Origin of the sequence: Paenarthrobacter sp. NPDC091669 (assembly GCF_044756725.1) — a bacterium.
GTDB lineage: Bacteria > Actinomycetota > Actinomycetes > Actinomycetales > Micrococcaceae > Arthrobacter > Arthrobacter bambusae_C.
In genome coordinates this window covers 193,494-249,951 of the sequence record NZ_JBIVTK010000008.1, presented here as the reverse complement: position 1 = coordinate 249,951, position 56,458 = coordinate 193,494, and the positions used below count along the sequence as shown (strand labels likewise).

The window sequence follows — 56,458 nt, the reverse complement described above, 5'->3', positions numbered from 1 at the left end:
GCACTGACCGCGTTCAACGGACATGCTCCGGGCTCCTTGTCCGTGCTGTTCACTGACCAGACGTCCGGGAAGACCACCTATGCGGCCAACCGCTCGCTGTCTGTGGTTCCCGCCGCGGATGGCTCGGTGGAGCTCGACTTCAACCGGGCCGTCAACCTTCCGTGCGCCTACACCGACCTCGCCACGTGCCCGCTGCCGCCCGCCGAAAACCGCCTGCCCGTGGCCATCGAAGCCGGCGAAAAGATTCCCTACGAACGTCAGGACCAGAAGTGAGTTCCTCCAACCACAACAAGGCCGGATTCCTGGCCATTGAACTCGACGGTGCCGGCTATGAGAACCTTGCCACGGCCGTCCTCACCGCCGAGTCCGCGGGTTTCCACGTGGCAACTTTCACGGACGGGCGGGTTCCCGGGCGTGCCAACGCCCTGCAGCGTGCCGCGTTTGCCGGCCCCGTCACCCGTACCATCGCGGTGGTCCCGGAAGTGGACACCGTCTACACGGAGCCGTTCCACATCTCCACGCAGCTCGCGAGCCTGGACTACGTCTCCGGTGGCCGCGCCGGGTGGATCGTGACCGCCGCCGAATCGCCCGAGGCCGCTGCCGCCGTCGGACGCTCTTCCGTTATTGGCGACGCCCTGGTGCAGGAAGCCGCCGCGTCCATCGAGGTTGGCCGGCGGCTGTGGGACTCGTGGGAGGACGACGCCGTGATCCGCGACGTCGCCACGGGCCGGTACATCGATGTGGACAAGCTGCACTATGTGGACTTCGAAACGCCCTCCGATTTCCCGGGTCCGGGCTATTCCGTGAAGGGTCCGTCCATCATTCCGAGGCCGCTGCAGGGCCAGTTGCCGGTGCTTGCTGCTGCGTCGCTGGTGGGCGATGGCCTGGTTCCGGTTGACGCTGTTGACGCTGTCCTGGTGTCCGCGCCGACGCCGGAGCTGCTCGCCGCCGAGGTCCGCGACGTGCGCGCCCGGCTGGGTGTCTCGGTAGTGGTTGTGGCAGAGCTCGACGTCGTCCTTGACTCGCGTGGGGAAGCTGCGGTTTCGCGTTCTTTGTCCGCTCAAGAGAATGGCCGCGCGCGGTTTGTTGGCTCGCCGGCAGATCTCACCGAGCTGCTCGACTCGCTGTTGGGGGAGGCCGACGGCGTTCGTCTTCATCCGGCTGCCCTGCACGTGGAGCTGGACGAACTTTCCCGGGTAGTCCTTCCGGAACTTCGTCGCCGCGGTTCCTTGCGGGCGCCTCTCCAAGACGGTACGTTCCGCGATCTGCTGGGCCTCGGCCCCGCGGAAAACCGCTATGCAACCACCGCTTCCGGCTCAGGAAAGTAAAGGAACACCATGACACGCGACATTTTCCAGCCGAGCGGCCAGATCCAGTTCGGAATCTTCTTCCAAGGCGTCAACTCCGGCACCATTTGGAAGGCCGCAGAATCCGGTTCGCAGACGGACTTCGAGTCGTTCCGCCGGCTCGTCCAGACCGCAGAGCGCGGCAAGTTCGCTGCCTTCTTCCTGGGCGAAGGATTGCGTCTTCGCGAGCACCTCGGCCGCCCGCACGCCCTGGACGTGGTGGGCCGTCCGGACGCGCAGACCATGCTTGCCGCGCTGGCTGCAGTGACCACGAACATCGGTTTGGTGGCCACCCAGAACACCACATACAACGATCCCGCTGACCTCGCGCACCGTTTGTCCTCCCTGGACCTGATCTCCGGTGGCCGCGCTGCGTGGAACATCGTCACCACGGACAACGCCTGGACCGGAGCGAACTTCCGCCGTGGGGGATACCTGGACCACGCGGACAGATACCGCCACGCGGAAGCCTTTGTTGAGACCGCCAAGAGGATCTGGGATTCGTGGGAAACGCCCACCGGTCCAGCGCGGAGGGTCCTTCATGAAGGTCAGCACTACACCGTGGACGTCACCCCGTTGTTGCCCCGAAGCGCCCAGTACCGTCCCGTGCTCTTCCAAGCGGGAGACTCACCTGAAGGCCGCGACTTCGCAGCCCGCCAGGCCGACGTGATCTTCTCCGCGCATCCGAAGTTCGACAACGCCGTGGAATTCCGCCGCGACATTGTTGCCCGTTCGGTCGCAGCCGGCCGCGGCGCCAATGCCGTCCAGATCATGCCGGCCAGCGAATTCATCCTCGCCGCCACCGATCAGGAAGCCCGGGAAAAGAAGGACTGGGTCCGTAGCCTCCAGATCGGCCCGCAGCAAGCCATCGCCTACCTGGAGCAGTTCTGGGGCCGCGAACTCTCCTCCTACGATCCCGATGGACCCCTTCCGGAGATCGATCCCGTGGTGGAAGAAACGTCGGAAACCCGCGGCAGCGGATTCCACGGCGCGAAGGCCCGGCAGCTCGCCGATCAGTGGAGGGCCGAGGCCAAGGACAAGGGCCTTTCCATCCGCCAGTTCGTCACGTCCAAGACGGCACGCGTCGACGCCACTTTTACCGGCTCCTACACAGCCGTTGCCGATCATTTGGCCGAATACGCCCGGGTTGGCGCCGTGGACGGGTTCAACATCTCGCCGTGGCTGGTCCCCACCGGCCTGGATGACATCGTGAACCACTTGGTGCCCGAGCTCCAGGAACGCGGCGTCTACCCCACGGAATACCGCGGCACCACACTCCGTGAAAATCTGGGACTGGAGACGCCGGTGCGCTCAACAGAGTCGGTGCGGGTCCCATGAGCACGGGCCGCCTGCTGCAGCTCTGCCGGCGCTGGTTTGGTTTCACGCCGGGCCAGCACGGCGGAGCGCCCGACGGCGGCGGGCCGGGTGCCGCCGTCGTCGACGGTTCGCGCGGGACCGTCAGCCTGCAGCTGACGGTGTGGGGGCAGCCGCTTTAGAGCAGTTCCTTGAAGACGTTCCAACCCTGGCCGATGGGCCCGTAAGGGCCATACAGCCCTGAGTTTGAAGCGCCCGTAATGTAACTGAGAAGGTTGCCGTTGGCGTCAACGGCAGAGAGCTCGTTGTATTTCGAGTGGCTGGAACTGCCGATTCCGGCGACCGCGGAAAACGTCTCCCACCCCGGGCCGAGGGACGCAGGTTCCTCCCAGCCGCCCTCGCCGTCAGTGGGGTACTGGTGCAGGTAGCCGTCCTGGTCGCGTCCGAAGATGTCCACGGCACCATCGGCATTCATGTCGCCGCCGGTGATGATCTTGTTCATGACCTGCCAGCCCCAGCCCACCTGGTCGCGGGGGAGCCAGCCACCTTCGCCGTCGCCGGGGTAAAGGAAAAGACCACCTGCTGCGTCGCGTGCCAGCACATCGTTGGTGCCGTCGCCATTGAAGTCGCCAGGACCCACGATGGTATTGAAGACGTTCCAGCCCTGGCCAACCTGCTCGCGATCGAGCCAGCCACCCTCACCGTCGCCGGGGTAGAGGAAGAGTTTGCCTGCGGCGTCCCGGCCGAGGAGATCGTTGAAGCCGTCGCCGTCGAAGTCGCCGGGGGAGACGACGATGTCAAAGACATTCCATCCTTGTCCCACCTGCTCGGGTTCGTCCCATGAACCCCAATATGCAGGGCAGGGACCCTCGCACATGCCTTTGTAGTACGTGTAGGTCCGGGGGTAGAGGATGAGCCTGCCGTCGTGCGTCCGGGCGAGGGGCTCAAAGTTGCCCCGGCCGGTCCACCCCATGGCCCGGCTGGAGGCTTTCACGGGCAGGGTTTCCGAACTCAGCTGCGTGCCGGTGGGGCAGCCCTGGTTTCCCGGGGTGAGCGGATGGACCCGCATGGATATCCGGCTGCCCTGGTCCTCGGGGAGGATCCGCAAGGTTTCGCCTTGCCGTTCCTCCGGGAGCGCCTCGCCGTCGCGCAACCATTCCAACGTAATGGCGTCGCCCTCGCCTTCCGGATTCCTGCAGCCCCAATAGCTGTAGTCGTACTGGCGGCGCAGCTCGGCACCCACGTACGGGGCGCCGTCGATGATGGGCGTTGGTTGGTTGTCCGCGGTGGCAGGCGGTGCGCCGGTGGCAAGCAGCCCTGACGTCAGCAGCCCGGCAGCCAAGGCCATCGCTGAAAGCGTTAAAAACCGTGTGGTGCGTGCTCGAACGTTCCCCATGATGTTCCCCCGGAAGCCTGCGTTGACGTTTGTGCTGACGTTACCGCACGAGGCGGCCGGCGGTCAGGAGGCGTTGGGGTTCGGTGCCACCATGAAGACGTCGACTGGGTCCTCGGATTCCAGTAGGAAACCATGCCGCTCATACAAGTGGCGGGCGGCGCTGCCTTGAAGCACGTTCAAACGGAACGGGCGTTCGTCAACGGAGGCCGTCATGACATGCCTCAGCACGGCAGCGCCCAGGCCCCTGCCTTGATGGGTGGGAGCAACATAGAAGTGCTCGATCCACCGCGTGTCCGGTTCGGGACGAACGGCAATGACGCCGGCATCCACGCCGTCGGTATGGATGATGTAAGTGTGCTCCGGCTGGAAACCGTTCAGGAAGCGCTCGCGTACACGGACGGGATCGAAACGCTCCAAGCGTTCAAGGTCCGGGCGCATCACCACGGCCCGGAGTTCCGCTATCCAGGCAGCGTCCGAGGCAACGGCAGGGCGGAGGGCAAAATCGGCAGACATGGATCAAGCCTATGCCGCCCGCGCTCAGCCCACCCGTGCAAACCATAGGATGAAACGGACGGAAAGGTGCAGCCACGATGGTCACACGCGAAGAAGTAGAAGCAGCGTACTCACGTACAGCGGGCTGGGTCCGCCACACGCCCCTTGCCGAGAGCGGCGACCAGGAGCCGTACCACCTGTGGTTCAAATGCGAATACATGCAGCACACGGGCTCCTTCAAAGCCCGTGGCGCGTTCAATCGCCTGCTCACAGCGAAGGAGAACGGCGAACTGGACCCGGCCGTCGGCGTCGTGGTGGCGTCCGGCGGCAACGCAGGCCTGGCCAACGCGTACGCGGCAGCCAAACTCGGAGTCCCGGCAACGGTGTTCGTCCCGGAGTCCGCACCGGCGAACAAAGTCCACAAGCTCTATGCCATTGGCGCCACCGTGGTCCAGGGTGGGGCCGAGTACGCCGAAGCCTATGCGGCTGCCGTGCGCTTCGCCGAGGAGAAGGGCGCGGTCTACTGCCACGCCTACGACCAGCCGGAGATCGTGGCCGGCGCCGGTGGGGTAGGGCTGGAACTGCTGGATGAACTGCCCGACGTCGACACCATCCTCGTTGCGGTTGGCGGCGGCGGATTGATGGGCGGCATTGCGGCCGCGGCAGAAGGCAGGGCTCACGTTGTGGGCGTCGAACCTGAAACAGTTCCAACTTTGCACACGGCGTTGGCCAAGGGTGAGCCCGTGGACGTGGCTGTCTCCGGGATCGCCGCTGATTCCCTGGGGGCCCGGCGGATTGGTGAGATCGGCTTCGGAGTTGCCCGCCGCACGGGTGTCCAGAGTGTCCTGGTCACGGACGAGGACATCATCCAAGCGCGTCGTGCCCTCTGGGAGAAGCACAGGATAGTGGTGGAACACGGCGCCGCCGCAGCCTATGCTGCATTGCTGTCCGGCGCTTACACCCCACGGGCGGGCGAAACGGTGGCAGTGATCCTCTGCGGGGCCAACACGGACCCCGCCCACTTCTAACCGCACCCAGTTGGGCCAGCGGGCGCAAAGAATCCCCGCCGGTGATGTCCGGCGGGGATTCGGCGTCGGCAGGTCTGCCCTGCCACAGCGGTTCCTACTTTTTGGGCAGGCCTGCCGGGTTCAGTTCGGACGCGGGAATCGCCTCGGAAGAGAGGCCCCAGCGGTCCAGGATCTTGCCGTAATTGCCGTCCTTGATGAGGGTGTTGAGTGCGGCCTGGGCAGCCACGGCCAAGCCGTTGCCCTTCTGGGTGGTGAAGGCGATTTCGGCCTTCAGCGGCCAACCGCCTTCGAGGGTGCCCACTTCCTTGGTCTTGCCGTCCTTGGCTGCCTTGTAAGCTGCCGAAGCGTTGGGCCCGAACGTGAGGTCCGCGCGTCCTGACTGGAGCGCGAGCTGGGAGGCGGAGTCGTCGTCGTAATACTGGAACTCAACCGGCTTCAGGCCGTTCTTCTTGTTCTCCTCGTCCCAGCGGACCAGGATGGCTTCCTGGTTGGTGCCCGAGCCGACGATGATGCGCTTGCCGGCCACGTCCTTGGCTTCCTTGATGGGAGAGATGTCAGCGTCGGACTTGGCATAGAAGCCCAGGAGGTCGTTGCGGTAGGTGGCGAAGTCGAACTTCTCCTTGCGCGCCTCGGTGACGGTCACGTTGGAGAGCACAGCCTCGTATTTGCCGGACTCGACGCCCAGTGGCCAGTCAGCCCATGCCACGGGAAGAACCTCAACCTGCAGGCCCAGGCTCTCGCCCACGGCATAAGCGATGTCCACTTCACTGCCGATCAGGGTCTTGTTGTCCGTGGCGAAAGTGCTCAACGGGGGAGTGCCGCCGGTGGTCACCACGGTCAGCTTGCCATCGGCTTTGATGGCGTCCGGAACCAGGGCAGCCGCGGCGGAGTCCACCGTCACCTTGATGCGGTCCTGCTGCGGGGTGAGGTTGAACTCTTTGGTGGAAGAGCTCGACGCCGGAGCGGACGCCCCTGTCGCCGCCGTCGCACCCGGGTCCGAGCAGGCCGCGAGCCCGAGCAAAGCGGTGGCGGCCAGCGCCGCGGTGACGCCGGTCTTGGCTGCAAAACGTGCCATTGGTTCTCCTTGGGTTCGTCCTGGTCATCGCGACAGGGCGGTCTGATGCGTACTTGTGGCTGCAACTATCCGGCAGCCCACTAATACAGGTCAAAGTGCTCTGAAACGCTGGGATACAGGGGTTCATGGCGGTTAATCGGGCGTCGAACGGGGTCACAAAAGCCACCCGAAGGAGGGCCGAAACCACCGGGCGACGCAACTCACAGAAATAAGCCGGGTGCCGCCGTCGTTGTCGCTTAAGTGTCCGGCAACAAAAATGCGGGCACCGCGCAACGTACCGAAAGGCATCCCCGTGACTGTTCCTCTTTCCATCCTCGACCTGGCGACCATCGGGAAGGGCCAGACGGCGGCGGAAAGCCTCGCGGGCAGCGTGGCCATGGCGCAGAAGGCCGAAGAGCTGGGCTACCGGCGCGTCTGGTACGCCGAGCACCACAACATGTCCGCGATCGCTTCCTCGGCCACGAGCGTGCTGATCGCCCACGTCGCCGCCCACACCAACACCATTCGCCTGGGAGCCGGCGGCGTCATGCTGCCCAACCATTCACCGCTGACCATCGCGGAGCAGTTCGGCACGCTCGAGACGCTGCACCCGGGACGGATCGACCTCGGACTGGGACGCGCACCGGGCAGCGACCAAAACACCATGCGGGCACTGCGCCGCGACCACACGTCCTCGGACAGGTTCCCGCAGGACGTACTGGAACTTCAGGGCTACCTCACCGGACCCACCCGCATCCAGGGTGTCGAAGCGACGCCGGGCAAGGGCACCAACGTACCGCTCTACATCCTGGGATCCTCGCTGTTCGGCGCCCAGTTGGCCGCTCAGTTGGGCCTTCCCTACGCGTTTGCTTCACACTTTGCGCCGGCTGCCCTGCAGGACGCAGTTGCCGTCTACCGACGCGAGTTCAAGCCTTCCGAGCAGTTGTCGGAGCCCCATGTCATCGCGGGCGTCAACGCTACTGCCGCGGATTCCAACGCCGAGGCCCAGGCCATCCACCTTGCTGTGAAGCGTGCCCGCGTTTCGTTGTTCTTTGGTGGTGGCCGCGAGTTCACGGACGACGAAGCGGACATGGTGCTCGACTCCCCGCAGGGCCAGCACATCGCCCAGATGATGAAGTTCTCAGCTGTGGGAACCAAGGACGTGGTGCGCGATTACCTGGACGAGTTTGCGGCGTTCGCTGACGCCGACGAGCTGATCGTGGCGCACCAGAGCATCGGCACCGAAGAACGTTTGCGGTCCGTGGAACTGGTGGCCGAGGTAGCGGGCCTGGTTCCCGCATAAATCCAAGGAAAGACTTTACTCGTTGGTAATCAACGAGGTATGCAAGCGAAACCGTCCGGGCGGAGACTGTAGCTATCCGCTTCGGAAGGGGCTGCCATGCCTACGCATTTGAATCAATCGGTTGCCGATTCCGCGCTGCTGATGAAATCGCTCCCGCTTGGCCTGCTCCGGACCGTGCTCCAATCCGATGCGGAGAACGGCATCAGCCCGCAGTTGTTCGCGGAGCTCAGGGTCCTGGCCCGGGTTCCTGGGTTGCTGGTGGCCTGTAACTACGGCGGCACCCTCTGCTCGGCGGAGGGCGTTTCCACAGAGACCTTGCCCCTGGACAGCGCAGCCGTGGCGCTCCGTGCGCTGGCTGCGCTGCCGAACACGCACACGGCCATCATTTCCGGCCGGTCCCTCAGGGATCTGGCCGCGGTGTCCAGGCTGCCGGCGGAGGTCCACCTGGTGGGGTCCCACGGGGTGGAGTTCGACATGGGCTATGCCTACACGCTCTCGCTCGCCACAGAACAGTTGCTCCAACAGGTGGCCACCGCCCTGACGGAAGCCATCGGTTTCGAAAAGGGCATCAGCGTTGTCCGCAAGCCTGTGGGCGTCGCTGTGCACACCCGGCCGGCAACACCCGAAGTGGTGGACAGGGTGATCTTCGCTTCGCAGAAAATCGCCATCGAGTTTGGCCTGTACTTCATCATCGACGGAACGGTGCTGGACCTGACTGTCGAAGAACCAGCCAAGGGCCAAGCCTTGGAACAGCTCCGTGCGAGGCTTGGCGTCAGCGCCGCGCTGTACGCGGGCGACGCCGAGAGCGATGAAAAGGCGCTCGCCACCCTGCGTGGACCGGACCTTGGCCTGCACGTCGGACTGGGGGATACGACGGCGGGACACACCATTCCGGATCCGGAAGCCTTTGCCCACGTGCTGGCTTTGTTGTTCGAACTGCGGCGGGCGTGGCTGTTCGGTGAGGACGCGGTGGGCCTGGAGCGGCATTCGATGATCGGCAACGGCAGCTCGACGGCGTTGATCACCCCGGACGCGAAGGTCTGCTGGATGAGCCACCCCCTGCCGGATTCCGGATCCTTGTTTGCCCATATCCTGGGCGGAGATCCCGCCGGCCATTTCAGCATTGAGCCTGTGAAGCCATCCCCGGTTCTGGCGCAGCGTTACGTGGACAACACCATGATCGTGGAAACCCGCTGGGCCGATGTCACAGTGACCGACTATCTGGAGCCCGCACCGGAGGGCATCACCAGCCTGGTCCGGGTCCTGTCCGGGACGGGTAAGGCACGCGTGGTGTTCGCGCCAAGGCCCGACTACGCGAATGCGCCGTTCAACATGGAGATCCGCGGCGACGAGGTCCACATCATCGGGACGTCGGACCCGATCATCCTCTCGGCGCCGGGCGTCGCTTTCACCATCACCAACGACGCCAAGTACGCCACGGCCACGGCAGAGGTCGCATTGGGTGATGGTCCTGTAGTGCTGAATATGCGCTGCGGTGACACTGAGCCGCCACCCGCGGACCCGGCAGGCGAACCTCACCGGCGTGCCGCCGTCGGGCTGGCAGCGCGTGAGTGGGTCAAGGCACTGCAGCTGCCCACCATCAAGACCTCACTGGTGCCGCGGTCCGCGCTGGTACTGAAGTCGCTGGTCCACGAGCCCACCGGCGCGGTACTGGCGGCACCCACCACGTCCCTGCCGGAGGGCATTGGAGGCACGCGTAACTGGGATTACCGGTATTGCTGGCTGCGGGACGGGTCCATGACGGTGAACTCGTTGGTGTCGTTGGGATCCACGGAAGAGGCCGACGGTTTTCTGGGCTGGCTTGGCCGGATCCTGGAAAACGCGCCGGGGCCGGAGTGGCTCCACCCGCTCTATTCGGTGACGGGCGCGCCGCTGTCCACGGAAGCCATTGTGGAAAGCCTTCCCGGTTATGCGGGATCGCGGCCGGTGCGGATCGGCAACGCCGCGGACCATCAGGTGCAACTGGACGTGTTCGGGCCCATCGCCGAACTGATCCACGATCTCGCCGAGCGGCGCGGGTTCCTTCCGGACCAGCACTGGTTCCTCATGGAGCAGATGGCGCACGCCGTGCTGGCCCGCTGGCACGAGCCGGACCATGGGATTTGGGAAGCCCGCCGGCCGCCGCGGCACCACGTGTACACCAAGGTCATGTGCTGGGTGACGCTGGATCGGGCGCTCCGGGCTGCCGCTTTGCATGGCCGGGTTCCGCATGCGGACTGGTCACCCACCGCGAATACCATTCGGGAGGAAGTGCTGCGTGAGGGCTGGGATTCCTCCGCCGCTTCCTACACGGTGGCCTATGACAGTCCGGACCTGGACGCCGCCGTCCTGCACATCGGCTTGTCCGGTCTGCTGGACGCCCAGGACCAGCGCTTCCTGAACACCGTGACTGCCGTTGAACGCGAACTGCGCGTGGGGCCCACCGTTTTCCGGTACAGGTACGACGACGGCCTGCCGGGTTTGGAAGGTGGCTTCCACATCTGTACTACCTGGTTGATCGAGGCGTATCTGGCAGTGGGTCGCTTGGACGATGCGCTGGAGTTGTTCAACCAGCTGGTGGCGCTGTTCGGTCCCACGGGCCTGCTGCCCGAAGAGTACGATCCCGGTACCGAAACGCACTTGGGCAACCATCCCCAGGCGTACTCACACCTGGGCTTCATCCGCTGTGCGCAGCTCCTGGACCACTATTTGGCCAGTGCGGACGTGGAGTAACCCAAGTAAGTCGCAGCAGAGCGCGTTTTGAGCGCTGAATACGCGCACAATTGCGACTCAGCTGGGTGCTGGTGCGGCTAGGCGAGCAGCAGCGCCACCGCGATCATGGCGGGAACGGCCACGATGGTGGTGATCAGCACGGTGTCCTTGGCTACAGTGATTCCTGCTTGGTACCGGTTGGCCGCGACGAATACGTTCTGGGCAGTGGGCAGCGCAGAAGTCACCACCACGGCGAAGAGCGCGTGGCCCTCCATACCCAACGCAAAGCGGGCAAAAACGTACGCGATCAGCGGATGGACTATGAGTTTGAAGCCGCTGGCCAGCAGGGTGTCCAGCCTCCGCCCGGCTTCCTTCTGCAGGGGTTTGGAACCGTTGAGGCTCATGCCAAAGGCCATCAGCATGGCGGGGATTGCCGCTCCGCCAATCAAGTGGATGGGTTCCAGGATGAGCGTCGGCACCCGAAAACCGGTCCCCGCTACCAGCAGGCCGAGCGCAGAGCCCACGATCATGGGGTTCTTGACGATCATCAGCAGGAAGCGCAGGGGAGTGGTGCGGTGCGTGCTGGTGCTGGCATCCAGGGCCATCAGGTACATCGGCGTGAAGAACGCGAGCTGGAAGATCAGCAGGGGCGCCACATAACTCGCGTCGCCCAGGACAAATACGGCGATGGGGATGCCGAGGTTGGCCGAGTTGGCCAAGGATGCGCTCATGGAGGACATGAGGGCTTCGGGCATGTCCCGTTTCAGCCAGAATTTCACGATCAGGAAGAACAACAAGCCGGTGAGTACTGCGCCCACGGCGGTGACCAGGAGCGGGGCGGCGAAGACGTCATGCAGCTTGGCCTTACTCAGTGTCTCGAAGAGAAGCGCCGGGCTTGCAACGAAGAATGTCAGCGAGCTCAACACCGAACGCGCGTTCGCGCCCAGGATTTCCCGACGTCCCACGAACATGCCCACCAGGATGATGGCCCAGACAACAAAGAACCCGGACAGGACACCGATCATGGCGTTGTGCGGGCGGAGGGCTGTTGGGTCACGATCACCAGCCTAGCCACAAACAGTATGTGAGTAAGCGTTTTCTCGCGAGAGTTCCGTCATGCGGACGGAGGAGTTTTTGTGCAGCTACTGACCTTATAGGGCCGTCTTAGCGGCATTAACTGTACAAAAACGCGCTCGACGTCGGCGCCGGTGGTGAGTGCCGGCGTCGGGCCTTATTTCGTGGCTGGCTTTTGCGTCGTTCCGTTCGCCGCCTCCAGCGCGGTTATCAGTCGCCCTACCTGAACGACGGCGGACCTGATCCGGGCGGGGTCGCTGATAGTGAGGAATTGAAGCATGAGGCCGTCGAGGGCGGCGAAGATGGCAAGCGAGGCTTCGTTGCGTGTGTCCACTCCGCGGCGGTTTAGTGCCTCCTCCACTGTGCTGACGTAGTTCGTGTAAAGGCGTTCAACCATCGCGCGGATCTGCGGGTTGCGCCTGGATTCGAGGATCATTTCGAACTGAAACAGCTGGAGTTCCGGTTCGGCGGAAACGGTGGCGATGAGAGTATCGGCGAAGTTCCCGTCGAAGTCCGCGATCCCGGACAGTCCGGTTTCTTCAATGGACCGCTGGACGGACCATTCCATGGTGGCGGCCAAAAGACCTTCCATGGAACCGAAGTGATGCGTGACCAGTGCGTGATTGACTCCGGCGCGGGCGGCGACTGATCTGTAGGTCGCCCCACGCAGTCCCTTCTCTGCTACGACATCCAGCACGGCGGCCAGAAGGGCATCCCGACCGTCTCCGTAGGGCAACTTGCGTGCTTCCTGGCTCATACAGCGAGTTTAGCGGCGTTGAAATCCCGGGCCGGAACCCATTGACACTCCAAACTATACAAACGTATAGTTTGGAGTGTGGCCCGCATCACCCGCCACCAAGAGCAGCTTCAGTCCAGCCCCGTGTCCCGCGGCCGCAGGGCTCCCTATCCTCCGCAGTGGCGATGGCGCCAGTGCATTCCGGAAAGAACAGCCTCATGAACGAATTCAGTCAAACCTCGGCCCCAGCCGGTCCCCAAGATGCCGGTTCCCCGGCGGGTACCGTGCGGCTCAGGGCGAACAAGCTTGGCGTCGTTGCCATAGCCTTCTTCGCTATTGCTGCCGCCGCCCCTATGGCCGCCGTTGTTGGAGCCAGTCCCGTCATCTTCTCCGCGAGCGGGCCCGGCACCCCGGTGATCTATGTCATCGCGGCCTTGCTGGTAGCCCTGTTTTCGGTGGGATACCTCAGGATGAGCCAACACATCACCAACGCAGGCGGGTTTGTTGCGTACATAGCCAGAGGCTTGGGCAACAAGTGGGCCACGGGAGGCGCCGGAATAGCCATCCTGACCTATCTCAGCCTCCAAATAGGCCTGTGGTCCCAGTTTGGTGTCTTCGCCCAGCATCTCGTGGAGAGTCTTACGGGCATCGGGTTGCCGGTCCATTTTTGGATCGTCGCAGTGCTGGCGCTGACCACGTTCCTGACCATGAAGGGCGTGGACGCCAGCTTGAAAGTGTTGGGAGTGCTCATTCTCGGCGAAACGCTGGTGGTTGCAGCACTGGTTGTCTCCCTCATCGTCCAGAAGGGGCTGGGATCTTCACGTTCGCAGGGTTCACGGGTGAGAACATTCTTGGGCCTGGCCTGGGAATCTCGTTGTTGTTCGCCTTTGCCTGCTTCACCAGCTTCGAAGCCACTGTTGTCTTCGCGGAAGAAGCCAGGAATCCACGGCGCACCATCCCACGAGCCGCCTACTTGGTCATCGCTTTCATCGGCCTCTTCTACATGGTGTCCACATGGGCCATCAGCGGCGCTGTGGGGATCGATGGGATTCAGGCCGTGGCCACGGAGAATCCCTCAGGGATGATCTTCGAGCTTGCCGAAGCCAGCGCAGGAGCCTGGTTGAGCGTCGCCATGCAGGTTTTGGTGGTCACGAGTTTCATCGCGATGCTCCTGGGCCTGTCCAACATGTTTTCCCGGTACCTGTTCGCTTTGGGACGGGCCGGCGCGCTCCCAGCCAAGTTGTCATCCGTGTCCGCCACGGGAGCGCCGTCGTTTGCAGGACTGGTCAATTCGCTGGTGGTCCTGGCCATCATCAGTGCCTTTCTCATGGCCGGTGCTGACCCGATCGCTACGGTCTTTGCCTGGTTCGTGGCGTTGGGAACGGCAGGCTTCATTTCCATCCTGCTGCTGACGTCCGCCGCAATCCTGGTGTACTTCGCCCGATCCGGAATGAAGGACAACCCCTGGGTCACGGTTATTGCTCCGGCACTTTCCTTCCTGGCATTCGCCGTGGTGGGCTACCTGACCTTGGACAACTACGACGTCCTGCTCGGAGGCGCAGGAGGGGTGGCCCGCTGGCTCCTCCTCGGCATCCCGCTGATCTTTGTGGCCGGCCTGATGCGAGGAGCGCACAAGCCCGCCATCAACTACGCCGCCGAAATCGTCTGAATCCGAACTCCCTCAACAAAAGGACCAACTCATGACCTCCACTGAACTCCAGGACTACGTTCCCGAGGAAGAATGGCCGCCGGTCTCCACCATGCTGGACGGCTTCGGGGAACAGACCCTCCCCGCGTCTCCTGCGCTTGCCGCCACAACTCTTTTCCTTCAGGCGGCTGATGGCACCCCTATCGAGTACAACTTCCTCACCTCGTCAACGCTGACGTGGAACGAGGGCACTGCCAGCGGGACCGCTGCCTACAAAGCGATTGAGGCCCGCCCCGGAATCTTCATCATTGATTTCGTCCGTGGACACGACGGCGGCAAAGTCGCCGACGCCGAAAACGTCACCATCATCTTCGACCAAGCCACAGGTGCCGTCACTACTGCTGTCTCCCGGTTTGTAGCCTCGGACGGCAAGGTCCGGGGAACTACAGACTTCACGCATGCGAACGCCAACGGCCAGCCGACGGTTCACCAACGGTCCTCGGACCTCGTGGGCAAGCGCATCTTCTACCGCTACAGCGACGTGGAATCCTACGAGCACATCTACTTGAATCAAGGGACCTTCACGTGGCACTGCGTCCGGGGAGGGGAAGCAGGGCTCGCCGATACCGACCGTTGCATGACCTGGGCCGTCGCGGAGGACATGTACATCTTCTTTTGGACCGAGCAGGTGATGACCGTAGAAGCAGTGCTCCTGATCGACCTGCGCGAGCAGCGCTCCATCGGGCGGATGTTCGGCTGGGACAATCCCGCAGCGGAACCGGTCACCTTGCCGTTCAACTCCAGGCTCAGCATCCTGAACACCACCAGCTACCCACAAGACACCCACAAGCACTGAGGTACGCCTCCGCGAATCCACCACCATAGAGGAGCTACACCATGTCCCAGGTCTTTCATGCCCACCTTGACCATGCAGCGTTTGAACCCTTTGCCCTGGGCACGGTCCAATGGCTTCGACGCCCCGGTGACAACGGAAACGAGGTGTTGAGTGGGGGCATCTGGAAAGTCACACCGGAAGAAGCGCCGGAACCGTTCGACCTGCCGATTGACCAGGACGAAACCATTTACATCGTTTCCGGCCACCTCCGCATCGAGGTCAAGGGCGGCGAAACCCTTGAGTTGAAAGAAGGCTCCATGGCTTCCCTGTCCAAGGGGGCAATGACCCGCTGGAGTGTCCTGGAGCCGACCGTCGAATTCTTCGTTTACAGCTGAGGAACGGGCAAGTGGAAACTTCCGACGTCATCGTTATCGGGGCAGGTTTCGCCGGTCTCACAGCAGCAAGGGAACTGTCCCGCAGCGGCCACTCCACCATGCTGCTGGAGGCGAAGGACCGGATCGCCGGACGAACCCATCTGGCAGAACGCCTTGGCCGGAACCTGGAACTCGGCGGCACCTGGGTGCACTGGACCCAGCCGTACGTCTGGGCGGAAATGGGGCGCTACGGGATCAAAGCCCTACCCGGACCGGAGTTCACCAAGGCTCTCTGGGCCGTGGATGGACAGCGGCATGAAGGCACTCCTGAGAGCTTGATGGAACTGCTGGATGGGCCCAACCGCCTGCTGCTGGCTGACTCAAGGCGCTACTTCCCGATGCCGTGGTCACCCTTGGATAACCCCGACGTGGCGGACATCGACGGGCTCACGCTTTCGGAAGCCATCGAACGCCTGGAGCTTCCCGATGATCAGCGCCGGCTCCTGAGATCCTTCTGGACGCTGAACTTCAACGGCCGGCTGGATCAAGCGGCCTACACCCAGGCGCTGCGTTGGTGCGCGGTGGCCAGTGGTGACTGGCAGCTGATGTTCGAGGCGTGCGCGAGCTTCAAGATCGACGGCGGGACCCACCGGCTGGCCGAGGCGATCCTTGCGGACTCAACGGCAGAGCTGCGGCTGAACCAGAGGGTCTCGTCCATCGACCAGGATGATCAACAGGTCCTTGTGACCACTGAAGCGGGCAAGCAATACGCGGCCCGCCAGCTCATCCTCGCGCTGCCGCTCAGCGTGCTCAATGACATCGACATTCAGCCAGCGCTGTCGCCCGGAAAGAAGGAAGCGGCGGCAAGGGGGCAGGTAGGCCGCGGCGCGAAATTGTGGGTCAAGGTGGAAGGCCGGCAGGAAAGGTTCGTCGCGTTTGGGCCCGAGTCAGCAGCACTCAACTTCGTCCAAGCCGAGTACATCGATCATGACACCACCACCCTGGTCTGCTTCGGCCCGGACGCCGGGGCCGTGGATGTCCAGGACGTCGCCGGGGCACAGCGGCACCTGGACGCACTAGTCCCGGGGCTGACAGTACTCGATGTTGCCGGACACGACTGGGTTGCCGATGAGCATGCACGGTCCACCTGGCCCATGCATTACACCGGCTACCTCACCCGGTACCTGGCGGAACTCCAGAGGTCGGAGGGAAGAATCCGCCTCGCGGGATCCGACTTCGCCAACGGCTGGGGAGGGTTCATCGACGGTGCCCTCGAGAGCGGCCTCGACGCCGCCCGGCACGCAGCATCCGCACTGGGCAATGGTGCAACGTCACCCCTCCAGGCTCCTGCTGCCGTTGGCTAAGCAGCTCAAACGCGCTCGACGTCGGCACTCACCTGAGTGCCGACGTCGAGCGTTTTGGGATACTGGCCGGAGACCTAGCTGAGGTGCGCCGCGTTGCTCAGGGCGTGCGGCGGGCGCATGAGCCCGGGGGTGTGGCCCTCTGCGGGGTCGTTGCCGAGCTGCAGGATCGTGTTGTCCTTGCCCACGTGGACTACCCGGGGCTCGTAGGCCCTGGCTTCCTCCGTGGTCATTTCCGCGTAGGTGATGAGGATGACGGTGTCGCCAACGTGGACCATGTGTGCCGCAGCACCGTTGATGCCGATGACGCCGGAACCGCGCTCGCCGGCGATGGTGTACGTTTCCAGCCGGGCGCCGTTGGTGACGTCAACAATGGAGACGAGTTCACCGGGGAGGATGTCGGCCGCGTCCAGGAGGTCCAGGTCGACAGTGACCGAACCGACGTAGTGGAGATCGGCGTGGGTCACCGTTGCGCGGTGGATCTTGGACTTGAACATTGTGCGGATCATAATGCGATCAGTTTAGCGCGGGACCCTCATCCGGCGCTGTGACGTACCAGACTCGGAGGCCTGCGGAACTTGTGGCTTCCTGACCCTGTTTGACGGAATGATGGCTGCAAAACAACCGGTGCAGGTTGTTTCGCGGCCACCCTCGCATCAAAGCGGGTCAGGACGAGACGCCACTGACAACGCGTGCACCGCTAAACTCGTAGCGTTCCAAGCTGGTGCCCACCGCGACCAGTCCACGCAGCTCGGCCAGCCCACCGGCCACCACCCCTGCTGCGCGGGCCTGGACCAGGACATTGCCCTGCGCCGTTCCCTCAACGGGCCCCGCGATCACGGGCTTGCCGGTGGCGTCAGCCGTGAGCTGGCACAGGAGCCGGTTCTGCGAACCGCCGCCCACAATATGCACCACGCTGGTGCTGCGGCCGGTGAGCCGTTCGGCATCAGCCAGGGTCCGGGCGTACCCGGCCGCGAGGCTGTCCATGATGCAACGCACGACGGCGGCAGGCCGGTCCGGGAGTACGGCACCGGTGTTGCGCACAGCCGCGCGGATACGGTCCGGCATGTTGTCCGGTGCAGTGAAAGCGGGATCGTCCGCGTTGATTTGCGGACCTCCGGCAGGAAGTGCTGCCGCCGAGTCCAGCAGCGCCGGGAGTGCCTGGGTGTAGCCTTCCGCAGCCCACGCCCGTTGGCATTCGCTGAGGAGCCACAGGCCACCCACGTTGCGGAGGTAACGGATGGTGCCATCAACGCCGCGTTCGTTGGTGAAGTTGGCCTTGCGACTCGCTTCCGTGAGGACGGGCCGGTCCAGCTCCACACCCACCAAGGACCAGGTTCCGGAGGAGATGTATGCGAAGTCTTCAAGCCCAGCGGGGACAGCTGCCACTGCAGACGCCGTGTCATGCGACCCCACGGCAACCACTGTGGTGTCGGCGGACAAACCCGTTTGTTCCAGGACCGAGGGCAGCAGTGTGCCCACGGTTTCGCCGGGCTGGATAAGCGGCGGGAAGATGTCCCGGGGCAGCCCGAGTGCGTCCATGAATTCCGTGGCCCACTCACCGGCGACAGCGTCAAACAAACCCGTAGTGGACGCGTTGGTGGCTTCAGTCCGCCGCTCGCCCGTCAGCAGGAAAGCGATAAGGTCCGGGATCAGGAGGGCTTGCACCCCGTCTAGCTTGGGTTCCGCTGCGAGTTGATACAGGGTGTTGAACTGCAAGTACTGCAGACCTGTGACGGCGTACAGCTTCTCCGGGGAAATGAGCGCATGGACCCGTTGCACGGTGGCCCGGCTGCGCTCGTCCCGGTAGCTGAACGGCACCGAGGTGAGGTCGCCGGCGTCGTTCACCAAGCCATAGTCCACCGCCCACGTGTCGATGCCGATGCTCACGATGCGCTCGCCGTTCCCACGCGCCACCGCAGCGGCAGCCGCCAGTCCCTTGAGTACCTCCGCGAACAGGGCGTCGAAGTCCCAGCGGAGGCCGCCGTCGAGCTCCACAACCCCGTTGGGGAAGCGGTGAATCGTCTCGAGCGACACCCCGGACGCCGCCGAGACGCGGCCCAACATGACTCGGCCGGAGGATGCGCCGATGTCGATGGCGGCAAAGACTGTGTTCTGAGCGGACACCGCCCCGGCGTGTGCCGGGGCGGTGCTCGCGGTGGTTCCGTTGTTCACTGTCAGTCCTAGCGGAGGAATGCTGCCGCGACGCCGGCGTCCACGGGGATATGGAGGCCGGTGGTGTGCGACAGTTCGTTGCTGGTGAGCACGGACGCGGCGTTGGCCACGTGTTCCGGGAGGACCTCGCGCTTGAGGAGCGTCCGCTGGGCGTAGTACTTGCCCAGTTCCTGCTCATCCACGCCGTACACGGCTGCACGCTTGGCGCCCCAGCCGCCGGCGAAGATGCCGGAGCCGCGGACCACGCCGTCGGGGTTGATGCCGTTGACGCGGACGCCGTATTCGCCCAGTTCAGCGGCGAGGAGGCGGACCTGGTGGGCTTGGTCCGCTTTGGTGGCGGAGTACGCGATGTTGTTAGGGCCCGCGAAGACTGAGTTCTTGGAGGAGATGTAGATGATGTCTCCGCCAAGGCCCTGATCGATCATGACTTTGGCGGCGGCCTTGGAGACCAGGAATGAGCCCTTGGCCATGACGTTGTGCTGCAGGTCCCAGTCCTTTTCTGTGGTTTCCAGCAGCGGCTTGGAGATGGACAGGCCGGCGTTGTTGACCACCAGGTCCAGGCCGCCGAATGCGAGTACGGCTTCGGCGATGGCGGCGGCGATCTGGGCTTCGTCGGTGACGTCGGCCTGGACGCCGATGGCGACGTCGGATCCGCCCAGTTCTTCGGCAACCTTTTGCGCGTTCTCAAGGTTCAGGTCGGCAATGACCACGCACGCGCCGTCGGACGCCAAGCGGGTGGCGATCGCCTTGCCAATGCCCGACGCCGCACCGGTCACCAGTGCGATGCGGGTGGCGTGCGACTTGGGTTTGGGCAGGCGGGCGAGCTTGGCTTCTTCCAGCGCCCAGTACTCGATGCGGAACTTCTCGGATTCCTCGATGGGGGCGTAGGTGGAGATGGCCTCGGCGCCGCGCATCACGTTAATGGCGTTGAGGTAGAACTCGCCGGCCACGCGGGCGGTCTGCTTGTCCTTGCCGAAGGAGAACATGCCTACGCCGGGAACCAGCACGATCGCCGGATCCGCTCCGCGCAGTGCCGGGCTATCGGCGTCAGCGTGGCGGTCGTAGTACGCCTGGTAATCCTCCCGGTACGCAACGTGAAGTTCCTTCAGCCGGGTGACCGCTTGTTCCAGCGGGGCATCAGCCGGGAGGTCCAAGACCAGCGGCTTGACCTTGGTGCGCAGGAAGTGGTCCGGGCAGGAGGTCCCCAGGGCGCCGAGGCGCGGGTGCTCTTCCGAGGCAAGGAATTCCAGGACGACGGCGTCATCACTGAAGTGCCCCAGCTGCGGTTTGTCGGTGGAGGCCAGGCCGCGGATCACGGGAGCGAGAGCGGCTGCTTTCGCTTTTCGCTCAGCTTCGGGGAGGGCGCCGTAGCCGGGGAGCGCGGCGCCGAAGGGCTCGGACTTGCCGTTGTTCTTGATGTAGTTCTCGGCCTGGTCAATGATCCAGAGCGAGTTGGCCTCGGCCTCTTCACTGGTAGCACCCCAAGCGGTGATGCCGTGGCCGCCCAGGATGGTGCCGATGGCCTGCGGGTTGGCTTCCTTGATGGCAGCGATGTCCAGGCCCAGCTGGAAACCGGGGCGACGCCACGGAACCCAGACAACCTTGCTGCCGAACACCTTGGAGGTCAGCGCTTCGCCGTCAACGGCGGTGGCGATGGCGATGCCGGAATCCGGGTGCAGGTGGTCAACGTGAGCTGCATCAACGAGGCCATGCATGGCGGTATCGATTGACGGCGCAGCGCCGCCCTTGCCGTGCAGGCAGTAATCGAACGCGGCCACCATTTCGTCTTCACGCTCGACGCCGGGGTAAACATCCTTGAGTGCCTGCAGCCGGTCCAGCCGGAGTACGGCAAGGTTCCCAGCCTTCAGGGTGCCGAGGTCGCCACCGGAACCCTTCACCCAGAGGAGCTCAATGTCCTGGCCCGTCACAGGGTCCTTCTCGGTGCCCTTGGCGGAGGTGTTGCCGCCGGCGAAGTTGGTGTTCCGCTTGTCCGCGCCGAGGCGGTTGGAACGGGAGATCAGTTCTTCAACAGTTGTGTTGGTCTCTTGCATGGTCATGCTTATGCGCCCCATCCGGCTTGCTGGCCGCCTGCGCGGTCCTCGTTGATCTTCTTCTGGTAACCGCTGGCCTTGTAGGCGGCCATTGGATCGGCGGGCAGGCCGCGGGATTCACGCCACTCGGCCAGGACCGGGCGGACATCGGTGTAGAAGGCATCGTTGAAGATGCCGTTGGCGGCCAGGACATCGCCGGCACGCTGGGCTTCGGAGAGCGCCGCGGTGTCAATGAGCAGGGCGCGGGCGGTCATTTCCTGGACGTTGAGGACCGAGCGGATCTGGCCCGGGATCTTCTCTTCCAGGTTGTGGCACTGGTCCAGCATCAGGGCGACGCCGGAATCCTTGCCGAAACCGCCCCCGCGGATGACTTCGTGCATGATGCGGAACAGCTGGAAAGGATCAGCGGCGCCAACAATCAGGTCATCATCGGCGTAGAAGCGGGAGTTGAAGTCGAACGAGCCGAGCTTGCCCAGGCGCAGGAGCTGCATGACGATGAACTCGATGTTGGTGCCCGGGGCGTGGTGGCCGGTGTCCAGGCAGACGAACGCTTTCTCGCCCAGGGCGAGGGTCTGGGCGTAGGAGGTACCCCAGTCCGGAACATCGGTGTGGTAGAAAGCGGGCTCGAAGAACTTGTACTCCAGAACCAGGCGCTGCTCGTCACCCAGGGCGGCGTATATTTCCTGCAGGGACTCGGCGAGGCGGTCCTGGCGGCCGCGGATATCGTCCTGGCCCGGGTAGTTGGTGCCATCGGCAAGCCAGATCTTCAGATCCTTGGAACCGGTGGCGTGCATGATCTCTATGCACTCCAGGTGGTGGTCGATGGCACGGCGGCGTACAGCCTCGTTGGACGAGGTGAGGGAGCCGAACTTGTACTCGTCATCCTGGAAAGTGTTGGAGTTGATGGTGCCCAGCCCCACCCCAAGCCCTGCGGCGTACTCGCGCAGCGCTGCGTAGTCATCAACCTTGTCCCACGGAATGTGCAGTGCCACGGTGGGTGCCAGCCCGGTGAGCTCGTGGACCTTGGCGGCGTCGGCGATCTTTTCCTGGACGGTGCGCGGAGTACCCGGGGTGCCGAAGACCTTGAACCGGGTCCCGGAATTTCCGTAGGCCCAGGACGGCACTTCAATGGCCAGTTCTCCCAGACGGCCCAGGGCCGATTCTGTGGTGTTCATGCTTGTTCCTTTTGGTATTCGTGGGCGGCTGAGTCTGTATTAATGTGTGCGCCGGTGACTGCGTCCGTGACGGCATATGGCTCCTTGACGGAGTCGGCGGCGGCGAGTTGGTCTTCAAGGTTGAAGACTTCTTCAACGATCTCGAAGCCTTGGTCCGGTGGAAGGTCGCTGTTCGCAAAGAGGGTGGCCATTTCGGCTTGCCAGCGCCCGTTGACCGCTGTCACGGCCATGCGGGCCTGGGCGGCTTTGTAGTCTTCGCACTCCAGGTAGCCGATCAACTGGCCGTCCGGTGCGAGGAACAACGAGTAGTTGTTCCAGCCTGCTTTTTTCAGCGCGGACAGCATCTCCGGCCACACGGCGGCGTGGCGTTGCTTGTACTCGGCCATCAGTTCCGGGTGGACTGAGGAGCGGAAACAAACCCTCATGTGCGGTTCTCCAGGGTCACTCGTCTTTGAATCGTTTCATTTGTTACGATTCAAATTACCCTCGGAAACGGGAGGGTGTCAAGGCGTTTCCAGCACATTGACGTCAGCCAACGGAGATCGGAAAGCATGTCCCAGACAGCCAGCATCAAAGACGTTGCAACCCACGCCCGGGTAGCAGTGGGAACTGTTTCCAATGTGCTCAACTATCCCGATCGTGTGTCGCAACGAACCAAGGAACGCGTCCTCAAGTCCATCGCGGAACTGGGTTTTGTGCGCAATGACGCTGCCCGCCAGCTCCGCGCCGGGCAGAGCAGGACCATCGGCCTGATTGTGCTGGACGTCGGCAACCCCTTCTTCTCCTCGGTGGCCCGTGCCGCGGAGGACGCTGCCACCGCCCTCGGAAGCGTGGTCCTGGTGGGCGACAGCGGGCAGGACTCCTCCCGGGAAGCGCACTACATGGATCTTTTCCAGGAGCAACGCGTCCAGGGGCTTCTCATCTCTCCCGTGGGTGACGTGGGGGAGCGTATCGATACCCTGCGCGAACGGGGCGTCCCTACTGTTCTGGTGGATGAACTTGCAGACACCGATCGCTGCAGCTCAGTCTCCGTGGATGACCAGGAAGGCGGGTATCTGGCCGCCAAGCACCTGCTGGACCTGGGCCGCCGTCGTCTGGCTTTTGTTGGTACGCCTTCAATCCGCCAGGTGGCCAGCCGACTCAAGGGCGCGCAGCGAGCCGTGGCCGAGGTGTCAGGGGCCAGCGTTGAAGTCCTCGACTCCGCAGGGCAGACCGTTCTTGCCGGCCGACAGGTGGGTAACAGCCTGGTGGAACGCGCCCCCGAACGTCGGCCTGAGGCAGTCTTCTGCTCCAACGACCTCCTGGCACTCGGCGTCATGCAGTCCCTGACCATGCTCCGGACGGTGAAGATTCCGGAAGACATCGCGCTCATTGGTTACGACGACATCGACTTCGCCATCTCCGCAGTGGTGCCGCTGTCTTCCATCCGGCAGCCCACCGAAGCGCTGGGTAGGACGGCGATCGAATTGCTCGCCGAGGAACAGGACAACGGTGGGACCAAGCACCGGGCCGTGGTGTTTACCCCCGAGCTGGTGGTCCGCCAAAGCACTGCGGGCGCACCCAACTGAGTAACAGTTAAGGGCGCTTTGAGCGCTCAAAACGGCGTCATCTGCGACTCAGTTGGGCAACTATAGGGCGTAGATGCTCCAGGACGCCTTGTGGGACGCGCCAGGTTCCAGTCGGATCAGGTCCGTGCCGCTGTTGAAGGCATCCGGAGGACAGGTCATGGGTTCCACGGCAAGGCCGATCCGGCCCGGGATCGGTTCCGGCTTGTCAGCGGTGTGGATCTGCAGCCACGGGCAGCTTTCGTCCCACGACATTCCGACGCCGGTGCCCGCCGGGTCCCGCACGGAAAGCCGCGCCAGCCCGCCGTCGAACGTTATTCCGGTGAAGGCGTGGTCGATCTCGGTGCTGCCGATGGGGCGTGGCGAACGGAAGTCGAAAGCGTGGCCCTCCACTCCCATCACCCCAACGGGCAAGAGGCGATCCGGCGTGACTTCCAGGAAAGAGTCGGCGGCAAACTCGAGAACCCACTCATCCAGCACTGAAGAACCGGCTACCAGGTAGGGGTGCGGGCACACGCCGTAGGGAGCGGCGACGCCGGCAGCGTTGCGGGCCGTGACGGACGTGTGAAGCCCCGCCTCGTCCAGGGCGAACCGTGACTCCAGCTCCAGGACGAAGGGGTAGCCCGCCGTCGGACCCACCGTGCACGTCAGGGTGAGTGACCCGGCGTCGGACTCCTTCAACGTCCAATCGAGCGGGAAGGCGAGGCCGTGCAGCGCCGTTTCCCGCTCTGGTTCGTTGATCGGCAGCTGGTGCTTGTTGCCATCGAAAACGTACGCGCCGTCTGCAATCCTGTTGGGCCACGGTGCGGCGATGACGCCGCGGTAGTCCGGGATGGGACCACCCTTCGGAAACGGGACGATCAGGTCCCGGCCCTCGAACTGGAGGACACGAAGGGCAGCCGCGCGGGCGGTCACAACAGCCGTGTAGCCGCCCGCGTCCAGCGTGAATTCAGCGCTCACAGGCCACCGGCCAGCTTGTAGTACGCGGCGTTCCAGTTGAGTTCCTTCTTGAACTGTTTGATGGTGGTGCCTTCGTCGATGGTGAGGAGTTCGGTCTTGGCGATTTCGGCGAAGTCCTCGAACACTTCAAGGCCCACCTGCGTGGACAATACCGTGTGGTGCGCGGCGCCGGCGGTGAGCCACGCGGCCGCTGAGGTGGCGAAGTTGGGCTTCGGCTCCCAAAGAGCGCGGGCCACCGGAAGGTTGGGCAGCGGCTGGTCAAGGTCGACGACGTCCACCACGTTCGCCACCAGACGGAACCGATCGCGCATATCCGACAGGGCGACGACGATGCCGGGGCCGGCATCGGTATCGAACACCATGCGGACGGGATCTTCCTTGCCGCCGATGCCCAGCGGGTGGATCTCTACGCGCGGCTTTGTGGCGGTCAGCGACGGGCAGACCTCCAGCATGTGGGCGCCGAGGATCTTCTCGCTCCCCGGTTCCAGGTGGTACGTGTAGTCCTCCATGAGCGACGCGCCACCGGGCAGGTCCCCGCCCATCACCTTGGCGGCGCGGACCAGAATGGCGGTCTTCCAGTCGCCCTCGGCGCCGAAGCCGTAACCGTCGGCCATCAGGCGTTGCACGGCCATGCCCGGAAGTTGCCGCAAGGCGCCCAAATCCTCGAAAGACGTGGTGAACGCCGCAGAACCGTTGGTTTCCAGGAAGCTGCGGAGTCCCAGTTCAATTTTGGCGCTGTACCGCAGCGATTCGTGGCGGGCGCCGTCGGCCTTCAGCTCGTCAGCCACCTCGTAAAGGCGCTCATACTCGGCAACCAAGGCGTCGACGTCGGACTCTGCGGCCGTGTGGACAGCCTCGGCGAGCTCGTTGACGGACCAGGTGTTCACCGAGACGCCGAAGCGAAGCTCGGCTTCGGTCTTGTCGCCTTCGGTGACGGCGACGTTGCGCATGTTGTCGCCGAAACGGGTCAGCTTCAGGGTTCGGACGGCGGCCCAGCCAGCCGACGCGCGCTGCCACGCACCAACCTGGCGGGCAACCTCAGGATTGGAAACATGTCCGACGACGGTCTTCCGCGGCACACCGAGGCGCGACTGGATGTATCCGAACTCCCGGTCGCCGTGGGCTGCCTGGTTGAGGTTCATGAAGTCGAAATCGATGTCAGCCCACGGCAGGTCCCTGTTGGCCTGTGTGTGCAGGTGCAGCAACGGCTTGCGCAGTGCGTCCAGGCCCTGGATCCACATCTTGGCCGGGCTGAACGTGTGCATCCAGGCGGTCACGCCGATCACTGAGTCGTCCGAATTGGCTTCCAGTGCGGTGCGGCGGATGGCATCGGAATCGGTGAGGACCGGCTTCCAGACGAGCTTGACCGGGACATCGCTGCTGGCGTTGAGGGCGTTGGCAATCTCCTGCGACTGCGCGGCCACCTGCTTGAGGACATCCTCGCCGTAAAGGTGCTGGCTGCCGGTGAGGAACCAGACCTCGTACTGACCCAGGGAAGTGTTGTTGGCGGATGGGTTGTTGGGCATTTTTGTGGCTCCTGGGTGTTCTTGGGGTTTTCGAGCTGGCTTCTGGCTGACCGCGTTAGCGGCCGTAAACGTTTTGGTATCGGTCGTAGAGGGACTCGATCTTTGCCTGGTCGATGGGCAGGGGCTCACCAAGTTGGCGGGAGATGTGGACCGTCCGGGCCACTTCCTCACACATCACCGCTGCCTTGACGGCATCGCGGGCTGACTTGCCGATGGTGAAAGGCCCATGGTTCTGCATCAGGACCGCGGGGGAGTTGGAGTTCTTGAGGGTCTCCACGATGCCTTGGCCGATCGAGTCGTCACCGATCAGCGCAAAGGGTCCAATGGGGATGGGGCCGCCGAACTCGTCGCCCATCATGGTCAGCACGCAGGGGATTTCCTCGCCGCGCGCAGCCCAGGCCGTGGCATAGGTGGAGTGCGTATGGACCACGCCGCCTACCTCGGGCATGTGCCGGTAGACGTAGGCGTGGGCAGCGGTATCCGATGACGGGGAGAGGTCCGGGTTGCCCCAGTCCACCGTGCCGGCGCTTCCGGTGTTCATTCCCCGCACAGGTGTGCCATAAAGATCAGTGACCACCATGAGCTCCGGCGTGAGGTCATCGTAGGAAACGCCCGAAGGCTTGATGACCATGAGGTCGTGCCCGGGGATGCGGCCGGAGACGTTGCCCGCGGTCCACACCACCAGTTGGTAGCGGGTCAGCTCGGCGTGCAGTTCGCAGACTTCCTTGCGGATCCTTGCGATGGACTCCAGGAGGGCGCTCATGCGGAGGCTCCTTCAAGGGTGGTGGACTGGGTGGCCGGGCCCTGGTGTGCCGCGCCTTGTTGCCCCGAACCTTGGATCGCGGCGCGTTGGATGGCTTTGAGGCGGTGCATGACGTTGTTGGTGCCGCGACCGAAGTAGTCGTGCAGGGCCTTGTATTCCTGGAAGAGGACCTCGTAGGCGGCCACGTTTTCGGGGATGGGGGTGTAGACCGCGCCGGGAGCTGCTGCCATGGATGCGGCAGCTTCGCGGATGTCCTTGTACTTTCCGGCTGCGACGGCAGCGTGGATCGCCGAGCCCAGCGCAGGACCCTGCTCGGAACCGATGGTGGAGAGCTGCAGGCCAGTGATGTCGGCGTAGACCTGCATCAGGAATTTGTTCTTCAGGAGCCCCCCGGCCACGATGAATTCCTTGACCGGAACACCCGAATCGCGGAACGCGTCCACAATAGTGCGCGTGCCGAAGGCTGTGGCTTCGAGCAACGCCCGGTAGGTGTCTTCGGGTTTGGTGGCCAGAGTCTGGCCCACCACCACGCCGGAGAGTTCGTGGTCCACCAGCACTGAGCGGTTGCCCGAATGCCAGTCCAGCGCGATCAGGCCGTGCTCGCCGATTGCCTGCTTCTCCGCGAGTCCGGTCAGGTATTCGTGGATACCCAGGCCTTTGTCCGCGGCGGCTTGGTGGTACTCCGGCGGGACGCCGTTCTTGGTGAACCAACCGAAAATGTCGCCAACTCCGGACTGGCCTGCTTCGTAACCCCAGAGGCCGTCCACGATGCCGCCATCAACGACTCCGCACATGCCGGGGACTTCGCGCAGGACGTCGCCGTTCATGACGTGGCACGTGGAGGTGCCCATGATGGCTACGAGCTGTCCGGGTTCCACGGCGTTCGCGGCTGGTGCGCTGACGTGGGCATCAACATTTCCCACGGCCACCGCGATTCCTGCAGGGAGCCCGGTCCAGGCCGCGGCTTCGTCGGTGAGGTAACCGGCAGCGTCGCCCAAGCGACCGATGGTGTGTTCCAGCTTTTCCGACACGAAACCCTTGAAGTCAGGGTTCAACGCTGCAAGGAAATCCTCGGACGGGTACTGTCCATCCTGGTAAATGCCTTTGTAGCCGGCGGTGCACGCATTGCGGACGTAACTGCCGCAGAGCTGCCAAACGATCCAGTCGGCTGCCTCAACCCAGTGATCCATGGCGCCGTAGACTTCCGGATCTTCCTCAAGAAGTTGAAGTCCCTTGGCGAACTCCCATTCCGAGGAAATCAGGCCGCCGTAGCGGGGAAGCCAGGACTCGCCCTGTTCTTCAGCAAGCTTGTTGATGCGGTCGGCCTGCGGCTGCGCAGCGTGGTGACGCCACAGCTTCACGAAAGCGTGCGGCCGGTCCGCGAAGTGTGCCAGTTCGTTCAGCGGCGTGCCGTCTGCCGTCGTCGGGACCATGGTGCAGGCGGTGAAGTCGGTGGCGATGCCCACCACATGGGCCGGGTTGATTCCGGCGTCGGCGACGGCGGCCGGGACAGCATTGCGCAGGACGTCGCGGTAATCATTGGGGACCTGGAGGGCCCAGTCAGCCGGCAGGCGCTGCCCGGAACCGGGGAGCTTTTCCGACACGACGGCGTGCGGATACTCGAACACGCCGCTGCCAAGTTCTGCCCCGTCCGATACGCGGACGACGACGGCGCGCCCGGACAAAGTGCCATAGTCCACGCCGATGACGAACTGCTCGTCCAGCGGGAGGAATTCAGAGGTATTCATGGGGTCTCCATCCGGCTGGCCAAGGCCTCATTGCCGGGGGTCGGGGTGGAAAAGTGAAGAAGGTCTGATGTAATTGTTAGCGCTCACAACTTTGATGTCAAGAGCGGGCCGCGTGGAACGGGTACTTATGACGGGATCAGCCTCTGCCGCACCCAAGTAGGTCGCAATAGATGCCGTTTTGAGCACTCATAACGGCATCTGCTGCTACTCAGATGGGTGCGGGGGCCGTGGTGGCGCGGATGACCAGGCGCGGCGTGACGGTGGCTGCCTCGCGGGTTGTGCCGCCGTCCAGACGGTCCAGCAGCAGGCGGATGCAGCGCTGGCCGAGCTCTTCGAAGTCCTGCGCCACGGTTGTCAGCGGGGGGATGAAGTAGGCGGATTCAGGTTGGTCATCGAAGCCCACAACGCTGATGTCGCCGGGAACCTGCACGCCGGTCTCGTTGAACGCACGCAGCACACCGAGTGCCATCTGGTCATTGGCCACGAACAGGGCAGTGACCGAACGGTCGGCAGCGATCTTCAGGCCTGCGCGGTAGCCGCACTCTGCACTCCAGTCGCCCTCGATCAAGGTTGCCGGTTCCAGGCCGGCCTCCACCAGGGCCTCCTGCCACCCGTCAATGCGGGCAGCGGCGTCAATCCAGTCGGCAGGTCCGGACAGGTGGCCTATCCGCTGATGTCCAAGGCTCAGGAGGTGCTCGACGGCGAGCTTGGCACCTTGGCGCTGGTCTACTGTGGCCCCCGTGAGGTGCTCATCGCCGATGGAGCCAACAGCAACCAAAGGCACCTGGGCGGTGATGTCTTTGAGAACGTCAAAGGTCCCCGGGTGCGGAACTGTGACTACTATGCCGTCGACGCCTTGATCCATGAAGTGTGCCATGGCGTCCTTGATGGTCTCCGGAGTGACTTCCCGCAAGCCCGCGACACTGACGAAATAGCCGGCATCCCGTGCCGCCTGCTGGACGCCGAGGAGCGTGTGGGACGGACCATATTGGGCCATCTCGCTGCCAAGGACCCCAATGGTTTGGGAGCGGCGGGTCACCAGGCTGCGTGCCGCCGTGTTCCGCCGGTATCCCAGTTCCGTAATGGCCTCTTCAACACGCTCGCGGGTCTTGGCACTCACGTTGGGGTGGTTGTTCAGCACCCGGGAAACGGTCTGGTGGGAAACCCCCGCCACGCGGGCAACGTCCTCCATCACAGGCGGCCGGGCTGGTGCAGATTGATCTGAGCTCACCCTGTCACGATAGAGCACCGACAGCCACGATCAGCTCATGGCAACCGTGGCAGCATATTGGCGGTACCTCGTCAGGAAGGGGGCAGCCCCATCGCTTTCCCGGGGTTTCACGTTCACGCCATCCAGCGGCCACTGAGGCAACTGGCCCGTGAGGACGCCTGCCGCTTGGCGGGCAGCGCCGTCGGCAACATACTCGCCGGGGCGGGGTACGAATACCGGCAGCCCAAAGGCCGAAGCAGCCACTTGCTGGATGGCCTCCGACTGCGCACCTCCACCCACCAAAATGATGCGCTGCGCGGAGACGCCCTGTGCCTGCAGCGCCGCCAACCCGTCCGCCAGTGAACACAGCACACCCTCCACTGCGGCCCGGGCCAGATTGGCTGGCGTGTAGTTGGAGACCGTGATGCCGTGCAGTGAGCCCGTGGCATCAGGCAGGTTGGGTGTCCGTTCGCCCTCGAAGTACGGCACCAGAGTCAGCCCATCAGCACCCTCTGGAGCGGAAAGCGCCAGGACGCCCAGTTCCTCTAAACCCACGCCGAGCAATGCGGCCGTGGCATCAAAGACTCTTGTCGCGTTGAGCGTGCAGGCAAGAGGAAGGAAGTTACCCGTGGCATCGGCGAAGCCGGCAACCAGTCCGCTGACATCCTGCGCCGGAATGTCCGACACCGCGAATACGGTCCCGGACGTTCCAATGGAAATGACAACGTCCCCGACGGCGGCGCTGACGCCCAGGCCTGCTGCGGCGTTGTCACCTGCTCCGGGTCCGATCAAAGCGCCACCAGGCGTCTTGCCCGCAGCTTCCAGGGGCCCAACCACGACGGGCAGGATGGGAACATGGCCGAGCGTGCTTTCGAGCACCTCCGGAAGATACTCGCCGTTGCTGGCCGAGAAGTAGCCCGTACCTGAAGCGTCAGACCTGTCGGTGCGCAGGAGTTCCAGCGATGCGGGTCCGTCTCCGGGGCCGTGGCCGGCCAGCCGCCAGGACAGCCAATCGTGCGGCAGGCACACCGCGGCAGTGCGCCGGGCATTCTCTGGTTCGTTCCGGGCCAGCCAGCGTAGCTTGGTGGCGGTCAACGAGGCCACAGGTACGGTTCCGGTGCTGGCCGCCCAGCTCGCGGCACCGGCAGCAGCGTCGCCACTGCCGGCTTCAAGGATCAGCTCTTCGGCGTCGGGCGCGGACCGGGTGTCGTTCCACAGGAGGGCTGGACGTATGACGTTCCCGGATTCATCGAGGCACACCATTCCATGCTGCTGGCCGCCAATGGACACGGCGTCGACGTCGTCCAGGCCGCCCGCCTCCCTGATGGCTTCCTGGAGGGCTGTCCACCAATGATCAGGATGGACTTCCGTGCCCTCCGGATGCGGTGCCCGGCCTTGGCGCACCAAAGTGCCGGTGGCAGAGTCCCGGATCACCACTTTGCACGACTGGGTGGAGCTGTCGATCCCGGCTACGAGAGGCATGCGTTTGTTCCTTTGGCGAACCGTCGCCGGGCCCCAAACCAATGCTTGGCGGCCCGGCGACGGGGCTGTGGCGGGTGGGTGTGATCTAGCGGGCGCCGAGCAAATGCTCGATGGCCAGCTGGTTGAGGCGGACGAAGGCGAACGAGCGCTCGGCGGCCTGATCGGCGTCGAACGTTTCGAAAGCGCTGGCGTCAGCCAACAGGTCAGCGGTGGTTTCTCCGGCGTTCAAGGTGGGCTGGCCCAACTCGAAGACGCCCGAGGTGGCGAGGGCCTCCTGGACGGCGGGATCCGCGCGGAAAGCAAGAGCGCGTTCCTTCAGCAGGAGGTACATGGACATGTTGGACTTGGCTGATTCCCACACGCCGTCGTAGCCGTCAGTGCGGGAAGGCTTGTAGTCGAAGTGGCGGGGGCCGTCGTACGTGGGGCCGCCGTTGGGGAAGCCGTTCTCCAGCAGGTCCACCGTGAAGAAGGCGCTGGTGAGGTCGCCGTGGCCGAAGACCAGGTCTTGGTCGTACTTGATGCCGCGCTGGCCGTTCAAGTCGATGTGGAAGAGCTTGCCGGCCCACAGGGCCTGGGCGATGCCATGGGTGAAGTTCAACCCGGCCATCTGCTCGTGGCCCGTCTCCGGGTTGAGGCCCACAATGTCGCCGTGCTCCAGCTGGGCAATGAATGCCAGGCCGTGTCCAACGGTGGGGAGGAAGATGTCGCCGCGGGGTTCGTTCGGTTTCGGTTCCAGTGCGATCCGGAGGTCGTAGCCCTTTTCCTTGATGTAGCCGGCCGCGGTGTCCACGCCTTCCTTCATGCGGTCCAGCGCTGCGGACAGGTCCTTGGAGCCGTCATATTCGCTGCCTTCGCGGCCGCCCCACATCACGAACGTTTCGGCGCCGAGCTCGGCCGCGAGGTCGATGTTGCGCAGGATCTTGCTCAGGGCGAAGCGGCGGATCGAACGATCGTTGGACGTGAAGCCGCCGTCCTTGAAGACGGGGTGGCTGAACAGGTTGGTGGTGACCATCGGCGTCTTCAGGCCGGTCTCAGCCAAAGCGGCCTTGAAGTTCTTGAGGATGAGGTCGCGCTCGGATGCAGTGGCATCAAAAGGAATCAGGTCATTGTCGTGGAACGTGATGCCATAAGCACCAAGCTCGCTGAGTTTGTGGACTGCTTCCACCGGGTCCAGGGCCGGACGCGTGGCAACACCGAAGGGATCGGCGCCGGTCCAACCGACAGTCCAGAGGCCAAAGGTGAAGCGGTCCTGCGGGGTGGGCTGCGGGGTCATTTTGCTCCTTTGCAAAGCACTGGGGGAGGAGGTGAAGAAAAGCACTCCAATTAGTTTTCAATCTGAACTATATGGGGGATGATGGATCATGGTCAATGGAAGCCAGCACAATTTTTCAAATCCGCAGGGAGTCCCACGCCAGTGAACGAGTCAGCAGCGCCCGGCCGGGTCGGCGATGTCCGCCGTCGAAATCTTTCGCTGGTCCTGGACTCCATTGCGCGGACCGGCGATGCGAAGCCCAGCCGCGCGCAGCTCGCGGCCGGCACGGGGTTGACCAAGGCAGCAGTTTCCAGCCTGGTAGCGGATCTGGTGGAATCGGGCCTCGTTTCTGAAGTGGGCCTTTACCGCGACGGCGAGCGGGGAAGGCCTGGCCAGGGGCTGGAACTCAGCTCACGCCGTGGCGTGGTGGGGATGGAAATCAACGTTGACTACCTGGCCGTGGGGCTGGTGGACCTGGGTGGCAATCTCCGCTTCCACTCCACGGTTGAGTCCCGGAACCGGGGGATGGCGCCCGGGGAAGTCATGGAACGCCTGCGGGGCCTGGTGTCCGAAGCAGTTGCCGCAGCGGCGGCCGAAAAGGTCGCCATCATGGGTGGCGGACTGGCCGTGCCGGGCCTGGTGGATGAGCAGCGGAACATCGTCCTTTCCGCCCCGAACCTGCACTGGGAGAATGAGCAACTGGACCCGGGCTCACTACTCGAGGGCGCCCCGCTTGGCGTCCGGCTGTCCAACGAGGCCAACAGTGCAGCTCTTGGCGAGCTTTGGTACGGCAACGGCCCTGCGGACTTTCTCTACGTCTCCGGTGAAGTGGGTGTTGGTGGCGGCGTCATCATCGGCTCGGACCTCTACCTGGGGCCCGGAGGATCAGCGGGCGAGTTGGGCCACATTGTGGTCCACCCGGAGGGGCCTGAGTGTTCCTGCGGCGGGGCGGGGTGCCTTGAAACCTTTGCCGGCCAGGAGGCCATCTTCGACGCCGCCAACATCCCCGAAGGCTCCCTGGGCGAACGCACGGAGCAGCTTCTGGCCGCTTTGGCCGCCCGGGATCCGCACGCGTTGAAGGCGGTTCACGACGCCGGGCGGTACTTGGGTGTCGCGCTCGCCTCCTCAGCCCGATTGATGGACATTGACGCCATAGTCCTCGGTGGACACTTTGCCTTGCTGGCGGAGTGGCTGAGGCCTGCGTTGCTGGCCAGTTTGGAACGCTACGCGCCGGGCCTCCTGGAACCGAAAAACCTGACTGTATCCGGACTTGAGCATTCCGGGACGCTCCTGGGCGCTGCGGGCCAAGTGATCAGGTCTGTCATTGAGTCGCCGTTCGAGTTCCTTTTGGCGGGCAAGCTCGCGTAGCCCACTCGGAGGAGGCGGGGCTTAGTCCTGCGGGTCGATGGACTCGCGGCGCACCATCAGAGCCTCCATGCCGTCCAAGTAGCGTTCCAACGCAAAGCTGAGCTCGTCCCCGGCGTCTTCCATGACGGCAAGCCCGGGATCGCTGAACAGGCCCAGCACTTCGCGATGTTTGACGGGATCGAGAAGTTTGAAGAGCAAGCCCACGTAGGACTCGAAGGCTGCGGGCGAATCATTGTCAGCCACGTCGAGTTCCATCCGGGTGCTGGAACGAACCAGATTGGCCAGCATCAGGGCGGAATTGAGCTTCTCCGATGCCGTCAATGGGGTGGGGGCGAGGGCTCGTAGAAGCTGTTCCAGCCAGAGAAGTTCGTGGGGTGAAGCCGGTGGGCCGGTGACCGGGTAGTCGAGGATCCACGGGTGTTTTCGGTAGCGCTGTTCAATGGCTTTGGCCCACCTGCGTGTGCCGGTCCGCCAGCCAGGCTCATCACTGACGGCGGCAGGGGATGCTGCAAAGTCCGGCTCACCAAATGCCGCATCCACCATGAGGACCAGAAGCTCTTCCTTGGAGCGCAGGTGGCGGTACAGGGACATTGACGTAAAGCCCAGGTCCTTGGCCACCCGCGCCATGGAAACGGCGGCCAGCCCCTCGGCGTCCGCGAGACGGATGGCGGCCTCCACAATCCGGGCGGGGCTTAGTTCCGCCTTGGCGCCCCGGGTGGAGGGCCGATCAAGACCCCAGGCAATCGCGATGCCAGGAGGCAATTCCATGGCGTCGGGCTTCTCGTGTGGCATGGCTTCCTTCCGTCACAGCCAGCCTAACTGTTTCGGGTATACACAGATGAACTGTTTATGCTATAAACAGTTTATGCCGTAAACACTGGAGGGGATGGAAGATGAGTACTGGGTTGGCGTTGGATGTATCAGATCTTCAAAAAAGCTACGGAGGGAAGGCTGCGCTGGACGGCGTCAGCTTCACGGTCCGTACAGGCACCGTTTTCGCCCTGCTTGGTCCCAACGGAGCGGGCAAATCTACGCTGGTGGCCATTCTCACGACGCTTCTGCACGCCGACGGCGGGACGGCCACCGTGGGAGGGTTCGACGTCGGACGCCAGGCCGCCGCGGTTCGGAACCTCCTCAGCGTCACCAGCCAGGCGTCGGCGGTGGATGAATTCCTCACCGGCAGGGAAAACCTGACCATGATCGGCCGATTGCATCTCCTGGGCGGTGCGAAGGCCGGCGGCAGGGCTGATGAGTTGCTGCGGGACTTTGATCTTCAAGAGGCAGCAGATCGCAAGGTTTCCACCTACTCCGGAGGCATGGTCCGGCGCTTGGATCTTGCCATGAGCCTGGTGCGGCGACCGGAAGTTCTCTTCCTGGACGAGCCCACCACGGGGTTGGATCCACGAAGCAGGCTGGCGGTGTGGAATGCCGTGCGGAGTTTATCGGAGCAAGGCGTCACCGTGTTCCTGACCACCCAGTATCTTGAAGAAGCTGATCAGTTGGCTGACTCCATCGCTGTCTTGAATGACGGGCGCATCATGGCACAGGGAACCGCCGAGGAGTTGAAGCGGTTGGTACCCGCCGGTCATGTGGAGTTCGGCTTCCAGGACCCGCAGGATTTCGGCAAGGCCGTGGCGCTGATCCGAGGCGAAAGTCCGGGTGCGGACGGGGCCCTGACCCAGAATGCCGAGCTCCTCACTGTCCGTATGGGAACCGCTGACAGTGCTGCTGCCATCACCTCGGTTGTTGCCGTCCTCGGTGCTGCGGGATGCACAGCCAGCAGCATTTCCATCATCAAACCCACGCTGGATGATGTCTTCCTGGCGTTGACGGCCGAGCAGGAGGCAAGGTGATGACTGCGGTATCCCTGTATGTCGCGAACACGCGAACCATGGTCGGGCGCGAACTCTTCCGCACCATAAGGACCGTGGATTCCATCGTGATCTCACTGATGGTGCCTGTGGGCATCCTGTTTGCCTTCGTCTGGGTGTTCGGCGGGGCCATTCAATCCGGCGGAGGCTACGTGAATTATGTGATGCCGGGGCTCCTGCTCATGTGCGCGGCCTTTGGGTCGTCGCAAACCGCCGTCAGCGTGGCCCAGGACATCAAGTCCGGCGTGGTGGACCGGTTCCGGACCATGCCTGTTGCGGGTTCCACCGTCTTGGCGGGCCATGTTGTGGCCAGTACGCTGCGGAATCTGGCTACGAGTGCGGTGTTGGTGGGCTGCGCCACTGTCCTGGGGTTTCGGCCGCAGGCAACTCCCGGCGGTGTGCTCGCGGCTGTTGCGCTGCTCCTGGCCTTCATCCTTGCTTTCACCTGGCTGTCCACCTTGGCGGGGCTGCTCCTTAGCCCCGAAGCCGCCAGCGGCCTCACAAGCATCACCATTTTCCTGCCCTATGTCAGCAGTGCTTTCGTGAGGCCGGAAACCATGCCGTCGTGGTTGCAGGGCTTCGCCGAGCACCAGCCGTTTACGCCGGTCACCGAGGCCCTGCGGGCTTTCCTGTTGGGCGGCGATGCCGGAGCCTCGGGGTGGCTCGCCGCGGCTTGGTGCCTCGGCCTTGGGCTGGCAGGCTGGGTGGGTGCCGCCATAATCTTCCAGGCCCGTAGGCGGTAATTCGGCGTGGGTTCTTCCGCATGATTCATCAGCATGCTTACTATTGATGGGTCAGTTGTTCGCGAAAACCAACCCCACGGACGAGTGCCCCATGACTACACAAGACTCACCTCACACCAGCACAGCCAAGGCGCAGACTGCTCCTTCCCCGGAAGACTCGCGCAAGCCGGACAGTCCCAACGATCTCGTCAAGCCCACGTGGATGTACATCGCCAAACGGACGCTGCGGGAATTCAGTAAGGACCAATGCCCCGACGCCGCTGCGGGCCTGACGTATTATGCAGTCCTCTCCTTGTTTCCAGCGCTCCTGGCGCTGGTTTCCTTGATCGGTATCTTCGGAGACGCCGGCAAGACCACCTCCTCATTGCTGGATATCGTCCAACAGTTCGCGCCGGGGCCCGGCGTTGACGCCATGCGCCAGCCGATCGAGGAACTGACGCAGTCCAACACAGCCGGGCTCGCGTTGGTTTTCGGTATTTTGGTGGCGCTCTGGTCCGCCTCGGGCTACGTCACCGCCTTCAGTCGAGCGATGAACCGGGTCTACGAAGTGGACGAGGGCCGCGGATTCATCAAGCTGCGGGGCACGATGCTCGCCGTCACCGTCGTCGCCGTCGTGGGCGCAGCGCTGGCCGCAGCCATGCTGGTTTTGAGCGGTCCCGTGGCTGAAGCCATTGGCGGTGCCATCGGATTGTCGGAGACCTTCCTGACCGTCTGGAACATTGCCAAGTGGCCGGTCCTCATACTGGTAGTCATCGTCATCATTGCGGTGCTGTACTACTTCACGCCCAATGTGAAGCAGCCCAAGTTCCGCTGGATGAGCATGGGCTCCCTGATCGCGTTGGTGATCTTCGCCCTCGCCTCGCTGGGCTTCGGCTTCTACGTTGCCAACTTCAGCAACTACAACAAGACCTACGGGGCCCTGGCAGGCGTGATCATCATGCTGCTGTGGCTCTGGATCCTGAACATGTCCTTGCTGTTCGGCGCAGAATTCGACGCCGAGATGGAACGCGGACGCCAGTTGCAGGGCGGTATTGAGGCCGAAGAAAGCATCCAACTGCCACCGCGCGATACCAAGAAGAGCGACAAGATGCAGGAAAAGGAAGACCAGGTCATCCGGGATGGCGAAGAAATCCGTGAAACCCACGGCGACGAACCGCAGAAGAAATAGGGCATTGGAGTGTCAACGGTGAATGCTGACGGCAGGAACAAGAAGCTCAAGGCCATCCGGCATGGGGACAGCGTCCGGATCAGCGGTGAGGTTTTCCGGGTAGGGTCCGTGCAACCCCTCGAAGGATCGCGGAACATCAGCCTTGAACTGCAAGGGCATGACGGCGGTTCCGTCACCTTCATCGGCCTGCCCGGGGCCAAAGTTCAGCTCGCTGCGCGGGCTTCCTGAACCGGCCTTCTGAAACGGGTCAGGCCTCGGCGGGAAAGCCCTGATCGGCGTCGTCCCACCAGCCTTCCCAGGCGCTGGAGGTCAGGCGCTCAGTGGCGAAGACAGGGGAGTGTTCGGGGCTGGAATCACCGGCGGGGCCGCTGTGGCTTCCGCTGGGATCGAGGAAAATGCCGAGGGTCTTCAAAAGCATCATGGTGGCGTCCTTTCAGTGGTTTCGTGGACGTCTTTGTCCAGGTAAAACCAGCGTAAGTGGCCATTGTTTCCTCCCATCGACGCAATGTTTCAGCTGTGTACCTTTTATCTCACCTGCGCAATCCACGACTCACGGCCGACACAAACAGGACACCAAAAAGCGGGCCCCTGCCGTGACCGTGGCAGGAACCCGCTGGTTTTTGGAGCGATCCTCCCGCGGAGCTTAGGGCATCCGCGGGACGATCACGTTGTTACGCGAACGGGAGCACGAGCTCCGCGTAGCGCTGCTTCATGGTCGCCAGGACGGTGTCGCCGTCGGCGTCCCAGATCTCCTGGTTGAAGATTTCAACCTCGATGTCGCCCTTGTACCCGGCGTCCCTGACCCAGGTACCGACGGTGGCGAAGTCGATGACGCCGTCGCCCATCATGCCGCGGGACAGCAGCGCGTCAGCGGCGATGGGCAGGTTGAAGTCGCACACCTGGTAGGAGGCGATGCGGTTCTCGCGGCCGGCACGTTCGATCTGCGCCTTCAGTTCCGGATCCCACCAGACATGGAAGGTGTCGACGGCGACGCCAACAGCCTTTGCGTCGTACGGCGCGGCGAGATCGAGTGCCTGGCCGAGGGTGGAGATGAGCGCGCGGTCAGCGGCGTACATCGGGTGCAGCGGTTCCAGCACCAGGCGCACACCGTTCTCGGAAGCGAACGGAACCAGTTCCTCGAGCCGGTCAGCGACGCGCTGGCGTGCAGCCACCACATCTTTCTCGCCCGGAGCGAGTCCGCCCACCACCAGGAACAGTTCCTGGGTGTCCAGGGCTACAGCTTCGCGGACGGCCTCGAAGTTGTCAGCCAGGGCAGCGGCCTGTCCCTCGGCATCGGCTGCGGTCAGGAAACCACCGCGGCAGAGCGAGGAAACGCGGAGGCCGGCGTCCTTGATGAGCTTGGCTGCCTTATCCAGTCCTGCCTCGGCCACGCGGTCACGCCACGGCCCGATCGCGGGGATGCCGGCACGTGCACAACCGTCAACGGCTTCAGCAAGCGTCCACTTCTTGGTGGTGGCGCTGTTCAGCGAAAGCCGGGAGAAGTCCGCGCTCATGCGCCCACCCCGTTGATCCGCAGGAAGTCGGACATCCGGAACGCGGCCAGCGACGGATCCTTCAGCAAACCGGCCTGATCTGCCAGTTCGAAGGTCTTGGCCAGGTGCAGTACCGAGCGGCCCGAGTGGAGGCCGCCCACCATCTGGAATCCGGGCTGCTTGCCGTTGAGCCAGGACATGAAGGCGATGCCGGTCTTGTAGTAGAACGTAGGGGCGCTGAAGATGTGCTTTCCGAGCTCACGGGTGGAGTCCAGGATGGCGCGGCCCTCGGCGCCTTGGCCGGCGTCGTACTTCTGCAACGCCACCGAAGCAGCGGGGTAGATGGCAGCGAAGATGCCCAGCAGCGCGTCCGAATGGTGCGTTTCGTCGCCGTCGATCAGTTCCGGGTAGTTGAAGTCGTCGCCGGTGTAGAGGCGGACGCCTTCCGGAAGATTGGCGCGGAGGGCAACCTCGTGTGAGGCGTCCAGCAGCGAAACCTTCACGCCGTCAACCTTGTCCGAGTGCTCACGGATCAGGCTGAGGAACGTTTCGGTGGCAACAGAGACATCGTTGGAGCCCCAGTATCCGGCCAGCGCGGGGTCGAACATAGTGCCCAGCCAGTGCAGGATGACCGGCTGGTCAACTTCCTGAAGGAGCGTCGAGTAGACGTGCAGGTAGTCGTCGGCGCCGTTGGCGACCTTGGCAAGCGCGCGGGAGGCCATGAGGATGACCTTGGGCCCCGCTTCACTGACGACGGCGATCTGCTCGCGGTAGGCGTCGATGACAGCCTGGATTCCCGCTGGCCCCTCGGGGAGGGCAGCGATGTCCAGCTGATCGGTGCCTGCGCCGCAGGACACGAGGTCGCGGACGGACTTGCCCGTAATGGCGGCGTTGCCCGAGGCCACTACGGAAGCGGCTTCGGCACCCGTGCGCTTGATGAGCTGCTGGGTAGCTGCCCAGTCCAGGCCCATGCCGCGCTGCGCAGTGTCCATGGCATCGGCCACGCCCAGCCCGTAGGACCAGAGCTCGTGCCGGTACGCCAAGGTGGCGTCCCAGTCGAGCTGCGCCGGGGCGCCGGGGGTGTTGTCGGCTGCAACCTCGGGGATGACGTGCGCTGCGGCGTAGGCGCGGCGGGCCGTCAAAGGTGCGGTCGGCTTGGCCCACGAGGTGGCTGCCTGAAGGCGGTACTCGCGGGTGCCGCCGTCGTCGGTGGGAAGGATCAGTGACGTCATTAGAGGGTGATCTCCGGGATGTCGATGGTGCGGCGCTCGGCCGAGGACTGGAGGCCGAGCTCGGCCAGCTGCACGCCGCGGGCTGCGGAGAGCAGGCCGAAGCGGTGCTCGCGGCCGGCAACGACGTCGCGCAGGAATTCTTCCCACTGCAGCTTGAAGCCGTTGTCCAGCTCAGCGTTGGCGGGAACTTCCTGCCACTGGCTGCGGAAGGATTCGGTGACGGGCAGGTCCGGGTTCCAGACGGGCTTGGGGGTGTGGGCGCGCTGCTGCGCAACGCACTTGTTCAAACCGGCGACGGCGGAACCGTGCGTGCCGTCGATCTGGAACTCCACCAGTTCGTCGCGGTAGACGCGGACGGCCCAGGAGGAGTTGATCTGGCCGATGACGTCGTCGCCGCCCGGGGTTTCGAGTTCGAAGATGCCGTAGGAGGCGTCGTCAGCGGTGGCTTTGTACTCCTTGCCGGCCTCGTCCCAGCGTGCGGGGATGTGCGTGGCGGTCTTGGCGTTGACGCTCTTGACCTTGCCGATGATGCCTTCAAGGACGTAGTTCCAGTGGCAGAACATGTCCGTGGTCATTCCGCCGCCGTCTTCCTTGCGGTAGTTCCACGACGGGCGCTGGGCAGCCTGGACGTCGCCTTCGAAGACCCAGTAACCGAACTCGCCGCGGATGGAGAGGATGCGGCCAAAGAAGCCTTCGTCCACCAGTCGGCGGAGTTTCACCAGGCCGGGGAGGTACAGCTTGTCGTGCACGACGCCTGCAGTGACGCCGGCGTCCTTGCCGATCTGTGCCAGCTCAACGGCCTCTTCCAGGGTCTCGGCCGTGGGCTTCTCGGTGAAGATGTGCTTGCCGGCGCGCATGGCCTTCTTCAGGGTGGCGGCGCGGAGGCTGGTCATGGAAGCGTCAAAAATGATGTCAACGGTGGGGTCGGCGATGACGGCGTCCAGGTCGGTGGTCCATTCGGAGACCTTGTGGAGCTCGGCGAGTTCGCGGATCTTGGCTTCGTTGCGGCCCACGAGGATCGGTTCAACCTGGACCTTGGTGCCGTCTTCCAGGGTGAAGCCGCCGGCGTCGCGGATGGGGAGGATGGACCGCAGCAGGTGCTGGCGGTAGCCCATACGGCCGGTGATGCCGTTCATGGCGATGCGGATCGTCTTTGTTTCGTAGCCCATGTTGTCTCCAGTGCCTTGTGTGCCGGTCGCGGTGCGGAAGCCGGTGCTTGCAGTTCCAGTGGGAAAGCGCATTCCCGTTGCAATCGATCATGCACCATGACTCGCCGGATTGGCAAGCGCTTTCCCAAAACTCTCGGAAGACTGACATAATTTCCCTAGCGCCAGTCCCGACGCTTGCAGATAAGGAGGGCCCCGTGGCCGCCAGCACACTGAGTGAAGTTGCCCGTTTGGCCGGGGTTTCCCTGGCCACCGCATCCAGGGTCCTCAACGGCTCGTCCCGGAAGCCCGCCGAAGACATCGCCGAACGCGTCCGCGAGGCCGCCGACAAGCTCGGTTACGTGCCCAACGCGCAGGCGCAGGCTTTGGCCAAGTCCAGCTCGGGCTTGATCGGACTGGTTGTCCACGACATCGCCGATCCCTACTTCTCCGCGATCGCCCGCGGCGTCCAGGAAGCTGCCCGTCAGCAGAACCGCATGGTGCTCCTGGCCACCACCTCCGGGGCTCCCTCGGATGAAAAAGAGGCCGTGGCAGCCTTCGCTGCGCGTCGCGCCGACTCGATCGTCATTGCCGGTTCGCGTTCCGTGCGGGCTGAGGACAAACAAGGAAACGCCGAGCTGGCCGCCGAACTGGACCGTTACTGCCGCAATGGCGGTCACGTGGGAGTAGTTGGCCATCCGGTGGTGGGCGCGTCCACCACCGAGGGCTACCACGTGGTGAAAGTCCCCAATGAGGAACTGGCTGCCGGCCTCGCCGCGGAACTGGCCGCCACCCATGACGGTGCTTTCCTGATCATTGCCGGCCCCGAGGGCCTCTACACATCGGACGACCGTGTCCGGGGTTTCCAGCGCGGGCTCGCGGACGCTGGGAGGTCCGCCGCCGAGGTGATCCGCACTGGATTCAACCGGGCCGGCGGATATGAAGCCGGCCAGGCGCTTGCCGAGCGGATCAAGTCCTCCACGGAACGCCTCTGCATCTTTGCCGTCAATGACGTCATGGCCATCGGCGTTACCGCTGCCCTTCGGCCGGAGGGCGTATGGATTCCCCGCGACGCCACCATCGCCGGTTTCGACGACATTGAAACCCTGCGCGACTTCCGGCCCGCACTGTCCACCGTGCACTTGCCGCTCGAAGATATTGGCCGGCTCGCTGCGGGAGATCCGGATACTCCTCCCGTCAGCGGCGCGGTCAAGCTCCGCCGCAGCACCGAAACTCCGGTCGAATCACAGGTATGACGACGGCGGGGCCACCAGCGCAGGCGCCGTCACCAGCCCAGCCACCAACGCAGGCGCCCCGGGCGCTGACGGTGATTCCCGCCGTCGAACGTTCCACAGGCGAACGCTCCACAGGGGCCGCGCGTTCCGCTCAAGCTGCGCCGGCCATCCTGGTGCTTCCCGGCGGGGGTTACGCGAAGCAGGCAGGCCACGAGGCCGAGCCGGTGGCTGAATGGCTGGCTTCGTTGGGAATCCACGCGTTCGTGCTGCGGTACCGGGTGGCGCCGGATCAGCACCCGGCTCCCTTGGTGGATGCCAAGCAGGCGATGCTGTGGATCCGCAACGGCGATCACGGGCTGAACGTGGACGCATCGAGGGTCGGCGTCCTGGGGTTTTCGGCCGGCGGGCACCTCGCGTCCACGCTGTCCGTGGAGGTAGCCACCGGTGATCCTGCGTTGGACACCATCGAGGCTGTGCCGGACCTCAGCATCCTCTGCTATCCGGTCATTTCCTTCGTGGATTCGGTCCATCAGGGATCTGTGGACAACCTCGCCGGTGCGGATGCCGTCCCTGGGCTCCTGCGGGAACTTTCAACGGATCTGCACGTCACGCCGACAACACCGCCGGCGTTCCTCTGGCATACCGCCGACGACCAATCCGTCACCATCAGCCACAGTCTCGCTTATGCCGGCGCGCTGAGTAGGGCCGGAGTCCCGGTGGAACTGCACGTCTTCCCGCACGGCGTCCACGGCATTGGCCTGGCCTCGGGAACACCGGGCGCGGATCAGTGGCCGGCGCTCTGCGCATCATGGCTCGCTCGGCGGGGCTGGACCGCGTAGCGCCGGGGGTGTCAGTCCTCGCCCAGAGTGATGGTGTGCAGGAATGAGGCATCGTTGATGACGTTGTCCGGAAGATCGTCCTCGACGAATTCCAGCATGATGTCCAGGTCCTTGCCGTTTCCGCGCAGGACGTCAGTGACGGTCTGCCACAGCAACTTCCGGTTCCGCAGCGGGAAGCGTTCAGCAACCGGCCCCCAGGAGAAGCAGTGGACGCCCACCACGTGGGGGAGGACTTCGTGGAGGGACTCCAGCGCCTGCTGGTCTGAAAGTCCGACGGCGGGCTGCCAGTAAGTGCCGACGTTGGCGTGGTTCACCCGGTTCAGTAACTCCAGGGTGGTGGCGGGCGAGTCGGTGAGGGTGTTGCCGTGATACTCAAACGCAATGGCGACACCCTGGGCGGCTGCGAGATCCGCAATCCGCTGTGTGTCTTTCACTACTGCGTCCCAATGTTCCTGGCTGGCGCCGGCCGAGCCAAGTTCTCCGGCCCACACCCGGATTCGTGGGGCGCCGAGCGCCGTAGCGAGGTTCAGGACACGATCGAAATCTCCGAAGGCACCGCAGCGATAGTACGAGCCGAGCGAAAGAACAGTGAGTCCCGCCGCCTCAGTTGCTTCCTTTGCGTGCGCTGCGGACTCCGCGTCGCTGACGTGCACATCAGTACCCCACTCGATGCCGGCCAGGCCTGCGTGCGATGAAATCCGGACTACCTCGTCAATCCCGTGGGAGCGGAGAGTCACGGAACAGATGCCGGGCGTGAGGTCAGCCAGCGTGGTGAGGTCGATCATGCTTACAGGATACCGGGAATGCGCTTACCCGGTAAGGGCGTATCGCCTGCTGAACATCTACGCACCAGCTTCCGCCGATCGCACCCCTTATGCGCAAGCGGCGCGCCTGTTCCCGCCGATCGCACCCCTTATGCGCAAACGCCGCACCCGCTCCCGCCGATCGCACCAGAGGTTACTGGTGCAAACGGCGGAAAAGGGTGCGGCGTAAAGAGGCCACTGCCGAAGGTTTGGGGTGGTTCCGAGTGGGGGTTGGGTGGGGTGGGCGTGGTCAGCAGGGGCGCGCCTGTTCCCGCCGATCGCACCCCTTATGCGCAAGCACCGCACCCATTCCCGCCGATCGCACCAGAGGTTACTGGCGCAAACGGCGGAAAAGGGTGCGGCGTAGGTACCAAGTCACGCTACAGCTGGATCCAGTAACGCCGGATCGCTTCCGTCACTCCCAGCTCCGTAGCAAAACTCTCCGGTGGCCGGACGCTTTCAAGAACGCCGCCGCAGGCTTCAATGGTGCGGGCGGACGCCGTGTTGGGCTGCTTGCAGGTCACCAGCACGCGTTCCATGCCGAGGGAGCTGCCCTCCTGGAGGGCGCCTTTCAGTGCAAGCTTGGCGAGCCCCCGTCCCCGGGCGCTGGGCCGGATGCCGTAGCCAATGTTGCCTCCCACCTCAGTGAGGTAGTCATTGGCCAACGAGTGCCTGAGGCTGGCGGAACCCAGATACACGTTGTCCTCGACAACCCAGATGGTGCTCTGGTTGGCCAAGCCTTCAGGAGGTTGGAAGCTCTCCTTGGGCAATTCGTGCAGCAGGTTAATCCATTCCGAAAAATCGCTGCGCTGGCGGAGATCCAGGTTGTACCTCGCGGCTACGAACGCTGCCGAGCCGTCCTGCTCCAGGGTTCCCCACTCGTCCCAGCTTGCAAGCCACGAGGCATGGAAGCTTGCAGATGGCGGCATGAGCTTGGCGTCAATCATTGGGTGAGCCTACTACGGCCGCCGGCTGCTAACAGGAGCCCGGTGGCTAGTTCGACTTGCTCAGCGTCCGGCCCATGATGGCTTGTGTCAGGGCGTCGATGACCTCGGCGTTGGCCAGTGGATTCCGGATCAACGTGAAGTCCACGTCGCCCACCGGCGGCAGCCCGAATCGCTGGGTGATGACCTTCAGGTCCTCGGGCACCAGCGATGCCGGCATGACGGCGACTCCAATGCCGGCCCGCACGGCCGCCAGCACTCCGCTGATCTGTTTGGTGCTGCAGGTGATCCGCCAGGTCCGGCCCTCTGCTTCCAGGGCATCGATGGCGAGTTTCCGGCTCAAACTCGGTGCCGGGTACGCAATGAGCGGCACGGGTGCGCCCGGTTCCAGCACTGTCTGCTCCACGCCCACCCACGCGAAGTTATCGTGCCGGACCACCGTGCCTTCCTTGGCGCCGGCCACCCATTTCACGAACACCAGGTCCAGCTGCCCGGCGTTGAGCCGCTTGTACAGCTGATCGCTTTGGCTGACAGTGAGCTCAAGGTTGATCTGAGGGTAGAGCTGCCGGAACTCGCGGAGAATCCGGGGGAGGCCGGTGATGGCGAGGTCGTCCGCTGTCCCGAAGCGGAGGCGTCCCCGCATGGCCGAGCCGGAAAAGTAGCGGGCCGCGGAATCGTGGGCGGCAAGGATGTTGCGGGCAAAACCGGCCATGGCATCACCGTTGTCAGTGAGCCTGACTTCACGGGTATCCCGGGCCACGAGTACCCGCTTGGCGGCGGCCTCGAGCTTGCGGACGTGCTGGCTGACGGTGGGCTGCGCGAGCCCCAGCCGTTCTGCTGCCTTGGTGAAACTCAACGTTTCGGCAACGGCCAGGAAGGAGCGGAGCTGGACGGGTTCAAACACGGAACTCCTCTAAGCGCAGGTCAGCGCCGGGCCGGAGTACTGCGCCGTTTCCTTGGCGCTGCAAGCAGCTCATTGCATTCCGCAATGCTAGTTATAGGCGCAATACGCTTCCATAATTGCTGCTGGCAACCATAGCGTTAAACGCATCCCACCGAAACTCTCCATCCGAGGACTACTTTTGGCACCCCCACCGCCTTCAGCGGCAAACGTCAGCCAGCCCGTCATCGATTCTTTGTCCGCTCGCCCGCTGCCGGATACAGACCAGCCGGACACAAACCAGCCGGACACCGTCACCCAGCCACTCGCCGTCGTGAGTGAGAAGCTGCCCTGGCGTCATACTTTCATCTCCCTGAAGGTCCCCAACTTCAGGATCTTCGCGATCGGCCACTTCATTGCCGTGATCGCCATCTGGATGCAGCGCATCGCCCAGGACTGGATGGTGCTGCAGCTTTCCGGTTCCGTCACCGCCGTCGGCATTACCGTGGCGTTGCAGTTCATGCCGTCATTGTTCCTGGGACCATGGGGCGGCATGATTGCCGATCGCTTCGCTAAGCGCAAGATCCTCATCATCTGCCAATCGGCGGCGGCCGTGCTGGCGGCATTGCTGGCGGTGCTTTCCTTGAGTGGTCGTGTCGAAGTGTGGCACGTCTACGTCATCGCACTTGCCCTGGGCTTCGTGACGGTGCTTGACCAGCCGGCCCGGCAGGTGTTCGTCAACGAACTTGTCGGCCCCAAGTACCTGCGTAACGCCATCAGCGTGAACTCCACAACGTTCCAGCTGGGCGGCTTGATCGGGCCCGCCTTGGCAGGTGTGCTGCTCACCGCTGTCGGTGCCGGCTGGGCCTTCGCCGCCAACGCAGTGGCCTGCTGCTCCACCGTTGCCATGCTGCTGATCCTCCGCAAGGACCAGTTGCACCTCAGCCAGCCGACGCCCCGTAAAAAGGGAATGCTGCGCGAAGGCCTCAACTACGCACTCAGCAAACCCACCATTTACTGGCCGTGGTTGATGGCCGGGTTCGTGGCCGTCTTCGCCATGAGCTTGCCGGTGTTGCTGGCCGCCTTTGCGGACCACGTGTACGACGCCGGTGCCGGAGGCTACGGCCTGCTGAACGCCATGGTTGCGCTCGGTGCGCTGATGGGTGCGGTGGCGTCCACCCGGCGTCGACAGCTGCGGTTGCGATCGGTGGTGACCTCGGCGGGGTTGTATGGCCTCATGCTCTGTGCCTCATCGGTGATGCCGTCCATGGTGTGGTTCAGCGTCACCATGGTGCTCGCCGGATTCTGGTGCCTCATGTTCCTCACTGCGGCCAACCAAATGGTGCAGACCAGCTCCAACATGAGCATTCGCGGCCGCGTCATGAGCCTCTACCTGGTGGTGCTGATCGGCGGCCAGGCCATTGGCGGCCCCATGATGGGCTGGCTGGCCGAGCACTTTGGTCCGCACCTTGCTGTCCTGATCTCAGGCGGCGTGCCGGCCATCGCCGCTGCGGTAGTCGCCGTCGTTCTTGCCCGGAAGTCTTCACTGCACCTGAAAGTGGACCTGCGTGACCGGCGCCGGGTGCTGCGGATCGTGCAGGAGACCCAGCCGGCCTAGCCAGGATCCCAGACGGATTAACCGGAGAAGCGCCCACGGCATCACCGCGGGCGCTTCCTGGTGGGCGTCGTTATGCCGTTGGAAGGTGTGGGTACTCCGCTGAGCGTCCTTGGAATTCCAGGACATCCGGGTTGCGGATGACGCCGTCGCGGATTTCGATGGCCCGCGAGATGGTCTCGTTGGCATCCCAGCCGGCCGGGCCCGCCGCCACAGTGTCCAGGAACGGCAGCAAGGCCTCGCTGATTTCCCAGCTGGCCGAGTTCCAAAGATACGACGGGCTGTGGTCCACGGCGTAGTAGTTGACGTGCCCGCCAACACGGAACATGGGCTCGTCGAACGTGGTGGTGCGTGCCCAGCTGAACCCCATTGCTTCGTCGCAGGAAACGTCCACAATCAGGCTGTCAGCCCGGAATTCCGTCAAGTCTTCCGTGCGGAGGTAGGTCAGCGGGGCGTTGGGATCCTGCAGGGTGCAATTGACCACGATGTCCGCCGCGGCCAGGAACGGCGCCAAGGGCTTGCGCCCCTTGTCCGTGATGACTTCGCTGAGGAATGGCGCATTGCTGTCGTGGTCGAACTGCACGATCCGCACCGAATGAATGGGTGACCCGACGGCGGCGACTCCACGGTTGGTCAGGACCTGGACGTCGTGGACGCCATGGGCATTCAACGCCGTCACGGCACCGCGGGCAGTGGCCCCGAAACCGATGACGACGGCGCTCAGCCGGCGTCCGTAGTCCCCCGTGGAACCCGTGAGCGCCAAGGCATGCAGCACGGAGCAGTATCCGGCGAGCTCGTTGTTCTTGTGGAAAACATGGAGGCCGAAGCCGCCGTCGCCTGCCCAGTGGTTCATGGCCTCGAACGCGATGAGCGTGAGCTTCTTGTCGATGGCAAGTTGCGTGATGGCCCGGTCCTGGACGCAGTGCGGCCAACCCCAGAGTATTTGGCCGTCGCGGAGTTCGGCCAAGTCCTGGGCCTGCGGCTTGGGCAGGAGGATGACGTCGCTGCCGGCGATCAATTCCTGGCGTGTACCGAGCCCGCCTACCAGCGATTCCAACGTGCTGTCAGAGACGCCGAACCGCTCACCGTAGCCAAATTCGAACCGGAGCTGTTGTCGCACTTCCGGATCGATGCGCTCCAGATGCTGGGGGTGGATGGGGAGGCGGCGCTCATTGGGCTTCAGCGAGGAAGCGAGGACGCCTATGCTCAGCTGGGCGGTTGGCGCGGTCACTTCTTGTTGCCGGTGGAAGGCTTGGCAGCCTCGGTGGCGGAGGACTCAGAAGCCCGCTTGTCTGCCCTTTTTTCCTTGATGGATTTGCTGGATTTCTTCGATGCAGTTTGGCGCGGTGATTTGTCGCCCATGATGGCTCCCTTAGAGCGGAGCCGAAATGGCTCCTGACTCCTGACGATACACCTCGCACGGAGAAGCAGTGGCCGGGGTCACTGCTTGGGTCGCTGTGCTTGGGTCACAGTCTTTGAATCACTGGGCCGGCTCGGCCGCGGGACGGCCATGGGTGACACGGTGGGTCACACGATCGGCGGTGTCATCCAGCGCTGCCGCCTTTTCCACCGGCTCCAGGTAGAAGCGCGCGCTGTTGATGACGCCCTGGTCCACGCCGAAGATGATGACGCCCGTCATCTCGTGCGGCGTACCATCGCGCCAGGCACCCTGCAGGTGCAGCTCGGTCCAGATGGAGCTGCCGTTGACGCTGTGCGAGAGGAGATGCGCTTTGATGTCCGGAACCCCTGTGAAAAGTTGCTCCCAGTTGCTGCGGATGGTGTCCCGTCCGGTGAAGCCCCTGGTGGGATGCGCCGGTGTTTCGTTGACATAGCCCGGCGCAAAGCAGGCTGCCAGGCCTTCGAGATCGTGCTTGTTCGTGGCTTCCAGCAGGCGGTTGATGACGGCGAGCGGGCCCGCCTCACCAGCGTCGGTGAGAGTCATTGGAGGACCTCCCGGATAGGTGGATGTACGTACGAGTGTAGGCTCGGGAGCCCCTCCGGTCGACGGGTGCGCGGCCCTGTTTGGTGAGTGCCGCCGTCGGCCCTTTAGTCCTTGGACGCAAAGAAACCCCGGATGGTGGCATCCGGGGTTTTCCTTGAGCGGGCGACGGGAATCGAACCCGCGTATCGAGCTTGGGAAGCTAGCGCTCTACCATTGAGCTACGCCCGCGCTGCCCGGGAATTTTCGCCCCGGGCGAGTCCTAGCTTAGCGCAGTTGCGGGGCTGCCCATGACAGGCGCGTCGGCCGCCTACTTGAACAGTTTCGGGCCGTTCCAGCCGGAACCCACCTGGCGGTACGTGGTCCACTGGCCCCGGCCCAGGCCGTAGTTGTAGAGGTTGCCGTCGGCGGTCTGTGCCGTGATGCCGCGGGTGCCTGCGCCGGTCAGCCCAAAGCTGGGGGCCAGGACGCGCATGTACTGCCAGCCGGTGCCCACGGTAGTGGCGGGTCCGTAGAAGCCTGCCCATCCATCGCCGCGGTAGTTGACCAGGGCCCCGGAACCTGTCCTCGCCAGGATGTCATTGGCGCCATCGCCCTCCCAGTCGGCGATGGTCAGCTCCATGCCATTCCAGCCCTTGCCGATGATCTGCGGCGCGCTCAGCGCACCACCAAAGGTGTTGGGGTAGTAGCGCAGCACACCGTCCGGGAAATAGCCCACGACGCCGGGCCGGCCATGCTTGTGCGTCCACTTACCCACGGTGATGGTCATGCGCTCCCAGCCGCCGCTGCCCACCACAACCTGGTTGGCGAACCCGCCGCCCGGAAGGCCCCGATAGACCCCCAGGACGCCGTTGTTCCACTGCGCCAGGAGATCGTAGACGCCATCAATGTCCCAGTCCACCACGAAAGCCTGCTTCAAGCCGGTCCAGCCCGAACCGATCTGGACAGCACCCGCGTAGCCGCCGGCCGCCGTCGCGGGGTAGCGCAAAAGACGGCCTGAAGAATCGGCAGCCACCAAGTCGGCGCCGGACTTGATGCTTGCTGCGGCTGCGGTGTTGCCCGCGAAGTAGTGCTCCAGTGTCGGGAACCCGCGCCGGTTCATGTCAGTGGCCAGGGCTACGCCCACGTAGCGCAAATGCCACGGCTCGTAGCTGTAGCCCGTGGTGCCCGTGTAACCGTTGGGGTAGCGGACAATGAAGCCGTATTTGTGGGCATTCGCAGCTACCCACTTGCCCGCCGCGGTATCGCCGAAGCAGGTGCTCAGGCCACAGTTTCCGGCGGCGTTACCGATGTCCATGGCGAGCCCTGTCTGGTGCTCGCTGTACCCGGGACGGGCCGAGATGGTGTCGGCATAGGCCTGGCCGTAGATGCTGACGTAATACGCGTAAACCTGTTGCTGCTGCGCGTAGGAACGGTAACCGCTCACGATCGACAAGCCGCCAGTACCGGCGTCCGCTGCGCCTTGGAACAGCCCGTTGAGCCATGCGGCAGCTTCCGCCCGCATGTACTGGCCGGAGCCACGCGCGTTAACAAGGTCCGACGGCGCGTAGCTCGCCGGATTCAGTGGCCGCGACTTGTTGACCAGGACCGAGAAGTTGGCAGGGTCCCCGATGGGATCCACACTCGGCAGCGGGTTCACTGTCGTGGGGACCTTCGTGGTTGCTGCTGTAATTGCGGTGGGTGCTGCCGCAGTGGGTGCTGCCGCCGTGGCGGGAACCGCCGTGACTACGCCGCCCGCCACCGCCATGGCGAGGAAAACCGCGCACGCGGCCATCCGTCGTCGTGCCTTCACTGCAAGAGTTTGATGTCCCGGAACCCGCATGACGCCCCCAAATCGGTTTTTGCCAGCCTCGGGAACTCTACCCCGTGGTGCCATGCCCTGTCAGTCGTAACTTTGTGAAGCAACAGATAACCATTCGGTCAAGGCTCGCCGCCGATGTGCCCAGTGCCGCGCGTGCTGACTATTCTGAAAGTGTTAGCTGCAGCGTATGGGGAACCGGGCTAAGACATATCGAACCGTACGCCGAAAGAGGTTTCCGTGGCATTTGCAGACTACGAAGTGGTGATCAGCCGGGACGCCATGACCGTGTACGGATTCCTCATGGACGGCATGAACAACTCCCTGTGGCGGTCCGGGATCCGCAGCATCTCCCTGCGGTCCGGCCTCCGGGGCCACAAAGGTGCGCTCTACCAGCAGACCATCAACGGTCCCGGTGGGCGGCCCATCGCCGCCGATTTCCAGATCACCGAAGCCCGCCCCGGGGCGGAAGTACGCTTCGCCGTCGTCGCCGGACCCGCCCGGCCCACCGGCGGCTACTACCTCAGCACCGAAGGCCAAACCACCCGGCTCAGGTTCGCCCTTGAATACCACCCCAAGGGCCTGCAGAAGCTCATGAACGGCATGATCCAGAAAACCATGGAAGCCGAAGTGGCCCAGTTGGAACAGCTTAAGACCGTGATGGAGTCACGCTCGGTGGTGTGAGGGCTCCTGTTTTTTCGGCTCTTTGTCGGGTCGGCTATTGGGGTCGGCTATTGGGCGAGCTTGTAGCCGGTCCAGCCGCCCCCCACCGCTATGGGCGTCGTCAGCCTTCCCGAGGTGAGGTCCCAGTACTCCAGGACCCCGTTGGTGCCCAGGCCCGCAATGCCGGTGGTGTTTGTCCCCGTAACGCCACGCAAGGAACGCAGTCCGGAGTAATCCGTCCACGCGGCGCCCACGATGGGCCGGGCTTCCTGCTTGGGCGTCGCAAGGCCGCTGCCCCGGTACAGGCGCAAGGAACCATTGGGCTCAACGGTGAGCAGATCCTGGAAACCATCAGCGTTGTAATCCACCATGCTGAGCCGGATGGCCTTGTTTCCCGTACCGATCGCGGCCTGCGAGCGGATGTACGTCATCCCCGCGTTCTTGTAGAGCCACAGCCCGCCGGACGCGTCCATGGCGACAATCTGCGGTAGCCGGTTGTTCGCGCACCAGTTACCCACGGCAATGTTCAAGGACTGCCAGCCGTGGCCCAGCACTCCAGGCGAACCGAAGCCGCCCGTCTGCTTCCCCGGATACACCAGGAGGGCCCCGTCGGTGCGTTGGTAAATGAGGTCGAAGACGCCATCGCGGTCCCAATCACTGACGAACAGTTCCTTAACACCCGTGAAACCGATGCCGATCTTGCGGGCCGCGCCGTACTTCGCGTTCCCCAAGGAGGGGTAGGAATAGACCGTTCCGTCGGCCGCGATGGAGACGAGATCTGCTGCACTCCTGATGGAGGCGGAGCTGAGATTGACGGAAGGCGGCTGGTATTTGTCGCCCGGCTGGCATGCTCCTATGGGATCCGTGGGAGGAATGACCGTTCCACCAGGTGCATTGGTGGTTCCGGCCGGAAGTGAGGTGTAACCAAAGAAGTTCACCACACCCCACAGCGTGAAGCGGTTCGGCGTGGTCTGCCAGTTGCCGTCCGTGTACGTGATGCCGATGCCCATGACATTGAACCGGGGATCACGCAACAGGGCATCGTGCCCCGGGGAACCCTTCCACCACTCCACCAACTGCGCGGCGTCACGGTCCCAGCGGACAGCTATGACTTCACCTGCACCGTTGTTCGGATTAAGCGCACGCGGGTCCGTCCAGAAATTGGCGCGGTGTTGGATCACTTCCCGGGTCGCGATGTTGTTCGACCAATCCTGGGCGAGGCTCGCCACCGTCGCGTGGTACTTCACCGGGGCCAGGCCCAAGGATGCGCGATAGCTGTTGATCGCGTTGAACACCGTCAGGATTGCGGCAGTGTTGCTGTCCGGGAGGAGGGCAAGGGCGCCGTTGTCCGGATCTGTTTCACCGCTGGGGGCTTTGCCGGGGAAGGGGGTGGTGCTGGGTGTTGGGGTTGCGCTGGGGGTCTGTGGTGGTTTTGCGGTGGAGGGCTGCGCGGCTGTGGGTGTTGACGTTGCTGTGGTTGTTGGCGCGGCGCTTGGCGTTGGGGTTGCATGAGCCGATGCGGACGGCGACGCTGTGGGGGTTGCCGTCTGAGTGGGAGAGGGCGTTGTTGTCGGGGTGACCGTGGCTGTAGGTGTTGCTTTCGTTGCCGTTGGCGATGGTGATGCCGACGGCAGTGGGCCCATGGCAGGCGCTGTCGGCGACGGAAGTGCCGACGGTGACGACTGCGACGGCGACGGCTCGGCCGGGCTGGAAACGGCGGGGTCACTGGTGCCCGGATTCTCGGGCCCCTCCGCCCCGTCCGTCGGGTCTGTCGGCGGGCCATCCGGACCCCACGACGGCCCAATGTTCGGCACAGGCGGCGGCGTCTCGATGACAGGGTCCAAGGCGATGGGCCTGCTCGGCGCACCGCTTTCGGAGCCTTCTTCCGGGAGGGGGACGGGGGCGGGGCCGGACGCTTCACCGGCTGCTGGGGTATCCACAGACGGTGCGGTGTCCGGCGTCGTGCTTGACTCAGGTGCCGTCAGACCAGACTCGACGCTGGAAGAGGGGGTGGTGCTGCCGCTGGGACCCGCGTCCGTGGCCGGCAGGATCTGGCTGGAGGCGGCGACGCAGAGGGCCAGCGCCCCGGCCAGCACAATGGAAGCCGGCACTGCCAGTTTTTTCACAATTACCCCGCGAATGCTCGTTGCCCCCAGGTACGGGCGCGGTTCTACATGTCCGGGAACTATAGTCCCACGGGGCCGCCCGGACAATGCACGGTGACTTGGACGCATGGGGTATTTTTGATGCTGTGCTGATCTCTGACCGCGACATACGTGCCGAAATAGACTCCCAACGGATTGTTCTTGAGCCGTACGACCCCGCGATGGTGCAGCCGTCTTCCGTGGACGTCCGGATAGACCGGTTCTTCCGGCTGTTCGACAACCACAAATACGCCCACATCGACCCCGCCGAGGAACAGCCAGAGCTGACCCGGTTGGTGGAGGTGGAAGGCGACGAACCCTTCATCCTGCACCCCGGTGAGTTCGTCCTGGGCTCCACGTACGAAACAGTCAGCCTCGCCGACGACATTGCTGCCCGCCTCGAAGGCAAGTCGTCCTTGGGCCGGCTCGGACTGTTGACGCACTCCACCGCCGGCTTCATCGATCCCGGATTCTCGGGCCACGTGACATTGGAACTCTCCAACGTGGCCACCCTGCCCATCAAGCTGTGGCCCGGCATGAAGATCGGGCAGCTGTGCTTCTTCCGGCTGACATCCTCGGCCGAGCACCCCTACGGTTCCGGTGAATACGGCAACCGCTACCAAGGCCAGCGTGGTCCCACCGCCAGCCGCAGCCACCAGAACTTTCACCGGACGTCCATCTAGCACTCAGCTGCGCCTTTTGCCGGCGTCGAGGGGTTAGCTCTCAACTCTTTCTTTTGCGTCGAGGGGTTAGCTCTCGCCTCTTTTTCTTGCGCCGAGGGGTTAGCTCTCGCCTCTTTGGATGGCTTTTTCGGTCGAGACGTCGCCCCTCGGTGAGGCTCTCTCAGCCCCACTAGTCCTCCACACTGTGGGTAACCTCTCAGCGCATCTCCAACCATGCCAACAATGGCTGATGAGGATTTCCGCGCCGCTCCCGATCGAGATCCGGGGCCGTTCATTTACGCTCGCCGAGCAGCGGGCGGCCGGTATGCCGGATCATCGTGTCTGGAATAACGATCTTCGCGTTGCCAGCAGGGGAGTCCGGGTTCCTTGGGGAAAACAACAGGACCCTGCCCACACTGCCCGCCTCCTCACCGGCATAACTGAGGGAGCCATCTGTTGTCGGGAGACGGCTGCGATGCTGTGGGGATGCCCATTGCCCTGGGATGCCCAGCAGGATTTCCTGGTTCACCTGACGAGGTCCGACGGCACATTTCGGCCTCAACGCCGGGGAGTCAAGGGACATCGAATGGTGCTTGCAGTGCCGGACATCAGTTCCGTGGACGGGATTCCCGTGACCAGCCCCGCCCGCACGTGGCTGGATCTAGCTGCAGTGCTGGCCTTCGAGGACTTGGTCGCTGCCGCCGATTACTTCATCTGCAGCCAAACCCGAAGCTTTGGCCATAACAGGATCCCCCTCTGCTCGGCTGAGGATCTCAAGGCGCAAGTCGATCGACATACGGGCATGCGTGGCATTCGGAAGGCGCGGGCGGCGCTGGAGTTGACCCGGGTGGGCGCCGACTCTGTACCCGAGACCAGGCTGCGACTGGCCATGGGCCGCGACTTCCTGCCGGAACCTGTCTTGAGCTACGTGGTGCGTGATCCGTCGGGCCGCGAAGTGGCGTGGCCGGATCTCGCTTACCCCGACTTCAAAGTTGCGATCAATTACGACGGCGGACATCACCTTAGTGCCGATCAAAAGGAGTCCGACATCCGACGCGAGGCGGCGCTCGCAGCAAACGGCTGGATCTCTGTCGTCGTTACCGCCGAGCATGTTCGGGAACGCGGCTACGACGGCGTTGTATGCCGCATCCGTGAGGCGCTGGTACAGGGTGGATGGCCGTCGAGGGGTTAGGTCTCGGCCCTTTGGGTGGGCCTCTTTCAGGCGGGATGTCGCCCCTCGGCGAGAGAGGTGGGTGTTGGGGGTGTTGGGGGTGGTGAGGGGTTAGGTCTCGACCCTTTGGGCGGGACTCTTTCAGGCGAGATGTCGCCCCTCGGT

The 56,458-nt window shown here is 64.0% G+C and carries 53 protein-coding genes and 1 tRNA gene (1 of these 54 running past the window's edge); 22 read left to right on the top strand and 32 right to left on the bottom strand.

The window, feature by feature from the left end; all coding sequences use genetic code 11:
• The 3 genes in view from ACIQLI_RS15460 to ACIQLI_RS15450 are tightly spaced (at most 9 nt apart) and all read left to right on the top strand, a layout consistent with a single transcriptional unit that may run on beyond the window.
• Positions 1-273 carry the 3' portion of a DUF1684 domain-containing protein gene (locus ACIQLI_RS15460; protein WP_400390051.1) on the top strand. 573 nt of this gene lie to the left of the window's left edge, so 273 of the gene's 846 nt are visible here — the last part of the coding sequence; its start codon lies beyond the left edge, outside the window; the stop codon is at positions 271-273.
• Positions 270-1,328 (top strand): LLM class flavin-dependent oxidoreductase, encoded by a 1,059-nt coding sequence (locus tag ACIQLI_RS15455; protein WP_400390049.1) that lies wholly within the window; start codon positions 270-272, stop codon positions 1,326-1,328. Before ACIQLI_RS15460 ends, ACIQLI_RS15455 begins: the two co-directional genes overlap by 4 nt.
• Positions 1,329-1,337: 9 nt before the next feature.
• Complete coding sequence (locus ACIQLI_RS15450; RefSeq protein ID WP_354227317.1) at positions 1,338-2,684, top strand: NtaA/DmoA family FMN-dependent monooxygenase; 1,347 nt, start codon at positions 1,338-1,340, stop codon at positions 2,682-2,684.
• Positions 2,685-2,838: 154 nt separating this feature from the next.
• Here ACIQLI_RS15450 and ACIQLI_RS15445 read toward each other — a convergent pair whose 3' ends face one another.
• Positions 2,839-4,056, bottom strand: coding sequence for an FG-GAP repeat domain-containing protein (locus tag ACIQLI_RS15445; protein WP_400390047.1), 1,218 nt, complete (start codon positions 4,054-4,056; stop codon positions 2,839-2,841).
• 63 nt (positions 4,057-4,119) lie between these two features.
• Positions 4,120-4,569, bottom strand: a complete 450-nt coding sequence (locus tag ACIQLI_RS15440; protein ID WP_400390045.1) for a GNAT family N-acetyltransferase — start codon at positions 4,567-4,569, stop codon at positions 4,120-4,122.
• Positions 4,570-4,646: 77 nt separating this feature from the next.
• Here ACIQLI_RS15440 and ACIQLI_RS15435 point away from each other — a divergent pair, with 77 nt between their 5' ends.
• On the top strand, positions 4,647-5,576 hold the full coding sequence (locus tag ACIQLI_RS15435) for a threonine/serine dehydratase (protein ID WP_354227323.1): 930 nt from the start codon (positions 4,647-4,649) through the stop codon (positions 5,574-5,576).
• Positions 5,577-5,670: 94 nt separating this feature from the next.
• On the opposite strand, the gene ACIQLI_RS15430 is transcribed toward ACIQLI_RS15435, so the two are convergent.
• On the bottom strand, positions 5,671-6,651 hold the full coding sequence (locus tag ACIQLI_RS15430) for an ABC transporter substrate-binding protein (protein ID WP_089596465.1): 981 nt from the start codon (positions 6,649-6,651) through the stop codon (positions 5,671-5,673).
• Between the two features lie 292 nt (positions 6,652-6,943).
• On the opposite strand from ACIQLI_RS15430, the gene ACIQLI_RS15425 reads away from it, so the two are divergent.
• Positions 6,944-7,933 carry an LLM class flavin-dependent oxidoreductase gene (locus ACIQLI_RS15425; RefSeq protein WP_400390042.1) on the top strand — a complete coding sequence of 330 codons (990 nt, stop codon included), beginning with the start codon at positions 6,944-6,946 and terminating at the stop codon, positions 7,931-7,933.
• Positions 7,934-8,029: 96 nt separating this feature from the next.
• Entirely contained in the window at positions 8,030-10,666 is a 2,637-nt protein-coding gene (locus ACIQLI_RS15420; RefSeq protein WP_400390040.1) for a trehalase-like domain-containing protein, read from the top strand.
• A 77-nt stretch (positions 10,667-10,743) separates the two neighbouring features.
• Here ACIQLI_RS15420 and ACIQLI_RS15415 read toward each other — a convergent pair whose 3' ends face one another.
• The 3 genes from ACIQLI_RS15415 to ACIQLI_RS15405 all read right to left on the bottom strand — a co-directional run bounded on the left by ACIQLI_RS15415 (position 10,744) and on the right by ACIQLI_RS15405 (position 13,120).
• Positions 10,744-11,670, bottom strand: coding sequence for an AEC family transporter (locus tag ACIQLI_RS15415; RefSeq protein WP_400390038.1), 927 nt, complete (start codon positions 11,668-11,670; stop codon positions 10,744-10,746).
• Positions 11,671-11,876: 206 nt separating this feature from the next.
• Positions 11,877-12,476: a TetR/AcrR family transcriptional regulator gene (locus ACIQLI_RS15410; RefSeq protein WP_400390036.1), complete on the bottom strand. Its 600-nt coding sequence runs from the start codon at positions 12,474-12,476 to the stop codon at positions 11,877-11,879.
• 146 nt (positions 12,477-12,622) lie between these two features.
• A complete protein-coding gene (locus tag ACIQLI_RS15405; RefSeq protein ID WP_400390081.1) occupies positions 12,623-13,120 on the bottom strand; it encodes a hypothetical protein in 498 nt (165 codons plus the stop codon).
• Here ACIQLI_RS15405 and ACIQLI_RS15400 point away from each other — a divergent pair.
• The 4 genes from ACIQLI_RS15400 to ACIQLI_RS15385 are packed head-to-tail and all read left to right on the top strand — an operon-like array spanning position 13,051 to position 16,676.
• The gene (locus ACIQLI_RS15400) at positions 13,051-14,124 is read left to right on the top strand and encodes an APC family permease (protein WP_400390034.1); all 1,074 of its coding nucleotides are present in this window, start codon (positions 13,051-13,053) and stop codon (positions 14,122-14,124) included. The genes ACIQLI_RS15405 and ACIQLI_RS15400 overlap by 70 nt on opposite strands.
• A 31-nt stretch (positions 14,125-14,155) precedes the next feature.
• Entirely contained in the window at positions 14,156-14,959 is an 804-nt protein-coding gene (locus tag ACIQLI_RS15395) for a MoaF C-terminal domain-containing protein (protein WP_400390032.1), read from the top strand.
• Positions 14,960-15,000: 41 nt separating this feature from the next.
• The gene (locus tag ACIQLI_RS15390) at positions 15,001-15,333 is read left to right on the top strand and encodes a cupin domain-containing protein (protein ID WP_400390030.1); all 333 of its coding nucleotides are present in this window, start codon (positions 15,001-15,003) and stop codon (positions 15,331-15,333) included.
• Between the two features lie 11 nt (positions 15,334-15,344).
• On the top strand, positions 15,345-16,676 hold the full coding sequence (locus tag ACIQLI_RS15385) for a flavin monoamine oxidase family protein (protein ID WP_400390028.1): 1,332 nt from the start codon (positions 15,345-15,347) through the stop codon (positions 16,674-16,676).
• Positions 16,677-16,750: 74 nt separating this feature from the next.
• Here the strand turns inward: ACIQLI_RS15385 and panD are convergent, their stop codons facing one another.
• The 5 genes from panD to ACIQLI_RS15360 form a co-directional block, all read right to left on the bottom strand.
• Positions 16,751-17,182, bottom strand: a complete 432-nt coding sequence (gene panD, locus ACIQLI_RS15380) for an aspartate 1-decarboxylase (RefSeq protein ID WP_400390027.1) — start codon at positions 17,180-17,182, stop codon at positions 16,751-16,753.
• A 157-nt stretch (positions 17,183-17,339) separates the two neighbouring features.
• Positions 17,340-18,848 (bottom strand): rhamnulokinase family protein, encoded by a 1,509-nt coding sequence (locus tag ACIQLI_RS15375; RefSeq protein WP_400390025.1) that lies wholly within the window; start codon positions 18,846-18,848, stop codon positions 17,340-17,342.
• A gap of 8 nt (positions 18,849-18,856) precedes the next feature.
• Complete coding sequence (locus ACIQLI_RS15370) at positions 18,857-20,899, bottom strand: bifunctional aldolase/short-chain dehydrogenase (protein ID WP_400390079.1); 2,043 nt, start codon at positions 20,897-20,899, stop codon at positions 18,857-18,859.
• An 8-nt stretch (positions 20,900-20,907) separates the two neighbouring features.
• Positions 20,908-22,074: an L-rhamnose isomerase gene (gene rhaI / locus ACIQLI_RS15365; RefSeq protein WP_400390023.1), complete on the bottom strand. Its 1,167-nt coding sequence runs from the start codon at positions 22,072-22,074 to the stop codon at positions 20,908-20,910.
• A complete protein-coding gene (locus tag ACIQLI_RS15360) occupies positions 22,071-22,499 on the bottom strand; it encodes an L-rhamnose mutarotase (RefSeq protein ID WP_400390021.1) in 429 nt (142 codons plus the stop codon). The genes rhaI and ACIQLI_RS15360 overlap by 4 nt, the downstream gene beginning before the upstream one ends.
• Before the next feature lie 126 nt (positions 22,500-22,625).
• Between ACIQLI_RS15360 and ACIQLI_RS15355 the strand changes: the two genes are divergently transcribed.
• The gene (locus tag ACIQLI_RS15355) at positions 22,626-23,642 is read left to right on the top strand and encodes a LacI family DNA-binding transcriptional regulator (protein WP_400390019.1); all 1,017 of its coding nucleotides are present in this window, start codon (positions 22,626-22,628) and stop codon (positions 23,640-23,642) included.
• Positions 23,643-23,702: 60 nt separating this feature from the next.
• Here the strand turns inward: ACIQLI_RS15355 and ACIQLI_RS15350 are convergent, their stop codons facing one another.
• The 7 genes from ACIQLI_RS15350 to xylA form a co-directional block, all read right to left on the bottom strand.
• Positions 23,703-24,599: an aldose 1-epimerase family protein gene (locus ACIQLI_RS15350; RefSeq protein ID WP_400390018.1), complete on the bottom strand. Its 897-nt coding sequence runs from the start codon at positions 24,597-24,599 to the stop codon at positions 23,703-23,705.
• Entirely contained in the window at positions 24,596-26,125 is a 1,530-nt protein-coding gene (gene araA / locus ACIQLI_RS15345) for an L-arabinose isomerase (protein WP_400390016.1), read from the bottom strand. The genes ACIQLI_RS15350 and araA overlap by 4 nt, the downstream gene beginning before the upstream one ends.
• Before the next feature lie 55 nt (positions 26,126-26,180).
• A complete protein-coding gene (locus tag ACIQLI_RS15340; protein ID WP_400390014.1) occupies positions 26,181-26,888 on the bottom strand; it encodes an L-ribulose-5-phosphate 4-epimerase in 708 nt (235 codons plus the stop codon).
• A complete protein-coding gene (araB, locus tag ACIQLI_RS15335; protein ID WP_354227352.1) occupies positions 26,885-28,636 on the bottom strand; it encodes a ribulokinase in 1,752 nt (583 codons plus the stop codon). The genes ACIQLI_RS15340 and araB overlap by 4 nt, the downstream gene beginning before the upstream one ends.
• A gap of 208 nt (positions 28,637-28,844) precedes the next feature.
• Entirely contained in the window at positions 28,845-29,828 is a 984-nt protein-coding gene (locus ACIQLI_RS15330) for a LacI family DNA-binding transcriptional regulator (RefSeq protein WP_400390077.1), read from the bottom strand.
• A gap of 69 nt (positions 29,829-29,897) precedes the next feature.
• A complete protein-coding gene (gene xylB, locus ACIQLI_RS15325) occupies positions 29,898-31,328 on the bottom strand; it encodes a xylulokinase (RefSeq protein WP_400390012.1) in 1,431 nt (476 codons plus the stop codon).
• Between the two features lie 85 nt (positions 31,329-31,413).
• Positions 31,414-32,601, bottom strand: a complete 1,188-nt coding sequence (gene xylA / locus ACIQLI_RS15320) for a xylose isomerase (RefSeq protein WP_089596447.1) — start codon at positions 32,599-32,601, stop codon at positions 31,414-31,416.
• Positions 32,602-32,682: 81 nt separating this feature from the next.
• Here xylA and ACIQLI_RS15315 point away from each other — a divergent pair, with 81 nt between their 5' ends.
• A complete protein-coding gene (locus tag ACIQLI_RS15315) occupies positions 32,683-33,948 on the top strand; it encodes an ROK family protein (RefSeq protein ID WP_400390075.1) in 1,266 nt (421 codons plus the stop codon).
• Between the two features lie 21 nt (positions 33,949-33,969).
• Here ACIQLI_RS15315 and ACIQLI_RS15310 read toward each other — a convergent pair whose 3' ends face one another.
• The gene (locus ACIQLI_RS15310) at positions 33,970-34,740 is read right to left on the bottom strand and encodes a TetR/AcrR family transcriptional regulator (RefSeq protein ID WP_400390010.1); all 771 of its coding nucleotides are present in this window, start codon (positions 34,738-34,740) and stop codon (positions 33,970-33,972) included.
• A gap of 101 nt (positions 34,741-34,841) precedes the next feature.
• On the opposite strand from ACIQLI_RS15310, the gene ACIQLI_RS15305 reads away from it, so the two are divergent.
• The 4 genes from ACIQLI_RS15305 to ACIQLI_RS15290 all read left to right on the top strand — a co-directional run bounded on the left by ACIQLI_RS15305 (position 34,842) and on the right by ACIQLI_RS15290 (position 37,958).
• On the top strand, positions 34,842-35,801 hold the full coding sequence (locus ACIQLI_RS15305; protein WP_400390008.1) for an ATP-binding cassette domain-containing protein: 960 nt from the start codon (positions 34,842-34,844) through the stop codon (positions 35,799-35,801).
• Entirely contained in the window at positions 35,801-36,562 is a 762-nt protein-coding gene (locus tag ACIQLI_RS15300; RefSeq protein ID WP_400390006.1) for an ABC transporter permease, read from the top strand. The genes ACIQLI_RS15305 and ACIQLI_RS15300 overlap by 1 nt, the downstream gene beginning before the upstream one ends.
• A gap of 91 nt (positions 36,563-36,653) precedes the next feature.
• The gene (locus ACIQLI_RS15295) at positions 36,654-37,730 is read left to right on the top strand and encodes a YihY/virulence factor BrkB family protein (RefSeq protein ID WP_354227363.1); all 1,077 of its coding nucleotides are present in this window, start codon (positions 36,654-36,656) and stop codon (positions 37,728-37,730) included.
• Between the two features lie 9 nt (positions 37,731-37,739).
• Positions 37,740-37,958: a hypothetical protein gene (locus ACIQLI_RS15290; protein WP_354227366.1), complete on the top strand. Its 219-nt coding sequence runs from the start codon at positions 37,740-37,742 to the stop codon at positions 37,956-37,958.
• 19 nt (positions 37,959-37,977) lie between these two features.
• Here the strand turns inward: ACIQLI_RS15290 and ACIQLI_RS15285 are convergent, their stop codons facing one another.
• The 4 genes from ACIQLI_RS15285 to ACIQLI_RS15270 all read right to left on the bottom strand — a co-directional run bounded on the left by ACIQLI_RS15285 (position 37,978) and on the right by ACIQLI_RS15270 (position 41,624).
• Positions 37,978-38,151 (bottom strand): hypothetical protein, encoded by a 174-nt coding sequence (locus tag ACIQLI_RS15285; protein WP_400390003.1) that lies wholly within the window; start codon positions 38,149-38,151, stop codon positions 37,978-37,980.
• 250 nt (positions 38,152-38,401) lie between these two features.
• On the bottom strand, positions 38,402-39,244 hold the full coding sequence (locus tag ACIQLI_RS15280) for a sugar phosphate isomerase/epimerase family protein (RefSeq protein WP_400390001.1): 843 nt from the start codon (positions 39,242-39,244) through the stop codon (positions 38,402-38,404).
• A complete protein-coding gene (locus ACIQLI_RS15275) occupies positions 39,241-40,455 on the bottom strand; it encodes a dihydrodipicolinate synthase family protein (protein ID WP_400389999.1) in 1,215 nt (404 codons plus the stop codon). The genes ACIQLI_RS15280 and ACIQLI_RS15275 overlap by 4 nt, the downstream gene beginning before the upstream one ends.
• Complete coding sequence (locus tag ACIQLI_RS15270; RefSeq protein ID WP_400389997.1) at positions 40,455-41,624, bottom strand: Gfo/Idh/MocA family protein; 1,170 nt, start codon at positions 41,622-41,624, stop codon at positions 40,455-40,457. The genes ACIQLI_RS15275 and ACIQLI_RS15270 overlap by 1 nt, the downstream gene beginning before the upstream one ends.
• A 194-nt stretch (positions 41,625-41,818) precedes the next feature.
• On the opposite strand from ACIQLI_RS15270, the gene ACIQLI_RS15265 reads away from it, so the two are divergent.
• The gene (locus ACIQLI_RS15265) at positions 41,819-42,856 is read left to right on the top strand and encodes a LacI family DNA-binding transcriptional regulator (RefSeq protein ID WP_400389995.1); all 1,038 of its coding nucleotides are present in this window, start codon (positions 41,819-41,821) and stop codon (positions 42,854-42,856) included.
• Positions 42,853-43,674: an alpha/beta hydrolase gene (locus ACIQLI_RS15260; RefSeq protein WP_400389993.1), complete on the top strand. Its 822-nt coding sequence runs from the start codon at positions 42,853-42,855 to the stop codon at positions 43,672-43,674. The genes ACIQLI_RS15265 and ACIQLI_RS15260 overlap by 4 nt, the downstream gene beginning before the upstream one ends.
• Positions 43,675-43,685: 11 nt before the next feature.
• On the opposite strand, the gene ACIQLI_RS15255 is transcribed toward ACIQLI_RS15260, so the two are convergent.
• The 3 genes from ACIQLI_RS15255 to ACIQLI_RS15245 form a co-directional block, all read right to left on the bottom strand.
• Positions 43,686-44,459 (bottom strand): sugar phosphate isomerase/epimerase family protein, encoded by a 774-nt coding sequence (locus tag ACIQLI_RS15255; protein WP_400389991.1) that lies wholly within the window; start codon positions 44,457-44,459, stop codon positions 43,686-43,688.
• Between the two features lie 398 nt (positions 44,460-44,857).
• A complete protein-coding gene (locus ACIQLI_RS15250; protein ID WP_400389990.1) occupies positions 44,858-45,424 on the bottom strand; it encodes a GNAT family N-acetyltransferase in 567 nt (188 codons plus the stop codon).
• Between the two features lie 46 nt (positions 45,425-45,470).
• A complete protein-coding gene (locus ACIQLI_RS15245; RefSeq protein WP_026543322.1) occupies positions 45,471-46,325 on the bottom strand; it encodes a LysR substrate-binding domain-containing protein in 855 nt (284 codons plus the stop codon).
• A 178-nt stretch (positions 46,326-46,503) separates the two neighbouring features.
• On the opposite strand from ACIQLI_RS15245, the gene ACIQLI_RS15240 reads away from it, so the two are divergent.
• Positions 46,504-47,919: an MFS transporter gene (locus ACIQLI_RS15240; protein WP_400389988.1), complete on the top strand. Its 1,416-nt coding sequence runs from the start codon at positions 46,504-46,506 to the stop codon at positions 47,917-47,919.
• Positions 47,920-47,989: 70 nt separating this feature from the next.
• On the opposite strand, the gene ACIQLI_RS15235 is transcribed toward ACIQLI_RS15240, so the two are convergent.
• The 5 genes from ACIQLI_RS15235 to ACIQLI_RS15215 all read right to left on the bottom strand — a co-directional run bounded on the left by ACIQLI_RS15235 (position 47,990) and on the right by ACIQLI_RS15215 (position 51,647).
• Positions 47,990-49,147, bottom strand: a complete 1,158-nt coding sequence (locus tag ACIQLI_RS15235; protein ID WP_400389987.1) for a N(5)-(carboxyethyl)ornithine synthase — start codon at positions 49,145-49,147, stop codon at positions 47,990-47,992.
• A complete protein-coding gene (locus tag ACIQLI_RS15230) occupies positions 49,144-49,278 on the bottom strand; it encodes a hypothetical protein (protein ID WP_011776304.1) in 135 nt (44 codons plus the stop codon). Before ACIQLI_RS15230 ends, ACIQLI_RS15235 begins: the two co-directional genes overlap by 4 nt.
• A 118-nt stretch (positions 49,279-49,396) precedes the next feature.
• Positions 49,397-49,858: a nuclear transport factor 2 family protein gene (locus ACIQLI_RS15225; protein ID WP_354227390.1), complete on the bottom strand. Its 462-nt coding sequence runs from the start codon at positions 49,856-49,858 to the stop codon at positions 49,397-49,399.
• Positions 49,859-50,015: 157 nt separating this feature from the next.
• Positions 50,016-50,086: transfer RNA gene (locus ACIQLI_RS15220), tRNA-Gly, on the bottom strand.
• Positions 50,087-50,165: 79 nt separating this feature from the next.
• Positions 50,166-51,647 (bottom strand): D-alanyl-D-alanine carboxypeptidase family protein, encoded by a 1,482-nt coding sequence (locus ACIQLI_RS15215; RefSeq protein ID WP_400389985.1) that lies wholly within the window; start codon positions 51,645-51,647, stop codon positions 50,166-50,168.
• Positions 51,648-51,893: 246 nt separating this feature from the next.
• Here ACIQLI_RS15215 and ACIQLI_RS15210 point away from each other — a divergent pair, with 246 nt between their 5' ends.
• The gene (locus tag ACIQLI_RS15210) at positions 51,894-52,337 is read left to right on the top strand and encodes an SRPBCC family protein (RefSeq protein WP_354227394.1); all 444 of its coding nucleotides are present in this window, start codon (positions 51,894-51,896) and stop codon (positions 52,335-52,337) included.
• A gap of 47 nt (positions 52,338-52,384) precedes the next feature.
• On the opposite strand, the gene ACIQLI_RS15205 is transcribed toward ACIQLI_RS15210, so the two are convergent.
• Complete coding sequence (locus tag ACIQLI_RS15205) at positions 52,385-54,427, bottom strand: CAP domain-containing protein (RefSeq protein ID WP_400389983.1); 2,043 nt, start codon at positions 54,425-54,427, stop codon at positions 52,385-52,387.
• Between the two features lie 140 nt (positions 54,428-54,567).
• On the opposite strand from ACIQLI_RS15205, the gene dcd reads away from it, so the two are divergent.
• Together dcd and ACIQLI_RS15195 are read left to right on the top strand one after the other, a co-directional pair.
• Positions 54,568-55,143, top strand: coding sequence for a dCTP deaminase (dcd, locus tag ACIQLI_RS15200; RefSeq protein WP_011776299.1), 576 nt, complete (start codon positions 54,568-54,570; stop codon positions 55,141-55,143).
• Positions 55,144-55,708: 565 nt separating this feature from the next.
• Complete coding sequence (locus ACIQLI_RS15195; RefSeq protein WP_400389981.1) at positions 55,709-56,314, top strand: endonuclease domain-containing protein; 606 nt, start codon at positions 55,709-55,711, stop codon at positions 56,312-56,314.
• The last annotated feature ends 144 nt before the right edge of the window (positions 56,315-56,458 follow it).

Coding starts and splice junctions, on each gene's coding strand:
- ACIQLI_RS15415 (WP_400390038.1), bottom strand. CDS start 11,670: ATGATCGGTGTCCTGTCCGGGTTCTTTGTTGTCTGGGCCATCATCCTG.
- ACIQLI_RS15360 (WP_400390021.1), bottom strand. CDS start 22,499: ATGAGGGTTTGTTTCCGCTCCTCAGTCCACCCGGAACTGATGGCCGAG.
- ACIQLI_RS15225 (WP_354227390.1), bottom strand. CDS start 49,858: ATGACTCTCACCGACGCTGGTGAGGCGGGCCCGCTCGCCGTCATCAAC.
- ACIQLI_RS15390 (WP_400390030.1), top strand. CDS start 15,001: ATGTCCCAGGTCTTTCATGCCCACCTTGACCATGCAGCGTTTGAACCC.
- ACIQLI_RS15355 (WP_400390019.1), top strand. CDS start 22,626: ATGTCCCAGACAGCCAGCATCAAAGACGTTGCAACCCACGCCCGGGTA.
- xylB (WP_400390012.1), bottom strand. CDS start 31,328: ATGCCTCTCGTAGCCGGGATCGACAGCTCCACCCAGTCGTGCAAAGTG.
- rhaI (WP_400390023.1), bottom strand. CDS start 22,074: ATGAACACCACAGAATCGGCCCTGGGCCGTCTGGGAGAACTGGCCATT.
- ACIQLI_RS15230 (WP_011776304.1), bottom strand. CDS start 49,278: ATGGGCGACAAATCACCGCGCCAAACTGCATCGAAGAAATCCAGCAAA.
- ACIQLI_RS15300 (WP_400390006.1), top strand. CDS start 35,801: ATGACTGCGGTATCCCTGTATGTCGCGAACACGCGAACCATGGTCGGG.
- ACIQLI_RS15315 (WP_400390075.1), top strand. CDS start 32,683: ATGGATCATGGTCAATGGAAGCCAGCACAATTTTTCAAATCCGCAGGG.
- ACIQLI_RS15445 (WP_400390047.1), bottom strand. CDS start 4,056: ATGGGGAACGTTCGAGCACGCACCACACGGTTTTTAACGCTTTCAGCG.
- ACIQLI_RS15195 (WP_400389981.1), top strand. CDS start 55,709: ATGGTGCTTGCAGTGCCGGACATCAGTTCCGTGGACGGGATTCCCGTG.
- ACIQLI_RS15280 (WP_400390001.1), bottom strand. CDS start 39,244: ATGAGCGCGGACTTCTCCCGGCTTTCGCTGAACAGCGCCACCACCAAG.
- ACIQLI_RS15420 (WP_400390040.1), top strand. CDS start 8,030: ATGCCTACGCATTTGAATCAATCGGTTGCCGATTCCGCGCTGCTGATG.
- ACIQLI_RS15260 (WP_400389993.1), top strand. CDS start 42,853: ATGACGACGGCGGGGCCACCAGCGCAGGCGCCGTCACCAGCCCAGCCA.
- ACIQLI_RS15305 (WP_400390008.1), top strand. CDS start 34,842: ATGAGTACTGGGTTGGCGTTGGATGTATCAGATCTTCAAAAAAGCTAC.
- xylA (WP_089596447.1), bottom strand. CDS start 32,601: ATGACCCCGCAGCCCACCCCGCAGGACCGCTTCACCTTTGGCCTCTGG.
- ACIQLI_RS15270 (WP_400389997.1), bottom strand. CDS start 41,624: ATGGGCTACGAAACAAAGACGATCCGCATCGCCATGAACGGCATCACC.
- ACIQLI_RS15285 (WP_400390003.1), bottom strand. CDS start 38,151: ATGATGCTTTTGAAGACCCTCGGCATTTTCCTCGATCCCAGCGGAAGC.
- ACIQLI_RS15340 (WP_400390014.1), bottom strand. CDS start 26,888: ATGAGCGCCCTCCTGGAGTCCATCGCAAGGATCCGCAAGGAAGTCTGC.
- ACIQLI_RS15430 (WP_089596465.1), bottom strand. CDS start 6,651: ATGGCACGTTTTGCAGCCAAGACCGGCGTCACCGCGGCGCTGGCCGCC.
- panD (WP_400390027.1), bottom strand. CDS start 17,182: ATGATCCGCACAATGTTCAAGTCCAAGATCCACCGCGCAACGGTGACC.
- ACIQLI_RS15275 (WP_400389999.1), bottom strand. CDS start 40,455: ATGACGTCACTGATCCTTCCCACCGACGACGGCGGCACCCGCGAGTAC.
- ACIQLI_RS15310 (WP_400390010.1), bottom strand. CDS start 34,740: ATGCCACACGAGAAGCCCGACGCCATGGAATTGCCTCCTGGCATCGCG.
- ACIQLI_RS15255 (WP_400389991.1), bottom strand. CDS start 44,459: ATGATCGACCTCACCACGCTGGCTGACCTCACGCCCGGCATCTGTTCC.
- ACIQLI_RS15330 (WP_400390077.1), bottom strand. CDS start 29,828: ATGGAGGACGTTGCCCGCGTGGCGGGGGTTTCCCACCAGACCGTTTCC.
- ACIQLI_RS15250 (WP_400389990.1), bottom strand. CDS start 45,424: ATGATTGACGCCAAGCTCATGCCGCCATCTGCAAGCTTCCATGCCTCG.
- araA (WP_400390016.1), bottom strand. CDS start 26,125: ATGCCCAACAACCCATCCGCCAACAACACTTCCCTGGGTCAGTACGAG.
- ACIQLI_RS15440 (WP_400390045.1), bottom strand. CDS start 4,569: ATGTCTGCCGATTTTGCCCTCCGCCCTGCCGTTGCCTCGGACGCTGCC.
- ACIQLI_RS15410 (WP_400390036.1), bottom strand. CDS start 12,476: ATGAGCCAGGAAGCACGCAAGTTGCCCTACGGAGACGGTCGGGATGCC.
- ACIQLI_RS15450 (WP_354227317.1), top strand. CDS start 1,338: ATGACACGCGACATTTTCCAGCCGAGCGGCCAGATCCAGTTCGGAATC.
- ACIQLI_RS15405 (WP_400390081.1), bottom strand. CDS start 13,120: ATGGACCGGCAACCCGATGCCCGTAAGACTCTCCACGAGATGCTGGGC.
- ACIQLI_RS15370 (WP_400390079.1), bottom strand. CDS start 20,899: ATGCAAGAGACCAACACAACTGTTGAAGAACTGATCTCCCGTTCCAAC.
- ACIQLI_RS15435 (WP_354227323.1), top strand. CDS start 4,647: ATGGTCACACGCGAAGAAGTAGAAGCAGCGTACTCACGTACAGCGGGC.
- ACIQLI_RS15295 (WP_354227363.1), top strand. CDS start 36,654: ATGACTACACAAGACTCACCTCACACCAGCACAGCCAAGGCGCAGACT.
- araB (WP_354227352.1), bottom strand. CDS start 28,636: ATGAATACCTCTGAATTCCTCCCGCTGGACGAGCAGTTCGTCATCGGC.
- ACIQLI_RS15395 (WP_400390032.1), top strand. CDS start 14,156: ATGACCTCCACTGAACTCCAGGACTACGTTCCCGAGGAAGAATGGCCG.